We start from the raw sequence: 57,671 nt of genomic DNA, 5'->3' as shown, positions 1-57,671 counted from the left end.
CGGCAACCGGCCTGGCTGGCGAGCGTGACGGCGTTTTCCGCAGCCTGCATGAACTCTTCCGTCACGTCTGCGCCGGTGCTCTCGACGACCCGCGCCTTGCCTGCCAGCACGTCTTCACCGCTTGCCCCATTCGCAATCTCCGCCGGCGGCCGCGGCACCTGCATGCCCGCCGACATCTCCGGACAGATCGTCACCAGCCGCCCTTCTGCCCACCATCTCTCGATTGCAGGATGAAGCAACGGCTTCGCCTGCCCGTCATAGCGGACGGCATGGCCCATGAGGCAGGCACTGACGAGAATCCTGTTTTGCATGCCTCATTGAATAACGCCGCGGCGGCCGCAATGCCAGACCGCCGAGGCCCGCATTCTTAACCCGATATCTTCGAGAAATCCGCGACCGTTCCCGTCGCTTCGCGGATCAGCCGGAGCAAAGCGAGGCGGTTGGCGCGAATGGCGGCGTCCTCGTCGTTGACGAGAACGTCTTCGAAGAAGCGGTCGACAGGGCCGCGCAGCTTGGAAAGTGCTGCCATTGCCGAGCGGAAGTCCTCTCCGGCGACGGCCTCCGCCGCATCCTTGGAGGCGCTCGATATGGCCGCGAAGAGTTCCTTTTCGGCGTCGAGCTTCAAGAGCGCTTCCGCGACGGCATCGGCGATGACGGTACCCTTCTTTTCTTCGGCGGCGAGCAGCTGTGTGGCCCGCTTGGTGCCGGCAAGCAGGTTCTTGCCGTCCTCAGAGGTGATGAAGGCCGTCAGCGCCTCGACGCGGCGCGCCACCATCAGCAGATCGTCGGCTTCGGGCGTCAGCACGGCATCGATGAGATCGTGGCGGGCGCCCTGATCGCGCAGATAGACCTTCAGGCGATCATGGAAGAAGGAGAGCAGGTCGGCATCCCTGACGGTCGCTAGAAGCGGCAGGCGGATCCTGCGCTCCAGCAGGATTCTGACGACGCCAAGGGCGGCGCGGCGCAGCGCGAAGGGATCCTTCGAGCCGGTCGGCTTTTCATCGATCGCCCAGAAGCCGATCAGCGTATCGAGCTTGTCCGCAAGAGCGACCGTGATCGCCACCTTGTCCTCCGGCACACGGTCCGATGGGCCTTGCGGCTTGTAGTGGTCCTCGATGGCCGCGGCGACGGAGGCATTCTCGCCCTGCAGCACCGCATATTTGCGGCCCATCAAGCCCTGCAGCTCCGGGAATTCGCCGACCGCTTCGGTGCGCAGATCGGCCTTTGCCAGCACGGCGGCGCGATCGGTGAGAGTTGCGTCGGCGCCGGTGATCTTCGCGAGCTCGGATGCCAGCGCGCGGATGCGGGCGACGCGCGCCCCTTGTGTGCCAAGCTTGGCGTGGAACGTCACATTGAGCGCATCGAGTTTGGCCATGCGCTGATCGAGCGGCTTCTTCAGGTCGAGGCCGAACTTCTCGGCCGAAGCCGTCAGCGTTTCGAGATCCGGTAGATTGCCCTGGTCGCGCTTCCAGAAATGCAGCGCGTCCGAAAGCCGGGCGCGCACGACCTTGCCGTTGCCGTGAACGATTTCCTTGCCGCCATCCGTCGCCTGGATATTGGAGATGAGGATGAACTTGTTCGATAGCCCTTCCTCACCCTGCTTGCGGGTGACGAAGCACTTCTGGTTGGTCTTGATCGTCAGCCGGATGATCTCGGAGGGGATGGAGAGGTAATCCTCTTCGAAGGACCCCATCAGCACCTGCGGCCATTCCACAAGACCGGAGACTTCCTCCAGCAGCCCTTCGTCTTCCACCAGCTCGAGCCCGTTGGCGAAAGCGATGTCGCGGGCGTCGTGCAGAATGATGTCCTTGCGCCGCTCGGCGTCGAGGATGACCTTGGCCCTTTCGAGGCTCGCCGCATAATCGTCGAAGCGGCGCACGGTGATCGCCTCCGGCGCATGGAAGCGATGGCCGTAGGTGACGTTCGAGGCAGTGATGCCGTCGATCTCGAAGGGGATGACGACCGTTTCTTCATGCTCGGGGCCGAAGGTGCAGACGATCGACTGCAGCGGCCGCACCCAGCGCAGCGCGCCCGGCTTGGAGGAGGCTTTGCCCCAGCGCATGGATTTCGGCCAAGGGAAATCGCGGATGATGCCGGGCATCACCTCGGCGATGATCTTTTCAGCCGCGCGACCGGGCTTTGAGATGACCGCCACGTAAAAATCGCCCTTCTTCGGATCGCTCACCACCTGCGCCTCGGAGACCGAGGAAAGGCCGGCGCCGCGCAGGAAGCCCTCGATCGCCTTCTCGTTGGCGTCGGTGCGCGGCCCCTTGCGCTCCTCGCGCACATCGGCGGAGCGGGCCGTCAGGCCGTGAATGTCGAGCGCCAGCCGACGCGGCGTCCAATATTCGCGCGCGCCCTCATAGGACAGACCCGCTTCGACGAGCGCATCGGTCACGAGCTTCTTCAGATCGCCGGCAGCCTTGCGCTGCATGCGGGCCGGAATCTCTTCGGAGCGGAGTTCGAGAAGAAGGTTTGGCATGGCACTCTTTTCCTTGCGCCCGCGGGCAGGGCGATCCAAAACGTTGCTTCTGCTATCAAAGAATGCCGCATCTGCACAACCGCAAAAACGGAAGAGAGTGATGGGGTGGATGGTTGGTAGGCGTTGTGCCGTGTGGCCCCCTCATCCGACCCTTCGGGCCACCTTCTCCCCGCTGGGGAGAAGAGAGGAGCAAGCCGCTTGCCCTGGGCTCCACAAGCGGTAGCTCCAGGAGGGCGAGACGCCGCTACGATTCCGCTTCTCCCCTCGGGGAGAAGATGCCGGCAGGCAGATGAGGGGGCTCCACGGGACAATGCCGATGATTCCCATCCAACAACTTCCGCTGTGGAAACCACAGTCGGGCATTGCCTTGCCGCTTTTCGCCGCTATGGTCCCGCAACTTTCGTCGAAACAGGAAATCTCATGGCCGCTGACCTCCGCTTTCTCGCAGCCCGTATCGCGGCCGAAATCAATGCCCGGCCGGATCAGGCCAAGGCCGCCATCGAGTTGCTCGACGAAGGCGCCACCGTGCCATTCATCGCCCGCTACCGCAAAGAGGTGACGGGCGGACTTGACGACACGCAGCTGCGCAATCTCGCCGAGCGGCTGGTCTATCTGCGCGAACTCGAAGCCCGGCGCGCTGCGATCGTCGAATCGATCACCGGTCAGGGCAAGATGACCGACGAGCTGATGGGGAAAGTCGCCGGCGCCGAAACCAAGGCCGAGCTCGAGGATCTCTATCTGCCCTACAAGCCGAAGCGGCGCACCCGCGCCGAGATCGCCCGCGAGCGTGGCCTCGGTCCGCTCGCCGAGACGATCCTTGCCGATCGCGGCCGGGAACCGCCGGTATTGGCCGAGGGCTTCATCACGGCGGATGTGCCCGATGTGAAAACGGCGCTCGAAGGAGCACGCGATATCATCGCCGAAGGCATTGCCGAAAATGCCGATCTGCTCGGCAGATTGCGCGCCCATATGCGCCAGGCCTCCCTGCTGAAGGCGAAGGTCGTCGACGGCAAGCAGACAACGGGCGAGAAGTTTTCCGATTATTTCGACCATTCCGAACGCTGGGCGACCGCGCCCGGCCACCGCGCGCTCGCCATGCTGCGCGGCTGGAACGAGGAAGTGCTGACGCTGACGATCGAGGCCGACGCCGAGACCGCTTCTCCGAACAAGCCTGTTGAACGCATGATCGCCGCTGCCTACGAGATCGGCGCGAGCCGTCCCGGCGACCGCTGGCTGATGGAGGTCGCGAGCTGGACCTGGCGCGTCAAGCTTTCCATGTCGCTCTCGCTCGACCTGATGCGCGAACTGCGCGAGAGGGCCGAGGAGGAGGCGATCCATGTCTTCGCCCGCAATCTCAAGGATCTGCTGCTCGCCGCCCCCGCCGGCTCGCGCGCGACGATGGGCCTCGATCCCGGCATCCGCACCGGCGTCAAGGTCGCCGTCGTCGACGGCACCGGCAAGGTGGTGGCGACCTCGACCGTCTATCCCTTCCAGCCGCGAAACGACGTACGCGGCGCGCAGATCGAACTCGCATCGCTGATCCGCAAGCACAATGTCGAGCTGATCTCGATCGGCAACGGCACCGGCAGCCGCGAAACGGAAAAGCTGGTGGCCGACATGCTGGCCGAGCTGCCGGCGCCGAAGCCGACCAAGGTTATCGTGTCCGAAGCCGGCGCCTCGGTCTATTCCGCCTCGGCGACCGCAGCGGCCGAATTCCCGGATCTCGACGTATCGCTGCGCGGCGCCGTCTCCATTGCACGCCGTCTGCAGGATCCGCTCGCCGAACTCGTCAAGATCGAGCCGAAGTCGATCGGCGTCGGCCAGTATCAGCACGATGTCGACCAGCAGAAGCTGTCGCGCTCGCTCGACGCCGTGGTCGAAGATGCGGTGAATGCCGTCGGCGTCGATCTCAACACCGCGTCCGCGCCGCTGCTCGCCCGCGTCTCCGGCCTCGGGCCGTCGATCGCCGATGCCATCGTCCGCCACCGCGACAGCGAGGGCCGTTTCGAGACACGGCGCGATCTGTTGAAGGTCGCTCGGCTCGGCGGCCGCACCTTCGAGCAATGTGCCGGCTTCCTGCGCATCCCGAACGGCAAGGAGCCGCTCGACTCCTCCTCGGTTCACCCCGAAGCCTACGGTGTCGCCAAGAAGATTGTCGCCGCCTGCGGCCGCGATCTGCGCGCGCTGATGGGCGACAGCGCTGTCCTGAAATCGATCGACCCGCGCCAGTTCATCGACGAGAAATTCGGTCTGCCGACGGTTCGCGACATTATCGCCGAGCTGGAAAAGCCCGGCCGCGACCCGCGTCCGAGCTTCAAGACCGCGACCTTCGCCGAAGGCGTCAACGAAATTTCCGACCTGAAGCCCGGCATGGTGCTGGAAGGCACGGTGACCAATGTTGCAGCCTTCGGCGCCTTCGTCGATATCGGCGTGCACCAGGATGGTCTTGTGCATGTGTCCCAGCTTGCCGACCGTTTCGTCAAGGATCCGCACGAGGTCGTGAAGGCCGGCGACGTCGTCAAGGTGCGCGTCGTCGAGGTCGATGCCAAACGCAAGCGGATCGGTCTTTCGATGCGGCGCGACGACGGTTCTTCGGCGCCTCCCCCGCGCGGTGATTCTCGGGGAAGTCAGGGTTCGCGGCCGCAGAACGATCGCCGGCCGGCCGCTCCGAAACAGGAAAGCCAGGGCGCCTTCGGCGCGGCACTTGCCGAAGCCATGAAGCGAAAATAAGGGCTTAGCCTGCCTTTCGGCAAAAATGCAACAGTTTGGCAAAGTTCTCGAAAGAGTGCTAAATCCGGCGCTTGTAAGGCGAAGGAGAGTTATTAAGTTGATGTGACCATCCTGTCACATTTGCGAGGCGTCCATGGCGTCGGCTTTCCTTTCGATCGTCCAGCAAATCATCCGCAAGGGGTCTTTGAAACTTACCCTTGCCAATGGCGACACCCACATGATCGGTGACGGCACCGGAGACATGGTTGTCGCCCGTGTTGCCGATCAGGAGGCCGAGGATGCCATTCGTCGCGACCCGACGATGAAGCTCGGCGAAATGTACATGCAGGGCCGGTTCATTCTCGAACAGGGCAACATTTACGATTTCCTGTCGCTGGTGAAGCAGAACACCACCAATGAGATTTTCGATTTCAAGATGGCGGCGCTGCTCGTCGGCCGCATTGCCTGGCAGCAGCTGAAGAGCCGCGTGCCCGTCAATCGCAACAAGCACAACGTCGCTCATCATTACGATCTGTCGGCCAAGCTCTTCGATCTTTTCCTCGATGAGGATTGGCAATATTCCTGCGCCTATTTCGAACCGCCGGGCATCGGCCTCGACGAGGCCCAGCTTGCGAAGAAACGCCATATCGCCGCCAAGCTTCTGCTCGAGCCGAACCAGCGCATCCTGGAGATCGGCTCCGGCTGGGGCGGCATGGGCATGTATCTGGCGGAGGCGACGGAGGGCGCCGATTTCACCGGCATTACGCTGAGCGAAGAGCAGCTCAAGGTGTCGCGCACGCGCGCCGAAAAGCGTGGGCTTGGAGATCGCGTGCGGTTCGAACTGCAGGATTATCGCAGCATGACCGGGCGGAAGTTCGACCGCATCGTCTCGGTCGGCATGTTCGAGCATGTTGGCATCGGCAATTACGGCAATTTCTTCCGCAAGGTGTCGGACCTGCTCGACGACAACGGCGTCATGGTCCTGCACTCGATCGGCCGTCCGAAGCCGAGCTTCGGCACCAACGCCTTCATCGAAAAATATATTTTTCCCGGCGGCTACATTCCCTCGGTCGGCGAGGTCCTGCCGCCGCTTGAAAAGGCGGGATTGCTGGTCCGGGATGTTGAAATCCTGCCGATGCATTATGCCTATACGCTGCGTCATTGGCGCGAGCGTTTCGTGGCGCGCAAGGCCGAAGCCGTGGCGCTTTACGACGAGCAATTCTTCCGCATGTGGGAATTTTATCTCGCCGGCTCGGAAATGGGCTTCCGTTGGGATGAGCTTTTCATCCTCCAGATTCAGATCGCCAAGAACCAGTTCACGGTTCCCGACAACCGCAATTACCTTGCCCGGAACGAAGCGAAGCTGAAGGAGTTCGAGGCGAACCGCCCACCGCTGGAGAAGGTGACGTTCTGACAGTCAGTATTTGTGCCGGTTTTCATGAAAGGGCATGCCGATGAGCAGTGCGTTTCCCGAAATCTATCTCGTGCGGCACGGCGAAACCGAATGGAGCCTTTCCGGGCGCCATACCGGGCGAAGCGATATTCCCTTGACGGAAAATGGCGAAGCCGCCGCCCGAAAGCTTGCCGACCGGCTGGCGGGCCTTTCCGTCTCCGCCGTCTGGTCGAGCCCGTCCGCGCGTGCCCGCAAGACCTGCATGCTTGCCGGATTCGGCTCCGGCGCGGTGATCCGTGAAGATCTCGCCGAATGGGATTACGGCGCTTACGAGGGCATCACGACGAAGGCTATTCTGGCGGACCGCCCCGGCTGGCAGCTCTTTCGCGATGGCTGCCCGAACGGCGAAAGCGCTGCTGATGTCGGCGCCCGCGCGGATGCCGTCATCAATGCGATTCGCCAGGCGCCTGCCAGCATCCTGATCTTCTCGAGCTCGCATTTCCTGCGTGTGCTCGCCGCCCGCTGGCTCGGCCTCCCGCCGCAAGGCGGTGCGCATTTCGTGCTGGATACCGCGAGCATCAGCGTGCTCGGCTATGAACACGACTTGACCGAACCGGTCATCCGCCGCTGGAACCAGCGGTAAAAAGACATCGGTTTTGCCTTCCAATCTCGCCGCCGTGGTTAACATTGGCGTAACGACCTCACGATAAATGTAGCGACCGCCGCCCTCCGCGGCTTTGTTTTTGCGTTTTCTGGAGTGCGGACGTGTCTCATCGATCAGTCGTATCGATTTCTTTGCTTATTGCCTTTTCTTCCTTTGGTTCTGCGGCCGCGCAGGAAAGCGGCCAGCATTTCTGGTCCGGCGACTGGTATTTGAGCGTCGGCGTCGCCGGCTTCTCTGCCCCGAAATTCGAAGGCTCTTCGCGTTATGAATTCAGGTTCAGCCCGCTGATCTCGGCCGGCCGGCAGGGATCGGCCCCGCGTTTTTCCTCGCGCAACGACAATCCTTCCTTCGCCCTCATCGACAACGGAACCATTCGGGCCGGCATCGTCGGCCGGTTCGTGCCTTCGCGCGATGATGGCGACGGCCATGAGTTGAAGGGCATGAAGAAGGTCAAGTGGGGAGCGGAAGCCGGCGGTTTCGTCGAAGTCTACCCGACCGATTTCATTCGCGCCCGCGCCGAAGTCCGCCAGGGCATCCGCTCGCATGATGGCGTCGTCGCCGATCTCGCTGTCGATGCCTTCACCGACATCGCGCCCGACCTGCAGCTTTCCGGCGGCCCGCGCGCGACATTCGCCACAAGCGGTTATTACGACGCCTATTACGGCGTCAACGCCAAGCAGGCTGCGGCAAGCGGCCTCGATCCCTACAAGCCGTCATCGGGCATCCAGTCTTACGGCGCGGGTGCGGCCCTGACATGGAAGGCGACGGAAAACCTGTCGGCGAGTTCCTTCCTGGAATATAAGCGGCTCGCAGGCCCGGCTGCCGATAGCAGCCTCGTCAGGGAGCGCGGCTCGAAGAACCAGGTCCTGATCGGCGTCTCGGCGACGTACAGATTCAATTTCTCACTGCAGTGATCGGAGCAATTCCGGCAAGAGCACCCACGGGTTTTTCGTCAGGAATTGAGAGAAAACAAAGCGATAGAGCATTTCCGCGGTTCGGAGAACAGCGGGAGTGCTCCCGTGACGCCGCGATCGCTTCTTGACCGGATCGCCAGCCCGCCGCTAGATGAACGGCATGCAAGATACCGGTCATTTTCACGATCGCGTCTCCGACGCACCTTCCGATAACTGGGTTTACCGGATCCTGCCGCCATGGCTGTGGCCCTATGCGCAGCTCGCGCGCTGGGACCGGCCCATCGGCTGGCAGCTCTTGATGTGGCCATGCTTTTGGTCGGCGACACTCGCCGCCAATGCGGCGATCGGCGAGGGGCGCTATTCCGGCAGCCTGCTGGTCTCCCACCTCATCCTCTATTTCATCGGCGCGGTCGCCATGCGCGGCGCCGGCTGCACTTACAACGATCTCGTCGACCATGAGATCGACATGGAAGTGGCGCGCACGCGTTCGCGACCACTCCCTTCCGGCCGCGTCACCCGCGCCCATGCGAAGATCTTTATCGGCCTGCAGGCGCTGGTCGGCCTTTTCGTGCTGCTGCAATTCAACTGGCTGACCGTTTTCCTCGGCATTCTCTCGCTCGGCATCGTCGCGCTTTATCCCTTCGCCAAACGCTTCACCGACTGGCCGCAGTTCTTCCTGGGACTTGCCTTTTCCTGGGGTGCGCTGATGGGCTGGGCCGGCATATCGGGTGGCCTCTCCTTCGCGGCGATCCTGCTTTATGCCGCCTCCGTCGCCTGGACGATCGGTTACGACACCATCTACGCCCACCAGGACAAGGAGGACGACGAACTGATCGGCGTTCGCTCCACAGCACGGCTCTTCGGCGACAGGACGAGGCTTTGGCTGATCGGTCTTTATGGGCTGACGCTGGTGCTGATGTTCGCCGCTTTTCTGCTCGGTGACGCCAATCTCATTGCCTTCCTGGCGCTCATCGGCGCGGCCGGCATGTTTGCCTGGCAGATCGTCCGGCTTGATATCGATGATCCCGTCCAATGCCTGGCGCTCTTCAAGTCGAACAACCGCGTCGGCCTGATCATCTTCTTCGGCCTTTTCGTCTCGCTGCTGTTCGCCATTCCCTGAATGGAACGAAAAACCCGGCGCGGGCGCCGGGTTTCAAAATGGTTCCGGAGCGGCGTTGCCGCATGGAACTGTCGCGATTCCGTTCAGTTGCGGGCGATGATTTCCTTGCCTTCGATCTTCATCGCAACGCCCAGCCGGCCAGTGGTGCGGCGCACGAGGAAGCGCGGACGGCGATTGGCGAAGTAGGAATGACGGCGGCGCGGCTTCAGATCGCCGGTACGCAGGGCTCCGATATGGTCTTCGAGCGGCCGTGCGACGCCATCGGCTTCGACCATCAGCATCGGAATGCGGAAGGCCTCCGACCAGCTGCGCCAGTCGGCGGCGATGTCGCTGAGATCATGGGCGACGAGCAGCGGAATGCAGAGTTCCGGATCCGCGTGGTGGAGTTCGAGCGTCACCGTAACCTCACCGTCGCCATGGTCTATGGCGCGGGCCGCGACACCCTGAAAGACGCGCTTCGGCAGGGCAATCGATAGCGGCAGGCCGCTGGAGGGAAGGATCTTGCGCAGAACGGCGCCGCGTTCGTCTATGGTGATGCTGACGTCATCCGAACAATCATGGATGGCGTAGCTGACCTGCTGGGGAAAGCGGGACGGATCGAGGCGTAGCGTCGTGCCAGCCCATGCGGGCTTCATAACGGGATTGTTCATTTCATTCTACCCTTGTCTTACCTGAGAGCCGGTTTCCGGTCTTCTCCTTGGGACTTTTCGTCCTCTATGGCCGACAATAGGCGGGGGCCCTTCCGTACAGCTTAAAAATTGCGGTTAAGAAAACTTTGCCTCCTACGATGGTTATCAAAACCGAATCCGGCAGGGTTTCCGGAAGGTGAACGGTGTCTTGTCCTGAAATGACGCAACCCAGAGGTAAGTCTCGGGTAAGTTTTGCGTGGCAAAATGGGCCCACCAGCAGTTCGTCGTTCTTTTAGAGATTTTGCCGAAAAGGGCGCTTTTGATGATTACGGCTTCCCTCGCTTACTCGATCCTGTCGAAGGATATGACGTCGAGCCTCAACAAGGTTGCGGCGCAATCGACGGTCAAGAAGGATGCCCAGTACTACGCCGACAATATCAACAAGGTCACTGACGTCGACGACTTCCTCGGCGACTACAAGCTCTACAGCTACGCGATGAAGGCCTATGGCCTCGAGGACATGACCTACGCCAAGGCCTTCATGAAGAAGGTGCTCGAAAGCGATCTCACCGACCCCGACAGCTACGCCAACAAGCTCTCCGATACGCGCTACCGCGAATTCGCCGCCGCCTTCAATTTCAATGCGCCTGACAAGGACGTGCAGACGGACGCGCAGGAGGACGATCTCATCGGTCTCTACAAGCAGTCCTTTGTCGATGCCGACAAGGCCGCGGCCACCGAGAGCACCTATTACGGCAACAATATCGACAGCGTGCAGACCGTCGACGACCTGATCAACAACACGCGGCTGCGCACCTATGTGCTGAAGACGTTCAAAATCGATCCGACCTATGCGTCGAAGGATTTCCTGCGGCAGGTGCTGACGAGTGATCTCAGCGACCCGTCGAGCTTCGTCAACACGCAGGGCGGCGACAAATACAAGGCGCTTGCCGCCCAGTTCAGCTTCAATGCCGACGGCACGGTCACCGGGACGGCCCAGACGGCCGCGCAGAAGGCTTCGGTGATCGAGACCTACACGCTGAATTCCCAGTCGGTCATCATCGACAATTCGGTCGGCTCCGACGTCTACTATGTCGGCAAGACGGCGGCCGAATACAACAAGGCCTATTATACGGCGAAGATCGGCACGATCACCAATGTCGACGATCTGGTCGCCGACAGCCGCCTGACCTCCTATATCAAGACGGCCTACAGCATGGGGGCCGACTTCACCGCCGCGGCGTTGCGCACGGTGCTGACCGATCCGGGCTATGCCCAGCTGATGGGCTTTACCAATGTCTACAACGCCTTCAATTTCAAGGCGGACGGCACGACCTCGAACACGGTGCGAGCTCAGTCGATCGAGCAGGCGAACAAGCTGACGTCGGCCGCATCGAACACTACCAATTATTATGGCGTAACATCGCAATCGAGCAGCATCACCAATGTCGACGATCTGCTCGCCGACGGCGTAACGGCGCGCTACATCAAGGATGCCTATGGCCTCGGCGTGAATTTCAGCAATGCCGAGCTGAAGAGCATCCTGACGGACCCAGCCTATGCCGCCGCCCAAGGGAAGGCCGGCCTCAATGCCGACTTCAACTTCAATGCGGACGGCTCGATCAACGGTTCGGTGATCCAGACGGAGGCACAGCGCAAATCGACCACCGACAAGTCGGCGGCGAACGCAGCGCACTTCAACGGCATGATCGGCAATGTCACCAATGTCGACGACATCATGTCGGATCCTGTTGCTGTCAGCTACATCAGAACCAGCATGCAAATCGCAGACAGCGTCTCGGATGCGACGCTGAGAACTTTCCTCGTCGATCCCGCGGCGGCAAGCGCTCAGGGTTATAGTGACGTCCACGAACTCTTCAATTTCAAGACTGATGGGTCGGTCGCGACCCTCTATGCCTCGCAGAGCGCGGCGCAAAGCGCCAGCACCGCCAGCAGGGCCGACAATGCGGCAGTCTATTACCAGTCGACCATCGCCGGCATCTCGAACGTCGATCAACTGCTGGCGGATCAGAAGCTGAACAATTTTGTCCGCAACGCCTATGGCATCCCGTCGACCGTCACCGATGTCGCTCTTCGCGCCATCCTGACCGATCAGAGCGGCACCGGCACCTATGCCGACGTTGCCGCTGCCTTCAACTTCAAGGCGGATGGATCACTCGAGGACGGCATGTCTGCCCAGACGGGCGGCCAGGTCACCAACACGAAATTGGCCGCCGCAGCGCGCACGGACGACTATTCCGCCAGGATGTCGACGATCTCCAATGTCGATGATCTGCTCGCCGATCCCGCCATCATCAATTTCCTGAAGAGCACGTATAACCTGCCTAAAGGTATCTCGGATACCGACCTCAGGAGCATCTTGACCGATGCGGCTGCGGCATCTGCGGCTGGCTATGCCGATCTCAATGCCGATTTCAACTTCGCCGCCGATGGATCGCTCCCGGCTGTCAGCTCGGTCCAGATCGCCGCGCAGGCGCAGACCACCAACGACAACTATGCCGCCCGCTATGACGACGAGCGCGACGATGCGATCGACGAGGTCGCCGCCAATTACCAGAAAATGATGGCCGACAGCACCAGCCTGCTGGATTTCTCCGAAATCGACAGCGTCAATGATTTCCTGCGCACCAATTCGGCAGCGGATTTCACGAAGAGCAACGACAATCTGCCGGACCTCTATCATGTGGCGCTGCAGGCTTTCGGTCTCACCGATCAGGAAGTGCCGCGCTCGATGATGCGCAAGATCCTGACGAGCGATGCTTACGATCCGAATGGTTATATCGCGTCCCTCAAGGATGAACGCATCACCAACCTCGCCCGCGCCTTCAACTTCGGTCCCGACGGCAAGGCGGCTTCGCCTTTCCAGGCGCTACCCGACGCGACCATGGCCAAATACGCCACCGACTATAAGGCGCATATGACCATGCTGCTGAAGGATGGCCCGGTGAAGGACAAGGCAGCCAAGGACGCGACGGCCGAGGTCGATTATTTCGCCAAGGGCATGGCGAAGGTCAAGTCGCTCGACGATTTCCTGGACGACAGCCGGTTGACCGATCTGGTGCTGAAGGCGAACAACCTTGATCCGAAGGATTACGACAAGGCTACGTTGAAGAAAATCTTCACCTCGGATCCCGAGGACAAGAAGAGCTACCTGAACGACAAGGCGGATGCGCGCTTCAAGGATATCGTCGCGGCCTTCAACTTCGACAAGGACGGCAATCTGACACGCGCCAAGATCGGCACCATCCAGAACAAGGCGTCCGAGGATCGCACCCAGCAGCTCTACCTGCAGCAGACGCTGGAGACCCAGGAAGGCCAAACCAACGACGGCGTGCGCCTGGCGCTCTACTTCAGCCGCAAGGCTTCGAGCATCACCTCGATCTATTCGATCCTCGGCGACAGGGCGCTCTACCAGGTCATCACCACCGCCTACAGCCTGCCGTCGCAGATTTCGGGCATGGACGTCGCCAAGCAGGCCGATCTCATCAACCGCTTCGTCAAGCTGGAGGATCTTCAGGATCCGAAGAAGGTCGACAAGCTGCTGAGACGCTTCACGGCAATGTACGACGTCCAGAACAACACGCAGCAATCGCCGGCGCTGCAGATCCTGACCGGCGGCGGCACGCAGTCGGCCTGATAATGGTCAGCCTCACACGTCGAGGCTGACGACCTTTCCAGGATTCATGATATCAGCCGGATCGAAGGCGCGTTTGATGCGGCGCATCAGCTCGATTTCGATCGCCGGGCGGATCGTCGCCAGTTCGTCGCGCTTCAGTTGGCCGATGCCGTGCTCGGCCGAGATCGAGCCGCCGTGGGCGAGCACCAGCCCGTGAACGATATGGTTCATCTCATGCCAGCGGGCGATGAAAGCGGCTTTGTCGGCGCCGATCGGCTGGGAAATATTGTAATGGATATTGCCGTCGCCCATGTGGCCGAAGGCGCAGATCCGGGCGCCCGGCATCGCCGCCATCACTGCCGTCTCGGCTTCGGCCATGAAATGCGGGATCCTCGACACGGGGACGGAAACATCGTGCTTGATCGAGCCCCCCTCGGGCTTTTGAGCGTCCGACATGCTCTCGCGCATATGCCATATCGCTTTCTGCTGCGCCACGGATGAGGCGATCACGGCATCCAGCACCAGTCCAGCCTCGAAGCCCTGTTCCAGCAGGCCATTCATCATCCGCTCCGCCGTCTCGGCCGAGTCCGAGGTGGAGATATCGATCAGCACGTACCAGGGATAGGCCGTTTCCAGCGGATCGCGGACGCCGTCGATGTGGCGGGCGGTGATCTCGACCCCGAAGCGCGGCATCAGTTCGAAGCCGGTGAGCGAGGCGCCGCAGAGGCTGGAGGCAAGGTTGAAAAGCGCAAGCGCATCTTCGACCGAATGCAGCCCGGCGAATGCCACCTGATGGCCGAGCGGCTGCGGGAAAAGCTTCAGCACCGCGCCCGTGATGATGCCGAGCGTGCCTTCTGCGCCGATGAAGAGGTCGCGCAGATCGTAGCCGGTATTGTCTTTCTTCAGGCGGCGCAGGCCATCCCAGATTTCGCCGGTCGGCAGCACCACTTCCAGACCGAGGCAGAGCTGGCGCATATTGCCATAGGCAAGCACGGCCGTGCCGCCGGCATTGGTGGAAAGGTTGCCGCCGATGCGGCAGGAGCCCTCCGAACCGAGCGACAGCGGAAAGAGCCGCCCATGCGCCTCGGCAGCCTTCTGCACCTCGGCAAGAATGGCGCCGCCATCGGCCACCAGCACGTTCGCCACCGGATCGACGTCGCGGATCCTTTTCATGCGCTCAAGCGAGACGATGATATCGCACTTGCCCGCGCGCGGTGTCTGGCCGCCGACGAGACCGGTATTGCCGGTCTGCGGCACGATTGCCGTTTCCGTCTCGGTCGCGAGCTTCATGATCGCGGAGACTTCCTCGACCGAGCCGGGTTTTAAAAGGAGAGGGGAGGAGCCGTGATAGAGGCCGCGGTTTTCGACCAGATGCGGCGCAAGGTCGGCCTCGCTGCGGAGCGCGTATTTCTCGCCGACGATGGCGGCGAAGCGGTCGAGAAGATCGGTGGAAATGCCGGGGCTGCTCATCAGGTCGATCCTCTATCGCTTCTATCGGTCTGTCAGTCGCGCGGGGCGGCAGCCCTTTGCAGACGGTCGTTGATGGCCTCGCCCAGTCCCTCCTCGGGAATGGGCGAAAAGGCGATGCTCGACGCGCCGCTGGCATCGGCCCGCTTCATGTAGTCGAAAAGATTTGCCGCCGCCTCGGCAAGGTCGCCGCGCGGGCTGAGATCGAGGACGATCCGCGCGCCGTCGGCCCCGGAGACCGGAGCGCTGCCGAAAGAGATCAGCGCTTCCCCGGGTTCCACGGCCGTCGCATTGAGGCGCACGGAAGCGCCCGGCGCATAATGCGAGGCGAGCATGCCCGGCGCCTCGATCGCGGCCGATGCCGTTTTCGGACGCAGCAGCGGCCGGCCTGCGACGCGTTCGATCTCGCGCGCCGCCAGCCCGCCGGGCCGGAGCAGTCTCAGCCGGCCATCCTCGACTTTGACGATGGTCGATTCGACGCCGACCGCGCTTGGGCCTGCATCGAGGATCAGGGGGATCCTCGTCCCGAGATCGGCTTCGACATGGGCCGCACTCGTCGCGCTGATGGCACCCGAAGTATTGGCGCTGGGGGCCGCGAGCGGGTGTCCCAAGGCTTCGATCAAGGAACTTGCGAAACCCTTCGGCACACGAACGCCGACGCTGTCGAGCCCGGCAGTCGCAAGCGAGTGGATCGGGCTGTCAGGCTTCAGCGGCAGCACGAGCGTAAGCGGGCCGGGCCAGAAGGCGATGGCGAGCGCCCGTGAGACCGGGTCGAATACGGCATGCTCTTCGGCCATTTCGAGATCGGCCATATGGCAGATCAACGGGTTGAAGCGCGGCCGTCCCTTGGTCTCGTAGATGCGGGTGATTGCCGCCGGATTGGTGGCGTCGGCTGCAAGGCCGTAGACGGTCTCCGTCGGAATGGCGATGGCGAAGCCGTCGGTAAGCGCGGCGCAGGCCGCTTCCAGCGCTGCCTGCTTGTCTGACCTGATGTCGATGATGCGTGCCATATGCTGCCTGTGTCCGGTTCCGGCAGTCATTAGGCTTTCCGTCGCCCGCGATCAATCGCCTTGTTCGCTCACAGCTGGCGGATGATTTCGCGCAGTTGCTCGTTGCGGGCGCCGAGCAGCAGGATATTGCGGATCGCCGCCTGCGGATCGTGCGTGCGGAAGAGTAGCCCGTTGCCGCGCACTGAGCGGTCGATGGACATCTTTTCCGTAGAATCCTCGCCCGGCTTGATTGCCACGGCAAAATACATTCTGGAATAGCCGACATCGATGCGTTCGAAGAAGTTGTCGTTGTCGCCGATGTCGGAATAGAAATTGGCGATGTAGAAGGCCCAGCTGACGTCTTCGTAATGTGCGAACTTCGTTCGCGCGGCGGTGACGTGGCAATAGCCGAGATGAGGGCTGTCCTCCAGCGTCCGGTGGAAGATCATCCTCGGAAACTGGATGGAGCGGTGGAAGCCGTTGATATGCTGATGGGTCTTTTCGCCGGCCGCCTCCAGCTTGCGGCCGGTTTTCGCCGCCACTTCTTCATGGGTGAGGTAACGCTTTTCCTCGGCCAGCCAATGGCGCCGGTCGCGGGTGATGCGGCCGGTGCGCAAGAATTCCGAATGCGCGGTGATCAGCTGCCGCTCCGGCGATTTGCTCGGTATTTTCGCGTCGAAATAACGGAGTTTGGCCATGGTTCGCGTTCTTCGGTCGATCTGTAATCCCCGGGAGGATAGGACCGTATGCTTAAGGCGGAGTTAAAGCGGCCGCCGGACGGGCCTTAACTGCTTGTCAATGTCGTAAATACGATGATTATCGATGCGGTTCGGCCAATCGCTCGCCAGCTGTGGTCTTTACGCCGTGTCGCAATTGACGATAGATGCTGGAAAGCCGGGCGAATTGAACGATCGGGGCGAGGCGTTTGCGCTGCCTTGCATCCTGTCGTCAATTTCGAAGCCGATGTCGCATTGTAACCACGCGGCGGCCATACCAGGTGATTAAATGACGCCGTAAACAATTCTCCCGAAGGAGAAGGAAGCGGGCGCGCTTCCGCCGGCCTTCTTTCTCGAAGGCGGTAGCCGGGTGCACGAGGACAAGAAGATGGATATTCGTAGCAACGTTTTACGTCAGCTCAAGAACCGCCGCGAGGGCTTCAGCCTCGAACAGCCGTTCTATATCGACGAGGATTATTTCCAGCTCGACATGGAGATGATCTACTATCGAGACTGGCTGTTCATCGGCCATGATTGCGAGCTGCCGAAGCCCGGAGCCTATTTCACCGTCCAGATCGGCAGCTACCCTGTGGTCATCGTCCGCGGCCGTGACAATGTCATCCGCGCCTTCCACAATAGCTGTCGCCATCGCGGCTCGCGCGTCTGCACCAAGGACCACGGCTCCTCCGTCCGTCTCGTCTGCCCCTATCACCAGTGGACCTACGATCTCGATGGTAAACTCGCTTTCGCCCGTCACATGGGCGACGATTTCGACAAGACCGGCTTCAACCTGAAGCCCGTTCATTGCGAAAGCGTCGCGGGCTACATCTTCATCTGCCTCGCCGACTCCGCCCCGGATTTCAAGACGGTGCGCGACAAGGTCGAGCCCTATGTGGCGCCGCACCGGATCGGCGAGACCAAGGTCGCCTTCCAGAGCACGATCATCGAGAAGGGCAACTGGAAGCTCGTCTGGGAGAACAACCGCGAGTGCTATCACTGCGCCGCCAATCACCCCGAGCTCTGCCGCACCTATCCCGAAGCGCCGAGCGTGACCGGCACGGATGGCGGCGCCGATGATCCGGAGATCGCCGGCCATTGGGCGCGCTGCGAGGCTGCCGGCCTGCCGAGCAAGTTCCAGATTTCCCCGGACGGCCAGTTCCGCACCGCCCGCATGCCGCTGATCGAGGATGCCGAGAGCTACACCATGTCGGGCAAGCCCGCCGTCAAGCGCCGGATCTCCGACGATATCTCGATCAACCGTATCGGCACCATGTTGCTCTTCCACTATCCGACGACGTGGAACCACCTGCTCGGCGACCATGCCATCTCTTTCCGCGTGCTGCCGCTCAGCGCCAATGAGACGGCGGTCACGACCAAGTGGCTCGTCCACAAGGACGCGGTCGAGGGCGTGGACTACAATCTGGAAGAACTGACGCACGTCTGGACCGAGACCAACGATCAGGATCGCCGCATCGTCGAAGAGAATGCTTTCGGCATCCATTCGCCTGCCTATGAGCCCGGCCCCTATTCCGCCGTGCATGAAGGCGGCGTCATGCAGTTCCTCGAATGGTACTCGAACTTCATGGTGAACCGCCTCCAGGGCGATCAGGCGAAAATTTCCGCCGTTGCCTGAGCGCTCCCGGTTAATCCCCGGTTCAGTTCGATTTCTTTAAAAAACGAAAGCAGCCGGTCCCGGCCGCTTTCGGAACCATTCGGGCGCGAAGGCGTTGCTGAGCAGGCGGTGTTCGCTGTCGAATGGGAGAGAGAAATGTTCAGTTTGAGTAACAAGATCGCAACCGCAGTTCTGGCCGCCGCCGTCATTGTGACGGGCTTCGCGCCGTCGCAGGCAATGCAGATGCCGAGCGCACCGCAGGTGGAGAAATCCTCCGCGGTCGAGAGCATCCAGTACCGCCGTTATTATCGCGGCGACTATTACCGGCCCGGCTATCGCCCCGGCGCCTATTACCGGCCTGGCTATTACGGCGGCTATCGCGGATATTCCTACTATCGCCCGGGCTATCGCCGCTATAACGGATATTGGTATCCGCTCGCCGCCTTCGGCGCGGGCGCGGTCATTGGCGGAGCCATTGCCGCGCAGCCGCGTTATGTCGCGCCCGCCCCGCGCATGGGCTCGGCTCACATCGCCTGGTGCGCCAACCGCTACCGCTCCTATCGGGCTTACGACAACACGTTCCAGCCATATAACGGTCCGCGTCAGCAGTGCTATTCGCCCTATTGAGGTGACGTAGCGCGACGCGAGTTGCTTCGGCGGAGGCGTGGGCCCGAACATCGCCCCACCCTTCCTCATCCTCGGCCTTGAGCCGAGGATCCATGCCCGCGAGTCCATTTCATCGTCGGCCGCGAAACTCAGTGAACGGCTGTTATCACTGAAATGCCAGCTTCGTCGGCGGCACGGATAAGCGCTGCTCGCGCGTCCTCTGCCGGAATTTCTCCATGAATTGCGTCCCGGCATGCCCTAATCGCAATCAAATACTCGTCTCCATCGTCGATCGGCCAGCCAACCGTCAGCATCTCGGCAGCCTGCACAAGGGTTGCAACAAGCTTGTATTTTTCCGGCCCACTCACCACGAGCATCAGAGGGGCAAATTCTTCGGATGTGCACCATTTCATGACATTAGGTCTCCCCACGGTAAATATATTAGTAACCGTGCAAAAACCATTCCTGGCGAGGTGCATGAACAACTCGATCACCCGAGCGTCGACCGGTGGGATCTGCCATCGTCGAGGCAAAACAGCAGCTGGACGGCAGGCGGATGAGGGGCGGCAGCGCCCACCCCAGCTCTCACAACTTCAAAGAATATTCACCCGCCGCAGCAGCCACCAGGCGAATGCGATCGAGGCGACGATGAGGATGACGGCATATTCGGTGCCGTAGTCGCCGATGGAAAACGGCAGGTTGGCCGTGTTCATGCCGAAAAACCCCGTGACGAGGGTGGGCGGCAGCAGGAACGCCGTCATGATCGACAGCAGATAGAGGTGGCGGTTGGTCTCGGAGGATTGCTTCGAGTCGATTTCTTCATGCAGCAGGCGCGCCCGATCCTGCAGGGCGTAAATATCGTGGTCGACCGTTTCCAGCCGGCTCGTCAATCGCCGCGCGACGTCATCGAAGCCGAAGGGCATCTCGTCATCATCGGCCGCCGCGGCCCGGCGCATCAGCGCCAGCACGGTGCGCAGATGCCGGTGCAGCCTGACCACGGTTCGCCGCACCGGCGCCAGGCGCCGTCGCTCGTCGCGGGGCGCATTGTCGTAGACGATGTCCTCGATCAGGTTCAGCTCTTCGGTGAGTTCGATGACGATCGCGATCAGCGTGCGCTGGAACTCGATCACCAGCAGTTCGAAGAGATCGACCGGAAGGGTAAATTTGCCCGGATTTTTTTCGATCAGCGCCCGCGCCCGCTCGACGCTGCGCAGCGGCTGCAGCCGGGTGGTGATGATGAAGCGGTCGGACATGGCGAAATGCAGCCAGCCGAGATTGTTGGTGTCCTGGGCGAAATCGCGCTGGCAATCGACGAGAGTGCCGTAGAGCATCTGCTCGTCGACGGTGATCGCCGCATGCGTGTCGCGCGTCGTCAGCGCCGATTTCGCGTCCTCCGTTAGCCCCTCCAGCGTATCGAGCAACGCCGGCACGCGGGCATCGGCAAGGTTGAGGTGAAGCCAGTAGAAACCGTCATCGGCAGTCAGTTCCGCCACCGTCGCACTGTTCGTCAGTCGCACTGCGGTCTTTTCGCTGGGCGAAAAGCGGTAGGCCCAGACGAAACCGGGTATGTTGACGGGCAATGTGTCCATTGTTCGCCGGTCCTTTGCGAAGGCGATTTCATTCTTATTTCTCCATGACGTCCATTTATGCAAGGGTGCAAGAGCCAAGCGCCATGCCGCGGAAATTATTGCATGGCGCCCCGGGAAATCGAAATTGACGTTTACGTAAAAATCAATTAGCCCTGACGCTGGAGAGGTTTTGCCGCGCGCAGAACGGTCTGCGGAGGAGAAAAGCATGTACAAGGCGCCCGTCGAGGAAATCGCGTTCACATTGAAGCATGTAGTGGGCATGGGCGAGGCGATTTCAAAGGGGTTTCTCGGCGATCTCGGCGAAGACCTCGTCGATGCGATCCTGGCTGAGGCGGGACGTTTTGCCACAGAGGAAGTGGCCCCTCTCGCCGACATCGGCGACCGCCAGGGCGCTCGTCTGGTAAACGGCGAAGTTCGGCTGCCGGATGGCTGGCGCGATCTATATCGCAACTGGATCGCCGGCGGCTGGAACGGCCTGACGGCACCGGAGGCATTCGGCGGACAGGCGCTGCCGCATATGTTGAATGTCGCGGCGCTCGAGATGTGGAATTCCGGTTCCATGGCCTTTGCCCTTGCTCCGACCCTGACGATGGGCGCCATCGAGGCCGTCAGCGCTCATGGCAGCGACGCGCTGAAGGAGAAATATCTGGCAAAGATGGTATCGGGCGAATGGAGCGGCACCATGAACCTGACGGAGCCGCATGCAGGCTCCGATCTCGGCGTCCTGAAGGCCCGCGCCGAGCGCCGCGCCGATGGCAGCTACCGCATCTTTGGTCAGAAGATCTTCATCACCTGGGGCGAGCATGACGCCGCCGAAAACATCATCCATTTGGTGCTGGCCCGCCTGCCGGATGCGCCGGCCGGCACACGCGGCATCTCGCTCTTTCTGGTGCCGAAATTCCTCGTGAACGACGATGGTTCCCTCGGCGCCCGCAACGATCTGTTCTGCCACTCGCTGGAGCACAAGCTCGGCATCCACGGATCGCCGACCTGCACGATGATCTATGGCGACGGCAAGTTCGGCGACGAAAAGGGCGCGGTCGGCTGGCTGGTCGGCGAGGAGAACAAGGGCCTGGCCTGCATGTTCACGATGATGAACAACGCCCGCCTTGCCGTCGGCATGCAGGGTGTGGCGGTCTCGGAAGCCGCCACCCAGAAGGCTCTCGCCTATGCCAGGGAGCGCACACAGGGCAGGGCGCCCGGGTGGGCCGGCGCCGGCATGAGCCCGATTGTCGAACACCCCGATGTCGCCCGCATGCTGCTCACCATGAAGGCGCTGACCCAAGGCGCGCGCGCCATCTCCTATGCCTGCGCCCATGCGATCGACATGTCGCACCGGGCAGGCGGCGATCGTCAGTATTGGCAGGAGCGCGCCGCCCTGTTAACGCCGATCGCCAAGTCATTCTCGACCGATGCCGGCGTCGATGTCGCCTCTCTCGGCATCCAGGTGCATGGCGGCATGGGCTTCATCGAGGAGACGGGCGCCGCCCGTTATCTCCGCGATGCCCGCATCGCCCCGATCTATGAAGGCACCAACGGCATTCAGGCGATCGACCTCGTTACCCGCAAGCTGCCGCTCTCCGGCGGCGAACATGTGAGAGGCTTCATCGCTGAGATCAGAAAGACCGCGGAAGATGTCCGAGGGTCCAATCTCGATGGTTTCGGAGAAACGGCGGCCAGGCTCGACGCTGCCGTCGTCGACCTCGACGAGGCCACCGCCTGGCTGTTAAAGGCGCTTGCCGATGGCCGGACCGCCGAGGCGCTCTCCGGCGCCACGCCCTATCAGCGACTGTTCGGGCTCGCGCTCACCGGCCGCTATCTCGCCAAGGGGGCTCTCGCCGAGACTTCCGATGGCGCCGGCGGGGACCGCATCGCGCTTTGCCGCTTCGCTGCCGAAAACCTGCTCGCCGAGACGGCGGCCCTTCGCGACCGGGTCGTCAACGGCGCAGCAAGTCTCGCTGCCGCTCGTATCCTGCTTGCCTGAGGAAACCCAATGACCGATCACATCATCGTCGAGCAGCCTTCCGCCTATCCCGGCGTCCAGATCATCCGCTTCAACCGGCCGGAAAAGAAGAACGCCTTCACGCGGGCGATGTACCGCACCATGGCCGATGCACTGAATGCCGCCAATGCGGATGCAAATATCCGGGTGACCGTCTTCCTCGGCACCGAAGGCAGCTTTTCGGCCGGCAACGACATCGGCGATTTTCTTGCCACTGCCATGGGCGGCAGCATGGGAGACGAACTGATCGATTTCCTCTACGCGCTCGCCAGATCCGAAAAACCGCTCGTCTCCGGGGTCGACGGCCTGGCGATCGGCATCGGCACCACCCTCAACCTTCACTGCGACCTGACGATCGCCTCCGACCGCAGCCAGTTCCGCACGCCCTTCGTCGATCTGGCGCTGGTGCCGGAAGCGGCTTCCAGCCTGATTGCACCCCGCGTCATGGGCCACCAGCGCGCCTTTGCGATGCTGGCCGCCGGCGAAGCCTTCAGCGCCGAGGAAGCGCGTGAGGCCGGCCTCGTCTGGAAGGTGACGGCGCCGCAAGAGGTGGAAAACGCCGCGCTTGCCGCGGCTGCAAAACTCGCCGCCAAGCCGCCGGAGGCCCTGAAGATTGCCCGCGACCTCATTTGCGGCTCCCGGGATGAGATCATCGCCCGCATCGATGTCGAGGCCCGCCATTTCGCCGCGCGGCTGAAAAGCGCCGAAGCCCGCGCCGCCTTCGAAGCCTTCATGCGGCGTTGAATGGTCGGCAGCCTTCCGCGGCATATTGGATGGTTTGGCTAGGTTTACCCGCCACGGGCATCTGCTTGACCGTGATCTCGATCGTCTCCGAAAAGTTCATGGCAAGTCGTCGACACCGCAACCGGGGGCAAACTGATAGCGATCAGATCGCCGGGACATTGAATACCTCTCCGGCCCTGAGCGGCCGGAACCGGTCCGGGGCAATATCATGCTCGCGCATTGCGTCTTGCAACGCTCTTGTCGGCGCGTCGACCGCCTCATTTGTCAGTTGGAACGTGGCGAAGTGATGCCCGGCCACATAGGCCGCATTTAGCAGCTTCATCCCGATCACCGCCTCATGCGGATTCTGGTGCTGCCCTTCCATGAACCATCGTGGCTCATATGCGCCGAAGGGCAAAATGGCCAGGCGAAAGCCGCCATGCTTCTGCTGTGCCGCTTTGTAATTGATGCCGCGGTGAAAGCCCGTATCGCCGACGTGATAGATCTTGCCGGCTGGCGTCGACAAAACGAACGACGCCCAAAGCGCCATCCGGCGATCGGCGGTGCCGCGGGCTGACCAATGGTGTGCAGGTTCCGCGTCGATGCTTATTCCGGCGTGCGAGATGCGCTCGCCCCAGTCCATAGCTGTCGTCTGTATATCGGGCATGGCACGGCGTATGATCGTGTCGTTGCCGAGCGGCGTCACGACCCTCGGTCGATGCTTCGTATGCAACCGTTTCAGCGTCGTAATATCGAGATGGTCATAATGATTGTGTGATACCAGCACGAGATCGATGGGCGGCAAATCATCAAAGGCAATACCCGGCTCGACGACGCGTTTGGGTCCGGCAAAGGTGAAAGGGCTGACCCGCTCCGACCACACCGGGTCGGTGAGGATATTGATCCCGGCGACCTGCACCAGCATGGTTGCATGCCCAACCATCGTCACCCGCAGATCCTCGCCGCCGACACGTGGATCCGGTTTGACGGCCGCAAATGGACTGGGAACCGACCGAGGCCACCGCTCACGGCCGCCGCCGAACTGCCACCGCAAGAGTTCGCGGAAACCAAGCGGCTCGATCCCTTCGGGATTGAAGAAAAAGGTGCCGTCGAAGTGATCGGACACCGGGCCGGCATAGTAGGGATTGCGTCTTCTGGTCTTGCGCATTCGGAATCGGTTTCCTTGGCCGAGGACAGGATGACTTTAAGCGTGTCGGCTTGAAATCTGAATCCGTCCTCAATCAAACAGTCAGGCTGAGGCCGGAAACTCATTGACCTTTCGCAGTAGGCTGTCGACCAGCCGCTCCGGGAGGTAGCGGCGAAGCGAGCGGACCTGGCGGGACTGCTTGCCTGCGGAGTAGCGCAGTTTCGGCGTCTTTGCAGTTGCGGCTTTCACGACCATGTCGGCGACGATCTCAGGCGCGTCGCCCGTCTCCACCCATTTGCGCATCAGCGCTTCGCTGCGGGCGCGTTCCGAAGCATAGACCGGAAGAGGTTGGTCTGCTCGTGTCAGGTTTTCCTCGAAGGATGTTCGGGTGACGCCGGGTTGGACGAGAACGACGCGAATGCCGAAGTTGCGCACTTCATGATCAAGCGATTCCGAATAGCCTTCGAGCGCATGTTTGGTTGAAGCATAGAAGGCGTTGTACGGAGCCGGAATGAGGCCGAGGATCGAGCTCATGTTGATGATCCGGCCGCTCTTCTGCTTCCGCATGACCGGCAATGCGGCATTGGCGACGCGCGCCACGCCGAAGACATTCACGTCGAAAAGCCGCTGTGCCTGGGCGATCGAGGATTCTTCGGCGCCGCCGATAAGGCCGATACCGGCATTATTGACGACGAGGTCGAGCCGGCCGGTTTGCCGGACGACTTCCGCAACAGCCGCCTGGACCGAAGCGTCCTCGGCCACGTCACAGACCAGCATCGTTATCCCGGGCCTGTCGGCGGCCGGTTTGCGGCTGGTCCCGAACACGCGGTAGCCGGCCTTCACCAGAGACTCCGCCGTTGCAAGGCCGATGCCTGAGGACGCGCCGGTGACCAGCGCAACCTTTCTGTTTCTGTCGGTCATATTGTCAGCTTTCAAGGTGTGGATCGTTGTCCATCAATCTGTTACTATCTTTTCGATATCGTGTCACTATCGAAAAGATACTAAATGAAAAATAATCCGATTCCCCAGTGCCCGGTCGCCCGCGGCCTTCAATCAGTCGGCGATGCGTGGAGCATTCTCGTCTTGCGGGACGCCCATACGGGCCTCACCCGCTTCGATCAGTTCAGGAAGAGCCTCGGCATCGTGCCGACGATGTTGACCAAGCGTCTCAAGGCGCTGACGGAGGACGGTCTGCTTGAGAGGCGACTCTATTCCGAACGGCCGCCCCGCGAAGAATATGTCCTCACGGAAGCCGGCCGCGATTTTCTGCCTGTTTTGATGATGATCGGGGCTTGGGCGCAGCGCCATTGCGATGGAGAACTCGCCCGCTATATCGATATCGAATCGGGCCTGGAGATCGAGCCTGTCGCAATCGATGCCGTCACGGGTGCAAAGCTCGGAACGCGGCCAATGCGCATGAGTTTGCCCGGGGCCAGCGAGCCGGCCGATCAATAAGATGTTCTCGACGCTCCGGCATATCGCGATCCCGTCGATGCGAAGTGTCAGGCAGGCGCCTATTTCTCCAGTGTCGCCACCACTTCGACATGCGAGGTCCAGAGGAACTGGTCGATCGGCGTTACGCTGGTGATCCGGTAGCCGCCTTCGACGAGGATCGCCAGGTCGCGCGCCAGGGTGAGCGGATTGCAGCTGACGGCCGCGATCTTCTTGACTGCCGAGCGGGCCAGTTCCTTGCACTGGAACTCTGCCCCGGCACGCGGCGGGTCGAAGACGACGATGTCGAAGGGCTTGAACTCCTGCGTCATCAGCGGGCGGCGGAAGAGATCGCGCTTCTCGACGGTGACGGGTTTCAGTCCCTGCGTGTTGCGTGCGGCGTGATCGAGCGCTGCGAGCGCCTTTGCCTCGGCCTCGACGGCATGCACGCGGCCGATCCGCGCCAGCCCCAGCGAAAACGTGCCGGCGCCGGCGAAGAGATCGGCGATCCGCTTCGCCTTGCCGGCATGGGCAAGCACCAGCTCGGCCATCGCCTCTTCCGCCGGTTTCGTCGCCTGGGCGAAGCCGCCCGGCGGCGGTGAAACCGGGACGCCGCCGAAATCGATCAGCGGCTTTGAGGGCTCGACGAGGATCTCGCCATTGACGGTCACGCGGGCGATGCCGCGCAGGCTGAGTACGGTCTCGATCGCCTTTCGCCGCTGCTGGTCGGAGAGTTTCTTCACCTCGTCGGCAGCGACATCGAGACCGGAAAGCGTTTCGAGCACGGCAATCCGGAAGGGTTCGGCGCCCGTCGCCAGCGATGCGGCAATCGCCTTGATCGCCGGCAGCCGGGCGATGATCCCTGCCGACGAGATCGGACATTCCTCGATCGCGACGATATGGTGGCTTTCGGCCTGGTTGAAACCGATCAGCATATCCTTCTCGGTCTTGCGCGCCGCAAAGACCACGCGCCGGCGTTCGCCCGGCCGGGCCGGAACGACCTCGCCGACCTCGGGTGTGAGTCCTTTGGATTTCAGCGCATCGATGACCAGCTGTCTCTTGAAGGCGCGGTAAGGCGCATCGGCCAGATGCTGGAGCGTGCAGCCGCCGCAGGTGCCGTTGAGGCCATCGGGACCGAAATGCCGGCAGGGCGGCTCCTGCCGGTCGGGTGAGGGCGTTGCGATCGACATGATCGTGCCGTGGCCTTTGACGCGGGCGATCGCCGCCGTTTCCCCAGGCAATGCGAAGGGCACATAAACAGGCCCAGTGGCGCTGCTGGCGACGCCGTCGCCTTGGGCGCCGAGCTTTTCGATCGTGACGGTTTCTGTGCTCACGGTTTCAATCCTGCCAGAAGGAATTCCTGATTGCCGTCGCCGCCGGAAATCGGGGAGGGGATGAGGCCGAGGCTTTTCCAGCCCATGTCCTCGATGAACCAGCGCTCCAATTCCGATGCGACGGCTGGAGCGGAAGAGGGATCTTTCAGCAAGCCGCCCTTGCCGATCGCCTCGCGGCCGGCCTCGAACTGCGGCTTGACCAGCAGGACGGCGGTTGCGCCCGGTTCGGCGATATCGAGCGCCGGCGCCAGTGCGAGCTTCAGCGAAATGAAGGAGACGTCGGAGACGATGAAGGTGGCGGGATGGCCGATATCTTCTGCCGTCAGGTTACGAGCGTTGAGGCCCTCTTTGCTGGTCACCCGCGGATCGGCTGATATGCGCGGATGCATCTGCCCATGGCCGACATCGATCGCGGTGACGTGCCGGGCACCCCGCTGCAGCAGCACCTCGGTGAAGCCGCCTGTGGAAGCGCCGATATCAAGACAGTGATGGCCGGCGGGATCGAGCCGGAAATGGTCGAGGGCGCCGGCAAGCTTCAGTGCGGCGCGCGAGACATAGTCCTGCGCCGGATCGTCGATCTCGATGGCAGCGTCGTCGCCAAAGAGCGCGCCGGCCTTCGTCACCACCTGGCCGCCGATCCGGACGGTTCCGCGCTGCACCGCATCGCGGGCCCGCGAGCGACTGGCAAAGAGACCGCGGGAGACGAGAAGCTGGTCGAGGCGCTGGGTATTTTGATCGGACATCGGCTGTGAATGACCGGCAAAGCCGCCGGTTGCAAGCATTTTGTTCCCGGGATCGTCATTGACCCTCAAAAGCTTTCGGCGATAATCCTGCCGCGGCAATCGCGGGGCGGCCGCAGGAACGGGGGTGTTTCATGATGAAGCTCTTCACTCTTCTTGTCGCGGCAGCGGCGATCGCATCGCCTGTTTCGGCGAATGACACGCTGGCCGAGGTCAAGACCGGCGGGCTGATCTTTGCCCAATCCGACGATGTCAGCATGGCGGAGGAGGATCTTTTCATCTCCGCTTCGGAAGTGCGTGTCGACTATGTCTTCGAGAATACCTCGGACAAGGACGTCGAGAGCCTGGTCGCCTTTCCGATGCCCGATATCACGGGCCGCCTGGATGGCGATACCGCCATCTCCGACTATGACAGCGACAATTTCCTACATTTTTCCACCGTGCAGGACGGCAGGCCGATCAAGGCCGACCTGCAGCAGCGGGTCGTCTCGCTCGGCATCGACGTGACCGACGAGTTCGCCAAGCTCGGCATTCCCGTTATGCCCATGAGCCCGAAGACGGCTGACGCACTGGCCAAGCTTCCCCAAACCGTCCGGAAGGACTGGATCGCCCGCGGTCTCGTCTATCCCATGGCTGGTGGCGCCGGCAAGGTCGATCTGGTGCCGCTCTGGACGCTGCGCTCGACCTACTGGTGGCGCACCGTGTTTCCGGCGAAGAAGAGAGTGAGCGTCCAGCACCGTTACAAACCGGCCGTCGGCGGCACCGTCGCCATCAGTTTTCTCGAAAACGGTGAGGCGAAAGGCGAGCGTTTCAAACAATATGCCCGCAAATACTGCCTGGACGGAGACTTCGTCAGGACCGCCCAGCAGCGCGCCAGCGAAGCCGAGGCGGGAGGCGCCAACTACACCGAAAGCTGGATTTCCTATGTGCTGTCGACCGGCTCCAACTGGGCCGGACCGATCCGGCGCTTCCAGCTGACGGTCGACAAGGGCAAGCCCGGCAACCTCATCAGCTTCTGCGGCAGCAACGTTCAGAAGATCGGTCCGACGACGTTCCGGATGACATCAGAGGATTTCGATCCCGAGAAGGATTTCGATATCCTTATCCTCAATCCGCCCGAGGCGCAATAAATGCGGGCCTGCTGCCGATGCGGTCCGCAATTTAAGCAAATTTAAAGTCTGCGCACATAGGTTCGGCTCGATTGCAGCGGTTCCTGCGAACCGCTTCGCGCCATGAAGGCGCAGGCGTCTCCCCGCCGATCATGTTCCAAATTCAGAAGCCTTGCAGTTGCGCGTTTCGCGCGACCCCGGCTCTCGTCGCGTCGACTCGTCAGGAGAGATTCATCGATGTCCGCTAAAAACATATCCTTGAACGGCAAGCTTGCGGCCACGTTCGCAGCCCTCATCCTCATTTTCATGTCCATCTCGGTCTTCGTCTATTCCAAGGCGACGGCGTCCGCGGCCGCTTCCGCCGAGCAGGAAAAGTCCGAGCTGCTCGTCAATCAGATCGATGATGCGCTGCAGGCGATGCTCGAGCAGGCGGTCAATCTGCGCGGTTTCATTCTCTTCCGCAGCGACAGCACCTATGGCGACGTCTTCGCCAACCGCGAGCGTATGCTGAAGGCGATTGCCGCTGCCAAGCAGACGGCCGCCGGCGAGCCGCAGCTGGTCGAGATGATCGACGGCATGCAGAAGGCCGCCGATCTCTATTTCCATGAGCTTGCCGAGCCGCAGACCAAGGCGCGCAAGGAGACCGACATGCCGATCGAAGAGGTCGTCAAGATCGGCGTCAACGCCACCAAGGGTCAGCTCGATGGCTTCCGTCAGGCCTCGGCCAAAATCAAGGCCACCGCACGTCAGAAGTCTGAAGAGCTGGCTGCGTTCCGTGCCGATGCCAACAGCGATCTGAAGACGACGCTGCTTGCCGGCGGCATCGTCGCTTCGCTTGCCGCCGCCATTCTCGCCTGGCTGATGTCGCGCACCATCGTCCGCCCGATCGTCGGCATGACCGCCGCCATGGATCGCTTGGCGGGCGGCCAGAACGACATCGAGGTTCCGGCCACGGACCGCGGCGACGAAGTCGGCCTCATGGCCCAGTCGGTGCTGGTCTTCAAGCAGGCCGCGATCGAGAAGCTGCGCCTTTCCGGCGAGACCGACCGCATGCGTGACGAAGCCGAGCGCCAGCGCCGGGCAACCGACGAACAGAAGGCGCGCGAGGAAGGCGAACTCCGCTTTGCCATCGATGCTCTGGCGAGCGGCCTTGCCGGCCTTGCCGAGGGCGATGTCGCAGCACGCATCCAGACGCCGTTCGCGTCGCAATACGACACGCTGCGCAACGACTTCAACCACGCCGTCGAAAAGCTGCAGGCGGCTCTCCAGTCGGTCGGCCACAATGCTTCGGCGATCAACGCTGGCGCCGGCGAGATCCGCTCGGCCGCCGACGATCTTGCCCACCGCACCGAGCAGCAAGCTGCCGCCGTCGAAGAGACCGCCGCAGCGCTCGAGCAGGTGACGACGACGGTCCGCGATAGCGCCAAGCGTGCCGAGGACGTCGGCAATCTCGTCGAGCGCACCCGCCTCGGCGCCGAAAAATCAGGCGAAGTCGTCCGCAAGGCTGTCTCCGCCATGGAGCAGATCGAGAAGTCCTCGGGCGAAATCTCCAATATCATCGGCGTCATCGACGACATCGCCTTCCAGACCAACCTGCTCGCTCTCAATGCAGGCGTCGAAGCGGCGCGCGCCGGCGACGCCGGCAAGGGCTTTGCTGTCGTTGCCCAGGAAGTGCGCGAGCTCGCTCAGCGCTCGGCCAATGCCGCCAAGGAGATCAAGGCGCTGATCACCAATTCCGGCACCCATGTCCAGACCGGCGTTTCGCTGGTCGGTGAAACCGGCAGGGCGCTGGAAGCGATCGTTGCCGAAGTGCAGGAGATCAACCACCACGTCAACGCGATCGTCACCGCCACGCGCGAACAGTCGATCGGGCTGCAGGAGATCAACACTGCCGTCAACAATATGGACCAGGGCACGCAGCAGAATGCCGCGATGGTCGAAGAGCAGACAGCGGCAAGCCATGCGCTCGCCCAGGAAGCGAGCGCTCTGGACCAACTGCTGCATCAGTTCAAGCTCGGCCAGGTGAGATCCGATGCCGCCGCACCGCGCGCCGCCGTCGCCAGCACGGCGTCCCGCCCGGTCGCCTCCCCGGCCCGCGCGCTCGCCGGCAAGGTCACGAAGGCCTTCGGCGGCAGGCAGGCAACCGCGGCAGCCGCCGTCCAGGAAGACTGGACGGAGTTCTGATAGGGCGCTCTTTCTCGGAAAGGGACGTCAAACGAAGAGGGCGGCGCAGTGGATGCGCCGCCCTTTTTCATGATGATATGGCAGCCAAGATCTACCCAGCCACCCCAACCGCAACGCCGCGCCCCAGCGCCCGGAAGACCGTCGAAACGATCCCGGCGCGGTCGAGCCCGGCATGGGCATTCATCGCTTCGGGCTTTGCCTGCTCCATCCAGATATCGGGCATGACGAGCGAACGTATCTTCAGCCCGTTGTCGAGCAGGCCTTCGCTTGAGAGATACTGCATCACCTGGCTGCCGAAGCCGCCGACCGAGCCTTCCTCGACGGTGATCAGCATCTCGTGGTGGCGGGCAAGCTGGCGGATCAGGTCGTGGTCGAGCGGCTTGGCGAAGCGGGCGTCGGCGACCGTCGTCGAAAGGCCGGCCGCATCGAGATCCTCGGCGGCAAGCAGACAGTCGGCAAGCCGGGTGCCGAAGGAGAGCAGCGCCACTTTCGCGCCTTCCTTGACGATACGGCCCTTGCCGATCTGCAGGATTTCGCCGCGTACCGGCATCTCGACGCCGACACCTTCACCACGGGGATAACGGAACGAGATCGGGCCGGCATCATAGGCCGCGGCGGTGCGCACCATATGCTTGAGTTCGGCCTCGTCGGACGCTGCCATCACCACGAAGCCGGGCAGGGTGGCGAGGAAGGCGGTGTCGAAGGAGCCGGCATGGGTCGGCCCGTCGGCGCCGACGAAACCGGCGCGGTCGATCGGGAAACGCACCGGCAGGCCCTGGATCGCCACGTCGTGCACGACCTGGTCGTAGGCGCGTTGCAGGAAGGTGGAATAGAGCGCGGCGAACGGCTTGTAGCCTTCCGCCGCAAGCCCGGCGGCGAAGGTCACGGCATGCTGTTCGGCGATGCCGACATCGAAGCAGCGCGACGGGAAGGCTTCGGCGAGTTTGTCGAGGCCGGTGCCGTTCGGCATGGCGGCGGTGATGCCGACGATCTTGTCGTCGAGAGTGGCTTCCTGCACCAGCGCCTCGGCAAAGACGCTCGTATAGCTCGGCGCATTCGGCTTCACCCGTGCCTGCGCGCCAGTGATGACGTCGAACTTGTTGACGCCGTGATATTTGTCGGCTGCGGCTTCCGCCGGCGGATAGCCCTTGCCCTTCTGCGTGACCACATGGATCAGCACCGGCCCGCGCCCATTGTCGCGCACGTTGCGCAGCACCGGCAGCAGATGGTCGAAGGAATGGCCGTCAATCGGCCCGATATGATAGAAGCCCATCTCCTCGAACATCGTGCCGCCCGTGACGTAGCCGCGGGCATGTTCGACGGCGCGGGTGATCGCCCGGTCGATGTTCTTGCCGAGATAGGCCGTCAGTTTCTTGCCGAAGTCGCGGAAGCCCATATAGGTGCGCCCGGAGGCAAGGCGGGCGAGGTAGGCGCTCATCGCGCCTGTCGGCGGCGCGATCGACATGTCGTTGTCGTTAAGGATGACGATGAGGCGGGCGTCGAGCGCGCCGGCATTGTTCAGCGCCTCATAGGCCATGCCGGCCGACATGGCCCCGTCGCCGATGACGGCGATGACGCGCCGGTCGGTCTTGTCGAGATCGGCGGCGATCGCCATGCCGAGACCGGCCGAGATCGAGGTCGAGGAATGCGCCGCGCCGAACGGGTCATATTCGCTCTCCGCCCGGCGGGTGAAGCCGGACAGCCCGTCTTCCTGGCGCAAGGTGCGGATGCGGTCGCGCCGGCCGGTGAGGATCTTATGCGGATAGCATTGGTGGCCGACATCGAAGATCAGCCGATCGTTCGGCGTGTCGAAGACGCTGTGGATGGCAATCGTCAACTCGACCACGCCGAGGCCGGCGCCGAGATGGCCGCCGGTGCGCGACACGGCATCGATCATTTCGTCCCGGACCTCGCGCGCAAGCTGCGGCAGGTCGCGATCCTCGAGCTTGCGCAGGTCGGCGGGGTAGGTGACCTGGTCGAGCAGGGGGGTCTTCGGCAGTTGTGTCACGGGCGGGCGCTCTTTCTTGCTTTTCCTTGTCTCGCTTTATTCGATTAGAATGCGGCAAAACAAGTGCATTTCAGGAACCGAAGGTTTGACCTTAGAGCATGATGTCGAAAAGTGTGAGCGGTTTTCGAAGGATATCCTGCTCTATTTCTTCTAATCCTGATGGTTCAGCTTTCCGGCAAAGGCACGAATTCCTCTTCGTCGCCGGGAACGATATCGAAGCGGCCGGTGCGCCACTCCTCCTTGGCTTTTTCGATCCGTTCCTTCGAGGAGGAAACGAAATTCCACCAGATGTAGCGCTTCGAATTCAGCGCAGCGCCGCCGAAGAGCATCAGGTGACAGCCCTCGCTGCCGGCTTCGAGCGTGATCGGATCACCGGGCCGGAAGACCAGCAACTGGTCGGCGGTGAAACGGTCGCTCGATATGACGACCTCGCCGGAAAGCACGTAGACGGCGCGTTCCTCATGGCCGGCGCCGAAGGGAAAGCTGGCGCGCGGCTCCAGATTGAGATCGACATAGAGCGTATCGGAGAAGGTGCCGACCGGCGACGTCATGCCTTCGAACGAGCCGATGACGACACGCCCGCGAACACCTGAAGTTTCGATCAGCGGCATCTCGGTCTTTTCCGTATGGGCGAAGGAGGGATCGATCTCCTCCTTGTCGTCGGGCAGCGCCAGCCACGTCTGCAGGCCTGACATCAGCAGCGGATGGCCGCGCAGATTTTCGGGCGTGCGCTCGGAGTGGACGATGCCGCGGCCTGCCGTCATCAGGTTGATGTCACCGGGACGGATGACCTTTTCGGTGCCGAGGCTGTCGCGATGGCGGATCTCGCCGTCGAAGAGATAGGTGACCGTCGACAGCCCGATATGCGGATGCGGCTTGACGTCGAGCGCCTCGTTCGGCTTCAGGATCGCCGGCCCCATGCGGTCGAAGAAGATGAACGGCCCGACCAGCCGGCGCTGCCGCGTGGGCAGCGCGCGCCGCACCTGAAAGCCGCCGATATCGCTGGTGCGCGGAATGATCAGGTTCTCGATCGCGTCACAGGCGAAGGCATCGCCGGGCAGGGGATCTTTGCCTGGAAAGAACGACATGTCGGATCTCCGATCTCAGAAACATCCGCGATAGATAGGGACTGGAGCGCGGCGCGTCCAATCGAACATGTCCGCTCAGATCGCGGTGAAGCCGTTGTCAACGAAGAGATGGGCGCCGTTGACGAAGTTGGACTCGTCGCTGGCGAGATAGAGCGCGGCCCGAGCCACATCTTCCGGCTCGCCGATCCGCCCCTGCTGGGCAGCGATCGCGGCATCCGAGACATCGACGCCGAGCGCCTGCAGGTCGGCCACCTCGCGCAAGCCGTGCGGCGTGCGAATGAAGCCGGGGCAGACGGCGTTGCAGCGGATATTGCGGTCGCGGAATTCCACCGCAATCGCACGGGCAAACATATGCACGGCGCCTTTCGTTGTGTCGTAAAGCACTTCCATCGGGGTCGCGGCGACGGCAGAAATCGACGAGGTGCAGACGATCGAACCGCCTCCGGCCGCAATCATCTTCGGCAGCACTGCCTTGGTCATCAAGAACATCGAGCGCACATTGACGGCGTGCAGCCAGTCCCATTCCTGAAGGGTCGTTTCCAGGAAAGGTTTGATGACGATGGTGCCGGCATGGTTGAAGAGCACGGTGACGGCGCCATAACGTTCTTCGACGCCGGCGACGGCGGCATTGACGGCTGCTTCATCCGAGACGTCGGCGGTCCAGTGGTCGGCCTCACCGCCGGCATCGCGGATTGCCTTGACGGTTTCGGCCGCCGCCTGGCCATTGCGGTCGATGATCGCGACACGCGCGCCTTCCGCCGCAAACAGCTTCGAGGCCGCGCCGCCCATGCCTGTGGCGCCGCCTGAGATAATGGCGACCTTGCCGTTCAATCTGTCCGTCATCTGTCTGTCCCCTCATGGTTCTTGAAGGGGATCATAGATCGGCTGCAAGCCGATCGCCAAGCAGCCTTTGAAAGGCTGCTTCGTACGCTCAGGCCCCGTCCAGCGGTTCGACGCCCTGCGGCTTGCCGGCACGATCGAGCCGGATCTTCTCGATGCGGTTTTCGGCGGCCGAGAGCAGCGTCTCGCAATGTTTCTTCAGCGCTTCGCCGCGCTCGTAAATCTCGATCGATTCATCCAGCGCCACGTCGCCGCGTTCGAGCCGCGCAACGATGCTTTCGAGTTCGGCGACCGCCTTTTCGAAGGAAAGGCCGGTCACTTCCGGCTTGGCGCTGTCAGTCATTCTCAACCCTTCATCATTCTCAGAATATGCATGCCCGCCGATTCGGCGAGCCCTTCCAGATCATAGCCGCCTTCGAGCAGGCTGACGACCCGGTTCTGCGCGTGCCGGTCCGCGAGTTCCAGGATGCGCCCGGTCGCCCAGTCGAAATCCTCGCCCGTCAGATTGATCTGTGCCAGCGGATCGCGGTGGTGCGCGTCAAAGCCGGCGGAGATGATGATGAGATCCGGCCGGAAATCGGCAAGCGCCGGCAATACGCGCGATTTGAACGCCTCGCGGAAATGATCGCTGCCGACATTCGGCGAAAGCGGCGCGTTGACGATGGTGTTGTGCTTGCCCTTTTCTTCCTTGGCGCCGGTGCCGGGATAGAGCGGCATCTGATGCGTCGAGCAGAACAGCACCGAAGGATCATCCCAGAAGATATCCTGCGTGCCGTTGCCGTGATGTACGTCCCAATCGACGATGGCGACGCGCTCGGCGCCATGCGCCTTCTGCGCGTGGCGGGCGGCGATCGCCGCATTGTTGAAGAAGCAGAAACCCATCGCCGTCGTCTTTTCGGCATGATGCCCCGGAGGGCGGGCGGCGACGAAGGCATTGTCGGCCCGGCCCAGAAAGACGTCGTCGACGGCCGCCATCGCGCCGCCGATGCCGGTCAGCGCCGCTTGCAGGCTCTTTTGGCTGGCGTAGGTATCGGCTTCGAGCTGGTTGATCTCATCCTCTTCCTCGGGAATTTCCCGCATCACGGCGGCAAGATGTTCCTCCGGATGCGCAAGCAGCACCGCATCCTCGCTCGCCTGCGGCGCCTGCCGGCGCTCCAACCGGGCGAAATTCGGATGTTCCAGCGCCACATTGATGGCTCGGATCCGGTCCGACCGCTCCGGATGTCCGGCGGGCGTCACATGTTCCAGGAAGATCGGGTGTTCATAAAGACGGGTGCTCATGGAGACACTCTATCGGCCGCTTGTGTCATGTTCCACAGCAGATGGGGCGTGGCGGGACGATTTCAACAAGCGCTCCGCCGCACCATCTCGCCGGCGGCGGCATTATAAATTCGCGTCATCTCAGCCGTTTACTTCGAAAAACCACGTGCTACTGTCGTTAACGGGGAATTTTGCAGGCAGAGTTGTTGATGAGTCAGTCGAAACGCCCGGGTGTGACGGAAATACATGTGCCGTTTCGCGATGTCGATATGACCGGCCGGATGTTCCTGGCTTCCTATATTTCCTATGCCGAATCCGTCATTGCGAGCTTCTGGTCGGCTCGGCCCGAGGTCGAGGACGAACCGGTCTATAGCGCCAGCAAGATTACCTGCGTTCTCCACCGCCCGCTGCATTACGACGAGCCGGCCCTTTTTACGGCCGCCGTCGACAAGATCGGCGTGCGTTCAATCGGCTTCCTCGTTTCGATCGACACCGGCGAGGAGCGCGCCGCCGAGGTGGAAATCATCTGGCAGGCCCGCAGCGGCGAAGATCAGCAGCCGGCCTCGCTGCCGGAGGAAACACGCGATTGGCTTTATCGGTTTTTGGACTAGGTCACGCACTTCCGTGCCGTCGCCACCCGCTTCGAAAAGTACAGCGAAAACTACCGTGCTCTCGTCAAACTCGCTTCAGCCAAAATCCGGATGCGCTTTGCGAGCCCGTGAGCTATGAAGGCCCTCGGACGCTCGGAGCGGCGTTCAGGCAGGAGCCCGACCATGATTAAGATGAGCGTCTACTATCCGGCCGATGGCGGCTCGAAGTTCGATCACGACTACTACCGCACCCGCCATATGCCACTGATCCAGGAACGGCTCGGCGATGCCTGCCTGCGCTACGAGATCGAGAAGGGCCTTGCGGGTCGCGAACCTGGAAGCGCGCCGGCGTTCGTCGCGGCTTGTCACGTCTACTCACCGACCCTGGAGATATTCCAGGAGGCGCTCGGTCCCCACCGCGCGGAGATCGCCGCGGACGTCGCCAACTATACCGACATCGCGCCCATCGTGCAGATCAGCGAAGTCGTTGGAGGGTAGGGGCTTCGGCGCGTCAGGCGTAGCCGTTGAACTTTCCGGGGTTAGAGGAGCCGTTCGGTGACGCGACGTTCAATGCTCGCTACTGCCCTGTTGCTTGTGTCGGTCAGCGCTGCTTGGAGCGATGATGAACCTCCTCGTCCCTATCAAGGTCCTCTTTTCTTCAACGGCGAGGGTTATGTCAGTACGTGCTTCATAAGCGCAGTCGCACCGTTAGGTGACGGTTCTCCGCTCTATGCAGGTGCCAAGCCGGGGGGCGGAAAGGTCCCCGCAGTGTTGCACTCAGAGCCAGGTCCGGGAGTTCGTGCCGTTTACGTCGTTCCGAATGAGGACATCGTGGTAGCGGTGATCGCGCCGAAGCGCACTGGTCTTATAGGATGGAAGGGCTGGATCAGATTTACGGTCGTGACCGAAGGCTTTCCTGATGGGAACGAGGTTTCCCGGACGTTTTCAGGCGTGATCCCAAAAATCGAAGACAAGTGAGCCGGGGTTGCTTCAGCTCCGATCTCTCAAAGCGATGAGCTAGATATCCGGGCAGAGCCGAATAAAGGATCGTGCAGCGATCGGTCACCGCCTGCCACTCATCTCGCCGCCATGCTTGCGACCAGATCGCTGAACCTTTCTCCCTGAATGCCGACATGGGTTCGCAACAGGCGGCGGGCTTCGTCTCCATCTCCGGCAAAGATCGCATCGACGATGGCGCAATGTTCCGAGAAGGATGTCGACAGGCGGTTGCGTACGCGCAGCTGCAGACGGCGGTAGGGGCGCAGGCGTCGATGCAACTGCACGCACTGCTCCTGCAGGAAGTCGCTGCGGCTCGCGGCGTAGATGGCCTTATGAAATTCCTCATTGTCGTAATAATAGGCGTCGCTGTCACCGGCGGCGGCGGATTGTTCGCAGCGGCCGTGGGTCGCGGTGATCGCGTCCCGGGAGGCCTTGTCCAGCCGGCGGGCGGCGAGCGATCCGGCCAGGCCCTCGAGCTCGGCCATGACCTCGAACATCTCGTAAATGCGGTGCGGGCCCGGATCGATCACGATGGCGCCGCGGCGCGGACGGATTTCGATGAGGCCGATGGCATCAAGCTGCATCAGCGCCTCGCGCACAGGCGTCCGCGACACACCGAAGCGATTGGCAAGCACGGTTTCATCGAGCCGTTCGCCGGGGGCGAATTCGTAGGAAAGTATCGCATTTTCAATCTCATCGCGTAGCCACCGGCCGACATTCTCGGACATTTCCTTCGCTTCCTCCATACATAAATGCCATTCTTGTATACACAAACGTTGACGTCGTGTACGAAGAGTGCCAATGTACATACTACAGACGAAGCCCCGCGATGGAAAGCAGTGCTCAAGGCGCCTGTAATGCGGACGCCTTTAAGAAGAGAGGAGAATGGCATGCCCGAAGCTTCTTTCTTCACCGACATGCTGCAAAGCATTACGGATCATGGGCGCCAGCTTCTGTTTTCCGGCTCGCGCAATACGCAGGCCGCCGCCAAGGCCGATCTTCGGACCCTTTCTGAAATGCTATTGTCGAGCCGGGGCGAAGCATCCGGCATCGCCCTTGCAGCCGAGATTCTCGATCGCTGGGGCGCGCTCGATGGTGAGGGCGCGCAGATTTTTTTCCATACGCTTCACGAAAGCTTCGGGCCCGACACGTTGAGGCTCGACCAGGCAATGGAAAATTACCGCACGGACAAAAGCTCCGCTGCGGTCATCGCACTCCATCAGGCGGCGGAACCGCGGCGGCAGGAGCTCCTGCGCCGATTGAATCACGCGCCAAACGGCACCGCCAGGCTCGTGCGGATGCGTCAGCAGCTGCTTGCCTCCAAGGACCGGTCCGAAGCCTATCACGCGCTGGACGCCGACTTCACGCATCTGTTCGGCTCCTGGTTCAATCGCGGCTTTCTGACGCTGCGGCCCATCGACTGGTCGACGCCGGCATACATTCTCGAAAAGATCATTCAATACGAGGCCGTGCACGAGATTGCCGGCTGGGAGGAATTGCGCCGTCGCTTAGCGCCGGCCGACCGTCGATGCTTTGCCTTTTTCCACCCGCGGCTGGCCGATGAGCCGCTCGTCTTCGTTGAAGTGGCGCTCACCCGCTCCGTGCCGAAGGCGATCGCGGATGTTCTCGACGAGGGGCGGGAGCAGATCAACGCCGACGAGGCGACGACGGCCGTCTTCTATTCGATCTCCAACTGCCAGGATGGCTTGCGCGGTATCTCCTTCGGCAATTTCCTGATCAAGCAGGTCGTCGAAGATCTGCGCAAGGACCTGCCGGGCCTCAAGAATTTCGTCACGCTGTCGCCCGTCCCGGGTTTTGCCCGCTGGCTTGCCAAGGTGCGCGCCGCGACCGGCGATCGGTCTCTATCCGAAGCGGCCCTGAAAACGCTGACCTTGCTCGATGATCCGGACTGGCCCGACAAGGAGAGCGGCGCGGCCGATGTGGAGCGCGTGCTGCTGCCGCTTGCGGCCCGCTACTTCCTCACCGAACGCACGCCGGAGGGCCGCCCGGTCGATCCCGTCGCCCGCTTCCATCTCGGCAATGGCGCCCGGCTTGAAAGAGTGAATTTCCTCGGCGACCGCTCGCCGAAGGCGATGCAGCAGGCGCACGGTCTGATGGTCAACTATCTCTACAAACTGGACGACATCGTCGCCAACCACGAGGCCTTGGCGCAGCGCGGCGAAGTGATCGCCTCGACTGCGGTCAAAAGCTTGCTCAACCAGAGCGATGAAGGCCGCCGCGGCGGCAATGGCCAGCAAGGCTCTCGCGCCTTTGCGCAACTGATGAATTCCACGCTTGGAGGAGGGCGAAAGTGAGCAACCATCTTTTCGACACCATGCGGGCCGCCGCACCCGATAACGCACCGTTCATCCGGATCGATAGCACCCGTACATGGACCTATGACGACGCCTTCGCCCTTTCCGGACGCATTGCCAGCGCGATGGATGCGCTCGGCATTCGCCCTGGCGACCGGGTTGCCGTTCAGGTCGAGAAAAGCGCCGAGGCATTGATCCTATATCTCGCCTGTCTTCGCAGCGGCGCCGTCTACCTGCCGCTCAACACCGCCTATACGCTGGCCGAGCTCGATTACTTCATCGGCGATGCGGAGCCGCGTCTGGTGGTCGTTGCGCCGGCTGCTCGGGAAGGCGTGGAGACGATCGCCAAGCGCCACGGCGCGATCGTCGAAACGCTCGATGCCGACGGCAGCGGCTCGTTGCTCGATCTGGCGCGCGACGAGCCGGCCGACTTTGTCGACGCCTCACGCTCCGCCGACGATATGGCCGCGATCCTCTACACCTCGGGAACGACGGGACGCTCGAAGGGGGCGATACTCACCCATAGGAACCTGCTGTCGAACGCCCTGACCTTGCGGGACTATTGGCGCGTCACCGCCAACGACCGGCTGATCCACGCCTTGCCGATCTTCCACACACATGGCCTGTTCGTCGCCACCAACGTCACGCTGCTTGCCGGCGCCTCGATGTTCCTGCTGTCGAAATTCGACGCCGACGAGGTCGTGTCAGTGATGCCGCAGGCAACGATGCTGATGGGCGTGCCGACCTTCTACGTGCGCCTCTTGCAAAGCCCGCGCTTCGGCAAGGAGGCGGCAGCCAGCATCCGCCTGTTCATATCCGGTTCGGCGCCGCTGCTCGCCGAAACGCATACCGAGTTCGAGGCCCGGACTGGCCACGCGATCCTCGAGCGTTACGGCATGACGGAAACCAACATGAACACCTCCAATCCCTATGAGGGCAAACGCATTGCCGGAACGGTCGGCTTCCCCTTGCCTGACGTGACGGTGCGCGTCACCGATCCCGCCACCGGGCTGGTGCTGCCGGCGGAACAGACCGGCATGATCGAGATCAAGGGACCGAACGTCTTCAAGGGTTATTGGCGCATGCCGGAAAAAACCGCGGCCGAATTCACCGCCGATGGCTTCTTCATCAGCGGCGATCTCGGCAAGATCGACAGCGACGGCTATGTGCATATTGTCGGCCGCGGCAAGGATCTGGTGATCTCGGGCGGCTACAACATCTATCCGAAAGAGGTCGAGAGCGAGATCGACCAGATCGAGGGCGTGGTCGAGAGCGCCGTGATCGGCGTGCCGCATCCCGATTTCGGGGAAGGCGTGACGGCGGTCGTGGTGTGCAAGCCTGGCGCCGGCCTGGATGAAAAGACCATTGTCAGCGCCCTGCAGGATCGTCTCGCGCGCTACAAACAGCCCAAACGCATCATCTTCGCCGAGGACCTGCCGCGCAACACGATGGGCAAGGTCCAGAAGAATATCCTGCGGCAGCAATACGCCGATCTTTACACCGGGACGTAGGACGGCCGCCCTCTGGGAGGAGGCGCGCCGGTATCCGCATCAATATTTGCAAACAACAACCACGGCGCTGGAGGCGTCGGAGGGAGGGGAATCATGGGTATCGAAATACTGGCCATCGGCCTGCTCATCGCTATGTTCATCGTTGCGACGATCCAGCCGATCAACATGGGCGCGCTCGCTTTCGCCGGCGCCTTCGTGCTCGGCTCCATGACCATCGGCATGAAAACCACCGATATTTTTGCCGGCTTTCCGAGCGATCTGTTCCTGACGCTGGTCGCCGTCACCTATCTCTTCGCCATCGCGCAGATCAACGGCACCATCGACTGGCTGGTCGAATGCGCCGTCCGCCTGGTGCGCGGACGCATAGGCTTGATCCCCTGGGTGATGTTCCTCGTCGCCGCCGTCATTACCGGTTTCGGTGCTCTTGGGCCTGCCGCCGTCGCCATTCTCGCGCCCGTCGCCTTGAGCTTTGCCATCCAGTACCGCATTCACCCCGTCATGATGGGCCTGATGGTGATCCACGGCGCGCAGGCGGGCGGCTTTTCGCCGATCAGCATCTATGGCGGCATCACCAACCAGATCGTTGCCAAGGCCGGCCTGCCTTTCGCGCCGACCTCCCTGTTTCTCTCCAGCTTCTTCTTCAACCTGGCGATCGCAGTGCTGGTCTTCTTCGTTTTCGGCGGTGCAAAGGTCATGAAGCAAGTACCCGCATCATCCCTTGGCCCCTTGCCCGAACTGCATCCCGAGGGCGTGTCGGCCTCGATCAGAGGTCACGGCGGCACGCCGGCAAAGCCCATCCGGGAACATGCCTACGGCACGGCGGCCGATACCGCCGCGACGCTGCGTCTGAACAATGAGAGGATTACCACCCTGATCGGCCTGACGGCGCTCGGTATCGGCGCCCTGGTTTTCAAGTTCAATGTCGGCCTCGTCGCGATGACCGTGGCCGTCGCCCTGGCGCTACTGTCCCCGAAAACGCAGAAGGCGGCAATCGACAAGGTCAGCTGGTCGACCGTGCTGCTGATATCAGGCATCATCACCTATGTCGGCGTCATGGAGAAGGCCGGTACCGTCGATTACGTGGCGAACGGTATATCCAGCCTCGGCATGCCGCTGCTGGTGGCGCTCCTGCTCTGCTTTACCGGCGCCATCGTCTCGGCCTTTGCATCCTCGACCGCGCTGCTCGGCGCGATCATTCCGCTCGCCGTCCCGTTCCTCATGCAGGGACATGTCAGCGCCATCGGCGTCGTCGCCGCCATCGCGATCTCGACAACGATCGTCGACACCAGCCCGTTCTCCACCAATGGTGCGCTTGTGGTCGCCAATGCGCCGGATGACAGGCGAGAGCAGGTCCTCAAGCAACTGTTGGTCTACAGCGCGCTGATTGCCATCATCGGCCCGATCGTCGCCTGGCTGGTGTTCGTCGTGCCGGGGCTGATTTGACGCAGGGGGCACCCATCGCTTTCTGCCGCGGACCATCGCCCGCGGCGGCGAAAAACCTGAACGGCGCGATGTCCGCTATTTGCGGCGGAGGGGGTGGCTCAGTATTCCGAACCGCTTCTATTGTTCAGATCGTGACGTTCCGTCCCTTTCAAGGGTGGATTGAAGACGCTGACGAGGATGAGATCCTCATCCTTACCACCGCGTAAATAGTGCCGATCGTGTTTGTCGAGAACGTAGATATCGCCGGCGCGGATGGGGAAGACATTGCCGTCCATATCCTCGACCTCGCCTGCTCCCTGGATGCAGTAGCAGGCCTCCAGATGGTTGCGGTACTGCAGCAGGGCTTCGGTGTTGGCGCGAACGACGGTGTGGCAGACCGTAAATCCCACCCCGTCATCCCTGGTCAGCAGACGATGGCTTGTGCCATTGCCCCAATCGACGAAACGCTCGGTCTGCTCCACTTCTTTCAGGCTTCTCACAAACATGTTTTTCTCCTCACGAATGGCGGAGATGTTTCGTTCTCCACAAGTCATTAGGCACCGGAGCGGCTGCTCATTTCAAATGATCTAATTTGAGTGAGTTGTAAGAATATTTCACATATGATCTGGCCTCGATAGAGGCCAAAATCCGTTCGCAGCACCCGCTTCCGTTGAAAAGATTTGACATGTCAGGCGGACAATGAATCTGTTGCTTATGTGAGGATTTCGAACATATGCAACTGCCGCCGCTGAACGCATTGAGAGCCTTCGAAGCAACCGCCCGGCTCATGAGCCTTTCAAAGGCCGGAGACGAACTGCATGTGACTCACGCAGCGATCAGCCATCAGATCAAGCATCTGGAGACCTGGCTGGGACGCAAGCTGCTGCAAAAATCCGGACGCGGCGTGGCACTGACGCCGGCAGGCGCCGAATATTATCTGGCCGTCTCGGGCTCGCTGGCCGCCATCGCCCACGCAACCGGCAACATGCGCAGAGACCACAATATGCGGTCGATAACCGTCGGATGCATTCCTTCGATCGCATCGCGCTGGCTGGTTCCGGCACTTCCGTCCTTTCGGGAGAGCGAGCCCGATCTTGATGTCAGGATAATCTATGCAAAAGCGGAAGAGCGCTTCGATGACGAAAGCCTGGATGTTCTCATTACCATGGGAGAAGACTTGTCAGGGGGACGGGAGAGCCGGCTCCTTTTCTCCCGGCGCAACCAGCCCGTGGCCAGCGTTCATTATCTGGCAAAGCGGAATTGGACGTCCGACAGCGTTCCCTTTGCGGCCGCCGACCTGCTGCACGATGAAACCGTGGATGGTTGGAAAGAATGGTTCCGAAAGGCAGAGATAACGGCGCCCGAGCCGGTTCGAGGGCCGATATTCCAGGACTTCAACATTCTTGCCACGGCGGTGATCGCCGGGCATGGAGTCGCATTATGCCCTGTCGAAGTGTTTCGGCGAGAGATCGATCGTGGCGACCTCCTCGTGCTTTCGGATATTTCGACGGCAGAAACTCAAGGATATTACCTGATCACCAGCTCCTGGGCGAAGAAACCGGTTCGTCGTTTTGCGGAATGGTTCACGGAGGAGTGCCGATCCGCAAGTCCGCCGATCATGGAATAGACTGGCAACCACTGGGCAACCGCTCGTTTTGACCTGATCTGGAATGTCATGAAAGGTTCATATTAAGGCTATTGCGGAGATTGAAAAATAATCTATAATTTCGATCAGGAAACGAGATTTCCTGATGAAAACGAAAGGATGCTGATTGGATACATTTTTCTCGAATGCGATGCCCCTCGCATTATTCGCCCTGGTTCTTGCCTTGATATTCGCGACTGGCAAACGCAGTTCAAGAAGTTCCGGCGATGGCGGGGGAGGCTGGTTCGAGGCCTCGGACGACGGCGGCTGTGACGGCGGCGACGGAGGTGGAGGAGACTAGATCAAACGAAAATCGATAGAATGCCCGACCGCCTCAAGGCGGTTTTTTGTTGCCCGGATTTTGGGCCGTCCCGAGACGGCAACGAGCCAAAACGCCAAAGGCACGCAGTGATTGCTGCAGCTATCTGACAAGCAAGCAGATCAACTGATCCAACACTGAAGCTAATTTTTGCTCGTCCCGGCTGCCTTGCGCCCTATGTCAGTCGAGGTGGCGCTGGGCAAGGTGTTGGGGAAAATAAACTATGTCAAAATCTGAGGTCGGAAGCCGATATATTTACGGCGTCGACGCATTACGATTTGTCTGTGCGCTCCTGGTAACGGTGTTTCATCTTGGATTTGCTTCCTGGGCGTCGCCCTTATATCTGAGACCGTATAAAATGCCTCTGATCGAGAATGTCGCCCAGCCGGGATGGGTTGGCGTTGAATTGTTCTTCGTCATATCGGGACCCGTCATCGTCAACTCTGCCGCTTCCGCCAGTGCGATGTCATTTCTCAAGGGACGAATTCTGCGGCTGTATCCGGCGGTATGGATATGCGCGTCACTGACGCTGCTCGTCATCGCGACGCAAGACGTGAACAGACGCATCGTCAAGAATTATCTGCGTTCGATCACGCTCTACTCCGGCGGCCCATGGATCGATGGCCAATATTGGACCTTGGCCTGTGAGATCTGCTTCTACGCCCTTGTCTTCATCATGTGCGTGGCCGGGCAAAAGATGAGGATGCCCGCCTTGGCGCTCGGCCTGTCGCTGGCCAGCACAATTTTCATTTTCCTCTTATCTGCCTTTCCCGATTCAGCGATCCTGGCGATATTCACGGACACTGCCTGGCGGGCGATACCATTTTACTATGGCTGCCAATTCGCCATTGGAATCTACATATGGCTTTTGTCTCAAGGCCGAATGAACCGAATTGCCTGGGCGGGTTTTATTTGCGCTCTGGTGACCGGGGCTGTTCAGATATACATGGCAGGCTTGAGCACCAGCGATCGCACTCTTGCCGCCGCGGGTCATTCCTTCTCGCCGTTTCCGGCCCTCTCGATTTGGCTGGCGGGGCTGATATTCATCGTTGCAAGCGTCGGCTATAGCGAGCGGATCAGTCGTCTGCCGAACTCGCTCCTTCGATTGGTCAAAACCCTCGGCTCCATGACCTATCCGCTCTATCTCCTGCATTTCGCGATCGGCGTCCAACTTCCCGATTGGTTGACCGCTCTGGGGATGACGCCGTTGATCGCGCTTGCTTCGGCCGTTGCGATCGTCTGTGCGATGTCGCTGGCAGTGTGCAAATGGGGAGAGCCTCCGATCCGCAGTGTCTTGCGATCGGCCTTCGACAGGCTTGGACACCGCGCATCAGGTTTACGGACGAAGGAATCTCGGATTTAGGCGCGGCGCTTGACGATGGCAATGAGACGCAATGACGGCGATTCCGCCAGTCGCCGGGCCAGTCGACAATGCGGCCGCAACGCAAAGTGGCCGCCCTCGTGTGGAGGGCGGCCATCGTCGGCATTTGCCGATAGATCGGGCTTCCCGCGCTTAGGCGCGCGCCGGCAGCAGGGGATAGCCGACCATGACCGCGCGGCCGAGGAGGGCGGCGACGAAAGCTTTGGTCACGTCGCCCGGCAGATAAGCCATCGAGCCGATGAAGGCGTTCGGGAAGCCCATACCGCCGGCGGTCGCCAGATAGGCAATGCCGAAGGCGTAGAGCACAACGATGCAGCCGACCATGGCGGCGAGGAAGAAGCTGACCGTCTGCACCAGGCCGGATTGCTGGTGGTTGACCAAGCGTTCGCTGAGATAGCCGGTGACGAAGGCGCCAAAGATCCAGCCGATGAGGAAGCCGGCCGAAGGCGAGGCGAAGATGGCAAGGCCGCCGCGGCCGCCGGAAAGCACCGGCTGCCCGAAAGCGACCAGCAGCAGCACGATCACCACGGCAATCGCGCCGCGCCGGGCGCCGAGCACCACGCCGGCCATCATCACGCCGAGCGACTGGGCGGTGATCGGCACCGGAATGAAGCCGAGCGTGATCGGCGGCAGCAGGCCGAGCGCCACGATGATCGCGGCAAAGAGAGCGGTAAGAACGAGGTCGCGGGTGCTCATCATGAACTCCGTATTGATAGATCGTTAATTCCCATGCCGTCGAATGCCGCGCGCGTCAATCGCCGCGGCGACATTATCCGCATCCCTGAGCGTCAGGATGATCAGCGGCGCGAGCAGCGTGGTCGGCCGGATCTTCAGTCCGCGCGCCCTATGTGCCTCGCGGATTGCCTGATACCGGCCGAGAATTTCCGGCACGAAGCGCAAGACGAGCCCGATGGCCAGGCCTATGTCGTCGGCCTGCACCCGGCCGGTGCGCTCCAGCGGGCGGGCAAGCGCCGTCACCTCGTCGATGAACTGGGCAATGGTCGTCGTGGCCGTGACGGCGGCGGCCAGAAGCATCAGCGCCGTCAGCCGCAACAGGGTCACCAGCGCGTCGTGCCACGGGTTGAAGATGAGGTTGAACAGCGCCACGACGGCGATCGTCAGGAAGATCGGCCGCAGCCGCCTCAACCCCTCCGCCATGGGCATGCCGACCATCCGGCAGATGATGGCCGCCAGCAGCACGGCGACCGAAAGCAGGGGGATGTTCTCGCTGATGAACAGCACGACGCTGACGATCGCAAGCGACACCAGCTTTACGCGTGGCGAAAGCCGATGCATTGCGCTGTTGCCTTCGACATAGAGCGACTGCATCAGGCGGCGATCTCCCTGTAGCGGGCAATCGCTTCGGCAGCCGGCGCGTCGGCGGCAAGCCGGCCCTCGTGAAACAGCAGCACCCGCTCGAAATCGGCGATCAGTTCCAGGTCGTGGGTGATGACGATGGCGCTTTCCGTCAGGCCGGCGATGATCTTTTCGACCAGCGCCCGGTTTTTGAGGTCGAGCTGGTTGGTCGGCTCGTCGAGGATGAGAATGTTCGGCCCTGTCGCCAGCACGGAGCAGAGTGCCGCCACCTGCAACTCGCCGCCGGAAAGCTCGTGCGCCCGACGACCGGCGAGCGCCTCGGCGCCGAAGCGGGCAAGCACACCCTCGACCTTCGCCTCGATTTCCGCCTTGCTGAAACCGCGCCGCTTCAGCCCGAAGGCGATGTCGTCCCGGACGATCGGCAGGATGATCTGGTTCTGTGGCGACTGGAAGATAAAGCCGACATCGGCCGCGGCCGCCTTCTCATCGCTCGTGTCGCGGCCGTTGACGATGACCCGCCCGATCGATGGCTTCGTCAATCCGTTGATCAGCCGCGCGAAGGTCGTCTTGCCCGAACCGTTGAGCCCGATGACACCGATCCGCTTCTCTCCGAGAGCAAGCGTCAGCGGCTCCAGCGCCACTCGCGTCCCGAAACTCACCCCGGCACCTTCGAAACGAATATCCAAACCAGCCCTCACGTCCATGCGATCCGCTTCTATACGGCTTATCCCTCGCGATGAAAGAGCTAAATCCTTCGATACTGCGTGCTCAATATCGGGTAGCTAGGAAGATTTTCCGGATTATGATGGACGCATGACGAATCTGCTTTCCAATTCCGACGCCCGCCGCATCTTCCTCGCCAAGCAGGGGCTCAGCGCTCCACCGAACCGCGCCTTGACCAAATCAGGGCTGCTGCAGCTCATCCATGAGCTGGGTTTCGTCCAGGTGGACAGCATCCAGACGGTGGAGCGGGCGCATCATCAAATATTGTTCTCCCGCAATCAGACCTATCGGCGCGAACATCTGAAAGCTTTGCTTGAGAAGGAACGAGCGCTCTTCGAGCATTGGACACACGATGCCTCCATCCTGCCGAGCGCCTTCTTCGTTTATTGGAAGCACAAGTTCCGCCACCAGGAGAAGGTCCTCATCGAACGCTGGCGAAAATGGCGCGGCGAGGGCTTCGAGGCGGCCTTCGAGGAGACCTATGAGCGCGTGCGGCGCGACGGCGCGATGCTGGCACGCGACGTCAAGACCGATGGCCACGTTTCGGGAGGCTGGTGGAATTGGCATCCGAACAAGACGGCGCTCGAATATTTCTGGCACACGGGCAAGCTCGCCATCGCTGGCCGCTCGAATTTCCAGAAGATTTATGATCTCACGGAGCGGGTCATTCCGGCGGAATTCCGCGAACCGGAGGTCAGTCGCGAAGACTTCATCGACTGGGCCTGCCGCAGCGCGCTCACCCGCCTCGGTTTTGCCACCCATGGCGAGATTGCAGCCTTCTGGAATCTGGTCTCGCCCGATGAGGCTAAGGCCTGGGTCGCGGCCCATCGCGATGAACTGGCCGAGGTGCTGATCGAACCGGCGCTCGGCGACAAGGCGCGACCATCCTGGGCTTTCGCCGATTTCTTCTCGGCGCTCGACAGCTATCCGGATGCGCCACCGCGCATCCGCGTGCTCAGCCCCTTCGACCCGATGATCCGTGACCGCAACCGCACGGAACGCCTCTTCGGCTTCTTCTACCGCATCGAGGTTTTCGTGCCCGAGGCCAAGCGTGAATACGGCTACTATGTTTTTCCGCTGCTCGAAGGCGACCGGCTGATCGGCCGCATCGACATGAAGGCGGACCGGAAGAAATCGACGCTCGATGTCAGGCGGCTCTGGCTGGAGCCGGGCGTAAAGGCTTCGGTGGGGCGGCTGGAGAAGCTGGAGGCCGAGCTCGACCGGCTGGCGCGGTTTGCGGGCGTGGAGAAGGTTGTGCTGCTGGAGGGGTGGCGGGGCTAGTCTCTTCCACTTTGAGAGAGCGGCATTTGCCCCTCACCCTAACCCTCTCCCCGTAAACGGGGCGAGGGGACGTGCCATACGAGAGGCCGGCGGGGAACGGAGAGGTTGCGGCATTCCCCTTCGCCCGTTTACGGGAGTCCGAAGGACGGGTCGAGACCCGTGGCTCGACCCCGGTCGGTGGCGGCAGCCGGATGAGGGGCTGCCATCCCTCTCTTCGACCTCAGCAGATCTCCGTCTTGCTGATCTTGATCCCGAAACCTTCCAGGCCGACATAGTGCCGCTCGCGGCTGGTGAGCAGTTTGATCGAGCTGACGCCGAGATCCTTGAGGATCTGCGCGCCGAGGCCGATTTCCAGCCATTCGCTGTCGCGGGTCTGCGCTTCGGTATGGGCTTCGCGGCCCTGGCTGCGGGCCTTGCGGCCGTTGTCGTAGTGGCCGACGCCAACAGACCCCTCGCGCAGATAGACGATGACGCCGCGTCCTTCCTCGGCGATCTTCTGCATGTAGAAATCGACCGGGCTTTTCTTGCCGAAGAGATCTTCCGCGACGTTTTCCGGATGCAGGCGTACCGGAATATCGACGCCGTCGCGGATATCGCCGAAGACGACGGCGAGGTGCTGCATCGGATCCCAGGGAAGCGAATAGGTATGCGCCTTGGCTTTGCCGAACGGCGTTTCGATATCGAAGCTCGCGCCATGTTCGACCAGCGTTTCCTTGCGCTGGCGATAGGCGATGAGATCGGCGACGGAGAGGAGCTTCAGCCCGTGCTGCTCGGCGAATTCGACCACCTGTGGGCCGCGCGTGACGGTGCCGTCGTCGTTCACCAGCTCCGAGATGACACCGATCGGCGGCAGGCCGGCGAGCTTGCAGAGGTCGACGGCCGCTTCGGTATGGCCGGAACGCATCAGCACGCCGCCCTCGCGGGAGACGAGCGGGAAAATATGGCCGGGACGGACGAAATCGGAAGGTCCGGCATTGGGGTTGGCCAGGTTGCGCACCGTCAGCGTGCGGTCGTCGGCGGAAATGCCGGTGGTCGTGCCGTGCTTGAAATCGACCGAGACCGTGAAGGCCGTCGTATGGGCGGAATCGTTTTCCGCCACCATGGCATTGAGGTTGAGGCGCTTGGCCTCTTCCTTGGGCATCGGCGCGCAGACGATGCCTGACGTATGGCGCACGATGAAGGCCATCTTCTCCGGCGTGGCGTGTACGGCCGCGACGATCAGGTCGCCCTCGTTCTCACGGTCGTCATCGTCCATGACGACGACGATTTCGCCGGCTTCGAAGGCCCTTATGGCATCGACGACGCGCTTCTGGTCATAAGGCATGGGGCGCTCCTATTTCAGGCGGCCGGTCTGGCCGCGATCGCGAAGATAATGGTCGGCGATGGCGCAGGCGACCATCGCTTCTCCGATCGGCACGGCGCGGATGCCGACGCAGGGGTCGTGCCGGCCCTTGGTGCGGACATCGACATTCTTCCCGTCGGCATCGATCGACTGGCGCTCGGTCAGGATCGAGGACGTCGGCTTGACGGCGAAACGCGCCACGATCGGCTGCCCGGTGGAGATGCCGCCCAGAATACCGCCGGCATTGTTGGAAAGGAAGATCGGCGTGCCGTCATTGCCCATGCGCATCTCGTCGGCATTGTCTTCGCCCGAGGTTTCGGCGGCAGCAAAACCATTGCCGATCTCCACGCCCTTGACGGCGTTGATTGACATCAGCAGGGAGGCGATGTCCTGGTCGAGCTTGGAGTAAATCGGCGCGCCGAGGCCGGCGGGCACACCTTCGGCAACGACTTCTATCACCGCGCCGATCGAGGAACCGTTTTTGCGGATGCCGTCGAGATATTCTTCCCAGACCGGGACGATTGCGGCATCCGGGGAAAAGAACGGGTTCTGGCCCACTTGGTCCCAATCCCAGTTGCGGCGGTCGATCTTGTGCTTGCCGATCTGCACCAGCGCGCCGCGCACGCTCACGCCTGGCACGACGAGGCGGGCGATCCCGCCGGCCGCAACCCTTGCCGCGGTCTCGCGCGCCGAGGAGCGGCCGCCGCCGCGATAGTCGCGAATGCCGTATTTGAGGTCATAGGTATAATCGGCATGGCCGGGGCGGTATTGCCGGGCGATCTCACCGTAATCCTTGGAGCGCTGATCGGTGTTCTCGATCAGCATGGAGATCGGCGTGCCGGTTGTCGTCATCGTCTCGCCGTCGGCATCGAGCATGACGCCGGACAGCACTTTCACCAGGTCGTCCTCGCGCCGCTGCGTGACGAAGCGGGATTGGCCGGGTTTGCGCTTGTCGAGCCAGACCTGCAGGTCTTCGAGCTTGAAACGCAGGCCCGGAGGGCAGCCGTCGACGACGCAGCCGAGCGCCGGACCATGGCTTTCGCCCCAGGTGGTTACGCGGAAGAGGTGGCCGAATGTATTGTGCGACATGAGTTCCCACGGCGGCGCGCCAAAGCCGGTCGCGCCATTGCTTGAAAAGGCGCGACACTCATAGGCCAAAAAATGGTCGAGGCAAAAGCCTTTCTTTGCGCGAAACCGGCTCGCTCGGGAAATGCTGTTTCCGTGTTTTGCGAACAGCGGAAAGCGAGGCCGCCCGGCAGGCGGCGGTTATGACGCCAGACGCCATCCGGTTCCGGCCGCTTCGGTGGCGAAATCGTCGAAGGAGAGGGGCCGCGAGAAGGCATAGCCCTGCAGGATATCGCAGCCGAGATCGCGCAGCAGTTCGGCATGGGCCGCCGTCTCGACACCTTCGGCCACGGTCTCGACGCCGAGCGAGCGGGCGATCTCGATGATCGAGCTGACGAGCGCGCGTTCCTGCGAGGAGCCGATGATCGGCTGCACCAGCTGACGGTCGATCTTCAGCCGCTTTGGTTTCAGCTTCAGCAGGCTGACGATCGAGGTATGGCCTGTGCCGAAATCGTCGATCTCGATATCGATGCCGAGCGCCTTGATGCGCTCGAGATTGTGCGAGACGACGTCCTCGCTCTCGTCGAGAAAGATCGATTCCACCAGTTCGAAAGAAAGCTCGCCGGGTCGGATATGCAGGTCGGCAAGCGATTCCAGCAGGCTGCCGTCATGCAGCCGCCGCGCCGAGACATTGACCGACACCTTGGGAACGGCAATGCCGCGCGCGGCCCAGCGCATCCTGTCGCGCAGCGCCGCTTCCAGCACGATCCGGTCGAGCGTCTGCACGACGTTGATTTCGCCGGCGATGCGCAGGAACTTGTCGGGCGTCAGCAGCCCTTTGGACGGATGCTTCCAGCGCACCAGCGCCTCGACGCCGGTCAGTTCCATCGTGCGGGCTAAGAATTGCGGCTGATACCAGGCGGTGAATTCGCCGTTGTCGATGCCGGCAAGGATTTCGTCGGCCGTGCGCTTGGTGTTGACGATATCGGCCTGAAGATTGTGATTGAAGAATTCGAAGCGATTGCGGCCCATGCTCTTCGCGCGATAGAGCGCGATATCGGCATTGATCAACACCTTGCGGGCATCAACATGGATGCCGTTTGCGAGCGCGACGCCGATCGACACGCCGCAGCGGCAGGAGAAACCCTGGAAATCGATCGGCTGGCGCATCTCCTCGATGATCCGCGTCGAGAGCTCGGCCATCTGCCCGTCGTCGACATCGACGGCGAGGATGACGAATTCGTCGCCGCCGATACGCGCGACGACATCGCTGCCGCGGACGTTCCTGGCAAGCACCTTCGAGGCGTGCACCAGCATGGCGTCGCCGGCGGCATGGCCGAGCGTGTCGTTGATTTCCTTGAAGCGGTCGAGGTCGATATGAAGGATCGCGAATTTCTGCCGATGCCGCAGGCCGTCATTGGTCAGGTTTTCGAGCGCCATGTCGAGCTTGCGGCGATTGGCGAGCGCGGTCAGCGGATCGTGCAGCGAGTTGTGCTCGATCCTGTTCTTGGCAAGCTCGAGCTCGATGTTCTTGGCGACCGCCTCGTCCTTGGCTGCCTTCAGCCGGATCGTCATCAGCACGTCCTCGGTGGCGTCGAAGGCAATGCCCATGATCTTCATCTCGCCGCTTGCGGTCTGGTGAACCTTGCCGACCGAGCGTACGTAACGCACCGAGCCGTCGCCGGCGATCACGCGGCAGACGAGAGTATGCGTATCGCCCGGCTGCTTGAAGTAGCGCGCGCTTTCGAGCGCCAGACCCCGGTCCTCGGGGTGGATGCAGTTAAGCCATGTCTCCTCGGTCATGAAGCCATGGCGGGGCTCTAGCCCGTAGAGCTCGTACATTCGCTCGTTCCAGATCGAGCCGCCCCGGTGAGGCCGCGCCTCCCATATGCCGCACTGATAGGAATTGAGCGCCAGATCGAGCCGGCTCGAAAGCTCGGCGAGCTGCCCCTCGCGGCTCGAAAGCTCTTCGAGCGCCAGCTCCAGCTCGGCATTCTTGACCTCGCTCGTATCCTTGGCCCGGCGCAGATTGTCGGTGGTCTCCGCATCGGAAGTCACGTCCCAGACGATGCCGATCGTCTTGCCCGTACCGCCGGCTTCCGTATAGAAGGCGCCGACCGAGCGCAGGTGGCGGATACCGCCATCGGCAAGCATGACGCGGTATTGCCCTGTGCAGGCGGCGCCGGCGATGCTGCAGCTGAAGAAATGCACTTCGGCAATTTCGCGGTCCTCGGGCAGGATCGCCGCCAGCCATTCGTCGAGCGGCCTAGCTCCTTCTTCCGCCGTCTTGCCGTGCAGGGCGGCGGCATGGGCGTCCCAAAGCACGCTGTTGGAGTGATCCTGCAGTTCCCAGATGCCGATATTGGAGGATTCAAGCGCCAGATTAAGCCGCTGCGACAGTTCCAGCAGCTTTGCTTCGCGCGTCTCCAACTCGGTGATATTGCGGTTGCGTTCGCCGAGCAGGAGCGTCACGAAGAAGATCGGGATGATGATGATGCAGCCGGCGGCAAGGACGATCAGACGCAGCTCGGTCCTGTTCTCGGGGATTGCCTCCCAGCCGCCGGTCGGCACGGCGGAAACCTCCCACTTGCCCCCGGCAAAGGAGATTTTCCGGCGCACCGGATCCTTGCCGTCGATATCGGACGGGCCGAAGAACGGTGCTGCCGTCGCACCTGCCATGCCGAGATCCCGGATGGCGATCGAGAGGTGGTCGAGATGCGGATAACGTTCCTGGTTCTCGCGGTCGCGGGCCGGCAGCAGCCCGGCCGCCTCGTAAAACATCTTCTGGTCGATTGTGACTTCGACCGCCCCCCAGATCCGCCGCTCGCCGTTCTCCTTGACGAAGACAGGAAAGAAGATGGCGAAGGCATCCCGCCCGTCGGCCTTGATCGGACCATAAAAGCGCGCCGTCTGATCGCCGGCCGCGGTCGTCATGGCCCGCCGCGAGAAAAGGGCCTCGCGCACGTCGCGGCCTATCCGCTCGCTGCCCGATTGTGGCGGATAGACGTCGTTGACGATGAAGTCAGGCGCGACCGCGATATGAATGAAAGGCGGGTTTTGGATTAGCAGCCAGTTGATCTGGCGTTCGATTTCCTCTCCGTTCGCCACGCTGCTGAGGGAGACCAGGTTCGAAAGATCTCGGACGATGCTCAGGTCCATGCTGATTTGCGCCATGACGCGGGCGCGAATGAGATTCGTCTCATTTTCGGTGCGGATATGAAGTTCGCGTACATACGACGCAGTATTGGCCCGGTCGAGAGCCACGCCCACCATGATAACGACGAGGGCGGCAAGCGACGATACCAGAAAAGACGCGCGGGTATTCTTCAACACGCGCCGAAACTGCTTGTTGTCGCCCAGCCTGGATAGCAAGATAAGACCCTCGTGTTCGCCAGCAACTGTAGGGCCCGAGAGTTAATTTACGCTTGCCCGCATTCGATGCCGGACAGTTCGGGGAGGAGGAAAAAGACACGGTTAACGCACTGTCTTGATTATATTTAAAATCCTATTCATCAATTGGGCGGGAAAAGCCATTCTTACGGGCAATTTTCGCCATATTCAGGAGCTTATGTGTGGCCGGTCATGTACTCGTGCAGCGTTTCAAAAGGATTGTCGCCATGCGTTTCGTCGTCGCCACGCTTTTGGCTACAGCAAGTTTCCTGTCGCCGATGAGCGGCTTTGCCGAGAGCGCGGATGTGGAGGCGACGATCAAGAAGGTCGATACGGCCAATCTCGTGCTGACGCTCGATGACGGCAAGACTTATCAGGCGCCCGAGGAATTCAATTTCGACGGTCTCGAAGCCGGCGTGAAGGTGATCGTCTTCTATACCGAAGTTGACGGAAAGCGCGTCATCAACGATCTCGATATCGTCAAGTAGGCGGGCCTGACGGAGGCGCGTCGCGTAGGGTTATGCGGCGTGCTTTCCTTTGCCCCGCATCTTATCGTCCCGAAACAGCTGCACAATCTGGGATGACGACTACAGCCAGACGATCGTCCGCTCGCTGGTGTCGATCCTGACGATCTGATCCTGCGGGATCCCGCCTTCGGCAGCGGTGCTCTTTGGCAAATCGGCGATCGTCTGGAACAGCGTGCGGATGACGCCCCCGTGCGTCACGCAGACGGTCGGACGATCGACGGAACTCAGCCATGAGCCGGTGCGCCACGACAGGATTTCATAGCTTTCCGCGTCGTCGCCCGGAGGGATGAAATCCCATTTCGAGGCGTTGCGCTCCGCCACCCGTTCGCGCTGCGTCGCCTTCAATTCCTTGAGCGTCGAGCCCTCCCAGTCGCCGAAGGATATCTCCACCAACCTGGGGTCGGTGCGGTAGGCGAGGGGGGGCAGGCCCATCGCAGCGCGCATGATCTCCATGGTCGCGCGCGTCCGCCCGAGCGGGCTTGCGACGAAATCGAATTCGCCGACCGTGTCGCCGAGGATCTCCGCAAGTGCAATGCCGTTTTGCCGGGCCTGTTCGAGGCCGACGGCATTCATCGGAACGTCCTTCTGACCCTGCAGGCGGCGCTCGGCATTCCAGTCGGTCTGGCCGTGTCTGATCACGTAGATAAGCACGGTCTCGGCTCCGTTTATGGAGAAATCAGTCCTTGACGACCGAAATATCGGGTGCGTCGACCGCCTTCATGCCGATGACATGATAACCGCTGTCGGCGTGGTGAACTTCGCCGGTGACGGAGCGCGACAGATCGGAGAGGAGATAGAGGCCGACATCGCCGACTTCCTCGATGGTGACGGTACGGCGCAGCGGCGCATTGTACTCGTTCCATTTCAGAATATAGCGGAAATCGCCGATGCCCGAGGCGGCGAGCGTCTTGATCGGTCCGGCCGACACGGCGTTGACGCGGATGTTCTGCGGCCCGAGGTCGACGGCGAGGTATTTGACGCTGGCTTCGAGCGCGGCCTTGGCGACGCCCATGACATTATAGTTCGGCATCACCTTTTCCGCACCGTAATAGGTGAGAGTGAGCATCGAACCGCCTTCCGTCATCAGCTTCTCGGCGCGGCGTGCGACCGAGGTGAAGGAATAGACGGAGATCTGCATCGTCTTGGCGAAGTTGTCGGCCGAGGTGTCGACATAGCGGCCGGTCAGCTCGTCCTTGTCGGAGAAGCCGATCGCATGCACGAGGAAGTCGATCTTGCCCCACAGCTTTTCGACGTTTGCGAAAACCTCGTCGATGGTGGATTCGTCGGCGACGTCGCAGTGGCCGACGAGCGTCGCGCCGATTTCAGCCGCGAGCGGCTCGACGCGCTTCTTCAGCGCATCGCCCTGGTAGGTGAACGCGACCTCTCCGCCCTGTGCATGAATGGCCTTGGCAATACCCCACGCAATCGAACGATTGTTGGCGACACCCATG

The 57,671-nt window shown here is 61.9% G+C and carries 50 protein-coding genes (2 of these 50 cut by a window edge); 23 read left to right on the top strand and 27 right to left on the bottom strand.

The window, feature by feature from the left end; translation table 11 throughout:
- Positions 1–311: the 5' portion of a DUF523 domain-containing protein gene (locus ATY77_RS21055; protein WP_088688695.1), read on the bottom strand. The gene continues 178 nt to the left of window position 1, outside the view; 311 of the gene's 489 nt are visible here — the first part of the coding sequence; it begins with the start codon at positions 309–311; its stop codon lies off the left edge, out of view.
- A 56-nt stretch (positions 312–367) separates the two neighbouring features.
- Complete coding sequence (gene glyS, locus ATY77_RS21050; protein ID WP_088688694.1) at positions 368–2,482, bottom strand: glycine--tRNA ligase subunit beta; 2,115 nt, start codon at positions 2,480–2,482, stop codon at positions 368–370.
- A gap of 420 nt (positions 2,483–2,902) precedes the next feature.
- Between glyS and ATY77_RS21045 the strand changes: the two genes are divergently transcribed.
- From ATY77_RS21045 to ubiA, 5 genes are all read left to right on the top strand, one after another.
- Positions 2,903–5,212: a Tex family protein gene (locus ATY77_RS21045; RefSeq protein ID WP_088688693.1), complete on the top strand. Its 2,310-nt coding sequence runs from the start codon at positions 2,903–2,905 to the stop codon at positions 5,210–5,212.
- Positions 5,213–5,345: 133 nt separating this feature from the next.
- Positions 5,346–6,605, top strand: a complete 1,260-nt coding sequence (locus ATY77_RS21040; protein ID WP_088688692.1) for a cyclopropane-fatty-acyl-phospholipid synthase family protein — start codon at positions 5,346–5,348, stop codon at positions 6,603–6,605.
- A gap of 40 nt (positions 6,606–6,645) precedes the next feature.
- Positions 6,646–7,227: a histidine phosphatase family protein gene (locus ATY77_RS21035; protein WP_088688973.1), complete on the top strand. Its 582-nt coding sequence runs from the start codon at positions 6,646–6,648 to the stop codon at positions 7,225–7,227.
- A 122-nt stretch (positions 7,228–7,349) separates the two neighbouring features.
- Positions 7,350–8,162 (top strand): MipA/OmpV family protein, encoded by an 813-nt coding sequence (locus ATY77_RS21030; protein ID WP_088688691.1) that lies wholly within the window; start codon positions 7,350–7,352, stop codon positions 8,160–8,162.
- A gap of 160 nt (positions 8,163–8,322) precedes the next feature.
- The gene (gene ubiA / locus ATY77_RS21025) at positions 8,323–9,282 is read left to right on the top strand and encodes a 4-hydroxybenzoate octaprenyltransferase (protein ID WP_088678610.1); all 960 of its coding nucleotides are present in this window, start codon (positions 8,323–8,325) and stop codon (positions 9,280–9,282) included.
- 83 nt (positions 9,283–9,365) lie between these two features.
- On the opposite strand, the gene ATY77_RS21020 is transcribed toward ubiA, so the two are convergent.
- On the bottom strand, positions 9,366–9,932 hold the full coding sequence (locus ATY77_RS21020) for a DUF6101 family protein (RefSeq protein WP_088678499.1): 567 nt from the start codon (positions 9,930–9,932) through the stop codon (positions 9,366–9,368).
- 301 nt (positions 9,933–10,233) lie between these two features.
- Between ATY77_RS21020 and ATY77_RS21015 the strand changes: the two genes are divergently transcribed.
- Positions 10,234–13,569, top strand: coding sequence for a DUF1217 domain-containing protein (locus ATY77_RS21015; RefSeq protein ID WP_088688690.1), 3,336 nt, complete (start codon positions 10,234–10,236; stop codon positions 13,567–13,569).
- 12 nt (positions 13,570–13,581) lie between these two features.
- Here the strand turns inward: ATY77_RS21015 and ATY77_RS21010 are convergent, their stop codons facing one another.
- The 3 genes from ATY77_RS21010 to ATY77_RS21000 all read right to left on the bottom strand — a co-directional run bounded on the left by ATY77_RS21010 (position 13,582) and on the right by ATY77_RS21000 (position 16,702).
- Positions 13,582–15,018, bottom strand: a complete 1,437-nt coding sequence (locus tag ATY77_RS21010; protein ID WP_088688689.1) for an FAD-binding oxidoreductase — start codon at positions 15,016–15,018, stop codon at positions 13,582–13,584.
- 32 nt (positions 15,019–15,050) lie between these two features.
- Positions 15,051–16,025 (bottom strand): L-threonylcarbamoyladenylate synthase, encoded by a 975-nt coding sequence (locus ATY77_RS21005; RefSeq protein ID WP_088688688.1) that lies wholly within the window; start codon positions 16,023–16,025, stop codon positions 15,051–15,053.
- Positions 16,026–16,093: 68 nt separating this feature from the next.
- Positions 16,094–16,702 carry a DUF6656 family protein gene (locus ATY77_RS21000; protein ID WP_088678495.1) on the bottom strand — a complete coding sequence of 203 codons (609 nt, stop codon included), beginning with the start codon at positions 16,700–16,702 and terminating at the stop codon, positions 16,094–16,096.
- 406 nt (positions 16,703–17,108) lie between these two features.
- Between ATY77_RS21000 and ATY77_RS20995 the strand changes: the two genes are divergently transcribed.
- Positions 17,109–18,353: an aromatic ring-hydroxylating dioxygenase subunit alpha gene (locus ATY77_RS20995; RefSeq protein WP_088678494.1), complete on the top strand. Its 1,245-nt coding sequence runs from the start codon at positions 17,109–17,111 to the stop codon at positions 18,351–18,353.
- A 135-nt stretch (positions 18,354–18,488) separates the two neighbouring features.
- Positions 18,489–18,959, top strand: a complete 471-nt coding sequence (locus ATY77_RS20990; RefSeq protein ID WP_088688687.1) for a BA14K family protein — start codon at positions 18,489–18,491, stop codon at positions 18,957–18,959.
- A gap of 128 nt (positions 18,960–19,087) precedes the next feature.
- Here the strand turns inward: ATY77_RS20990 and ATY77_RS20985 are convergent, their stop codons facing one another.
- Together ATY77_RS20985 and ATY77_RS20980 are read right to left on the bottom strand one after the other, a co-directional pair.
- Complete coding sequence (locus tag ATY77_RS20985; RefSeq protein WP_088678492.1) at positions 19,088–19,351, bottom strand: DUF982 domain-containing protein; 264 nt, start codon at positions 19,349–19,351, stop codon at positions 19,088–19,090.
- A gap of 180 nt (positions 19,352–19,531) precedes the next feature.
- Positions 19,532–20,527, bottom strand: a complete 996-nt coding sequence (locus ATY77_RS20980) for a transporter (RefSeq protein WP_088678491.1) — start codon at positions 20,525–20,527, stop codon at positions 19,532–19,534.
- A 205-nt stretch (positions 20,528–20,732) separates the two neighbouring features.
- On the opposite strand from ATY77_RS20980, the gene ATY77_RS20975 reads away from it, so the two are divergent.
- On the top strand, positions 20,733–22,511 hold the full coding sequence (locus tag ATY77_RS20975; protein ID WP_088688686.1) for an acyl-CoA dehydrogenase: 1,779 nt from the start codon (positions 20,733–20,735) through the stop codon (positions 22,509–22,511).
- A 9-nt stretch (positions 22,512–22,520) separates the two neighbouring features.
- Positions 22,521–23,273: a crotonase/enoyl-CoA hydratase family protein gene (locus tag ATY77_RS20970; RefSeq protein WP_088688685.1), complete on the top strand. Its 753-nt coding sequence runs from the start codon at positions 22,521–22,523 to the stop codon at positions 23,271–23,273.
- A 142-nt stretch (positions 23,274–23,415) separates the two neighbouring features.
- Here ATY77_RS20970 and ATY77_RS20965 read toward each other — a convergent pair whose 3' ends face one another.
- Positions 23,416–24,420 carry an MBL fold metallo-hydrolase gene (locus ATY77_RS20965; protein WP_088688684.1) on the bottom strand — a complete coding sequence of 335 codons (1,005 nt, stop codon included), beginning with the start codon at positions 24,418–24,420 and terminating at the stop codon, positions 23,416–23,418.
- 81 nt (positions 24,421–24,501) lie between these two features.
- A complete protein-coding gene (locus ATY77_RS20960; protein ID WP_088688683.1) occupies positions 24,502–25,320 on the bottom strand; it encodes an oxidoreductase in 819 nt (272 codons plus the stop codon).
- 84 nt (positions 25,321–25,404) lie between these two features.
- Between ATY77_RS20960 and ATY77_RS20955 the strand changes: the two genes are divergently transcribed.
- A complete protein-coding gene (locus ATY77_RS20955) occupies positions 25,405–25,854 on the top strand; it encodes a helix-turn-helix domain-containing protein (RefSeq protein WP_088688682.1) in 450 nt (149 codons plus the stop codon).
- Between the two features lie 59 nt (positions 25,855–25,913).
- On the opposite strand, the gene ATY77_RS20950 is transcribed toward ATY77_RS20955, so the two are convergent.
- On the bottom strand, positions 25,914–27,164 hold the full coding sequence (locus tag ATY77_RS20950; protein WP_088688681.1) for a class I SAM-dependent RNA methyltransferase: 1,251 nt from the start codon (positions 27,162–27,164) through the stop codon (positions 25,914–25,916).
- A complete protein-coding gene (locus tag ATY77_RS20945) occupies positions 27,161–27,907 on the bottom strand; it encodes a TlyA family RNA methyltransferase (protein WP_088688972.1) in 747 nt (248 codons plus the stop codon). The genes ATY77_RS20950 and ATY77_RS20945 overlap by 4 nt, the downstream gene beginning before the upstream one ends.
- A 131-nt stretch (positions 27,908–28,038) precedes the next feature.
- Here ATY77_RS20945 and ATY77_RS20940 point away from each other — a divergent pair, with 131 nt between their 5' ends.
- Complete coding sequence (locus tag ATY77_RS20940) at positions 28,039–29,034, top strand: DUF4424 domain-containing protein (protein ID WP_088688680.1); 996 nt, start codon at positions 28,039–28,041, stop codon at positions 29,032–29,034.
- 216 nt (positions 29,035–29,250) lie between these two features.
- Entirely contained in the window at positions 29,251–31,197 is a 1,947-nt protein-coding gene (locus ATY77_RS20935; protein ID WP_088688679.1) for a methyl-accepting chemotaxis protein, read from the top strand.
- Positions 31,198–31,288: 91 nt separating this feature from the next.
- Here the strand turns inward: ATY77_RS20935 and dxs are convergent, their stop codons facing one another.
- The 5 genes from dxs to ATY77_RS20910 all read right to left on the bottom strand — a co-directional run bounded on the left by dxs (position 31,289) and on the right by ATY77_RS20910 (position 36,414).
- Complete coding sequence (dxs, locus tag ATY77_RS20930) at positions 31,289–33,205, bottom strand: 1-deoxy-D-xylulose-5-phosphate synthase (RefSeq protein WP_088688678.1); 1,917 nt, start codon at positions 33,203–33,205, stop codon at positions 31,289–31,291.
- 164 nt (positions 33,206–33,369) lie between these two features.
- On the bottom strand, positions 33,370–34,293 hold the full coding sequence (locus ATY77_RS20925) for a pirin family protein (RefSeq protein ID WP_088688677.1): 924 nt from the start codon (positions 34,291–34,293) through the stop codon (positions 33,370–33,372).
- A gap of 75 nt (positions 34,294–34,368) precedes the next feature.
- Positions 34,369–35,136 carry an SDR family oxidoreductase gene (locus ATY77_RS20920; RefSeq protein ID WP_088688676.1) on the bottom strand — a complete coding sequence of 256 codons (768 nt, stop codon included), beginning with the start codon at positions 35,134–35,136 and terminating at the stop codon, positions 34,369–34,371.
- An 88-nt stretch (positions 35,137–35,224) separates the two neighbouring features.
- Positions 35,225–35,476, bottom strand: coding sequence for an exodeoxyribonuclease VII small subunit (locus ATY77_RS20915; protein ID WP_088688675.1), 252 nt, complete (start codon positions 35,474–35,476; stop codon positions 35,225–35,227).
- Positions 35,477–35,478: 2 nt separating this feature from the next.
- Positions 35,479–36,414 carry a histone deacetylase family protein gene (locus tag ATY77_RS20910; RefSeq protein WP_088688674.1) on the bottom strand — a complete coding sequence of 312 codons (936 nt, stop codon included), beginning with the start codon at positions 36,412–36,414 and terminating at the stop codon, positions 35,479–35,481.
- Positions 36,415–36,602: 188 nt separating this feature from the next.
- On the opposite strand from ATY77_RS20910, the gene ATY77_RS20905 reads away from it, so the two are divergent.
- The 3 genes from ATY77_RS20905 (at position 36,603) to ATY77_RS32640 (ending at position 37,961) form a co-directional block, all read left to right on the top strand.
- Complete coding sequence (locus ATY77_RS20905; protein WP_088688673.1) at positions 36,603–37,004, top strand: thioesterase; 402 nt, start codon at positions 36,603–36,605, stop codon at positions 37,002–37,004.
- Positions 37,005–37,166: 162 nt separating this feature from the next.
- Positions 37,167–37,481, top strand: a complete 315-nt coding sequence (locus ATY77_RS20900) for an EthD family reductase (RefSeq protein WP_088688672.1) — start codon at positions 37,167–37,169, stop codon at positions 37,479–37,481.
- Positions 37,482–37,538: 57 nt separating this feature from the next.
- Complete coding sequence (locus ATY77_RS32640) at positions 37,539–37,961, top strand: hypothetical protein (RefSeq protein ID WP_141103957.1); 423 nt, start codon at positions 37,539–37,541, stop codon at positions 37,959–37,961.
- Positions 37,962–38,059: 98 nt separating this feature from the next.
- Here the strand turns inward: ATY77_RS32640 and ATY77_RS20895 are convergent, their stop codons facing one another.
- A complete protein-coding gene (locus tag ATY77_RS20895; RefSeq protein ID WP_088688971.1) occupies positions 38,060–38,710 on the bottom strand; it encodes a GntR family transcriptional regulator in 651 nt (216 codons plus the stop codon).
- A 162-nt stretch (positions 38,711–38,872) separates the two neighbouring features.
- On the opposite strand from ATY77_RS20895, the gene ATY77_RS20890 reads away from it, so the two are divergent.
- From ATY77_RS20890 to ATY77_RS20880, 3 genes are all read left to right on the top strand, one after another.
- Positions 38,873–40,297: a malonyl-CoA decarboxylase gene (locus ATY77_RS20890; RefSeq protein WP_088688671.1), complete on the top strand. Its 1,425-nt coding sequence runs from the start codon at positions 38,873–38,875 to the stop codon at positions 40,295–40,297.
- Positions 40,294–41,808: a malonyl-CoA synthase gene (locus tag ATY77_RS20885; RefSeq protein ID WP_088688670.1), complete on the top strand. Its 1,515-nt coding sequence runs from the start codon at positions 40,294–40,296 to the stop codon at positions 41,806–41,808. The genes ATY77_RS20890 and ATY77_RS20885 overlap by 4 nt, the downstream gene beginning before the upstream one ends.
- Positions 41,809–41,901: 93 nt before the next feature.
- A complete protein-coding gene (locus ATY77_RS20880; RefSeq protein ID WP_088688669.1) occupies positions 41,902–43,251 on the top strand; it encodes an SLC13 family permease in 1,350 nt (449 codons plus the stop codon).
- Between the two features lie 98 nt (positions 43,252–43,349).
- Here ATY77_RS20880 and ATY77_RS20875 read toward each other — a convergent pair whose 3' ends face one another.
- Complete coding sequence (locus ATY77_RS20875) at positions 43,350–43,736, bottom strand: ectoine synthase (RefSeq protein WP_088688668.1); 387 nt, start codon at positions 43,734–43,736, stop codon at positions 43,350–43,352.
- Positions 43,737–43,963: 227 nt separating this feature from the next.
- Here ATY77_RS20875 and ATY77_RS20870 point away from each other — a divergent pair, with 227 nt between their 5' ends.
- Together ATY77_RS20870 and ATY77_RS20865 are read left to right on the top strand one after the other, a co-directional pair.
- Positions 43,964–44,857: a LysR substrate-binding domain-containing protein gene (locus ATY77_RS20870; RefSeq protein ID WP_088688667.1), complete on the top strand. Its 894-nt coding sequence runs from the start codon at positions 43,964–43,966 to the stop codon at positions 44,855–44,857.
- A gap of 560 nt (positions 44,858–45,417) precedes the next feature.
- On the top strand, positions 45,418–46,557 hold the full coding sequence (locus ATY77_RS20865) for an acyltransferase (RefSeq protein ID WP_088688666.1): 1,140 nt from the start codon (positions 45,418–45,420) through the stop codon (positions 46,555–46,557).
- A 150-nt stretch (positions 46,558–46,707) separates the two neighbouring features.
- On the opposite strand, the gene ATY77_RS20860 is transcribed toward ATY77_RS20865, so the two are convergent.
- From ATY77_RS20860 to ATY77_RS20850, 3 genes are read right to left on the bottom strand one after another with little or no spacing between them, the layout of a single operon-like run.
- The gene (locus ATY77_RS20860; protein ID WP_088678470.1) at positions 46,708–47,271 is read right to left on the bottom strand and encodes a biotin transporter BioY; all 564 of its coding nucleotides are present in this window, start codon (positions 47,269–47,271) and stop codon (positions 46,708–46,710) included.
- A 24-nt stretch (positions 47,272–47,295) separates the two neighbouring features.
- A complete protein-coding gene (locus ATY77_RS20855) occupies positions 47,296–47,904 on the bottom strand; it encodes an energy-coupling factor transporter transmembrane protein EcfT (protein ID WP_088688665.1) in 609 nt (202 codons plus the stop codon).
- Complete coding sequence (locus ATY77_RS20850) at positions 47,904–48,578, bottom strand: ABC transporter ATP-binding protein (RefSeq protein ID WP_088688664.1); 675 nt, start codon at positions 48,576–48,578, stop codon at positions 47,904–47,906. The genes ATY77_RS20855 and ATY77_RS20850 overlap by 1 nt, the downstream gene beginning before the upstream one ends.
- Positions 48,579–48,705: 127 nt before the next feature.
- Between ATY77_RS20850 and ATY77_RS20845 the strand changes: the two genes are divergently transcribed.
- The gene (locus ATY77_RS20845) at positions 48,706–49,896 is read left to right on the top strand and encodes a winged helix-turn-helix domain-containing protein (RefSeq protein WP_088688663.1); all 1,191 of its coding nucleotides are present in this window, start codon (positions 48,706–48,708) and stop codon (positions 49,894–49,896) included.
- Positions 49,897–50,116: 220 nt separating this feature from the next.
- Here ATY77_RS20845 and ribB read toward each other — a convergent pair whose 3' ends face one another.
- The 3 genes from ribB to ATY77_RS20830 form a co-directional block, all read right to left on the bottom strand.
- Positions 50,117–51,220, bottom strand: coding sequence for a 3,4-dihydroxy-2-butanone-4-phosphate synthase (gene ribB / locus ATY77_RS20840; RefSeq protein ID WP_088678466.1), 1,104 nt, complete (start codon positions 51,218–51,220; stop codon positions 50,117–50,119).
- A gap of 9 nt (positions 51,221–51,229) precedes the next feature.
- Positions 51,230–52,327, bottom strand: coding sequence for a chorismate synthase (aroC, locus tag ATY77_RS20835; RefSeq protein ID WP_088688662.1), 1,098 nt, complete (start codon positions 52,325–52,327; stop codon positions 51,230–51,232).
- A 177-nt stretch (positions 52,328–52,504) separates the two neighbouring features.
- Entirely contained in the window at positions 52,505–55,675 is a 3,171-nt protein-coding gene (locus tag ATY77_RS20830) for an EAL domain-containing protein (protein ID WP_088688661.1), read from the bottom strand.
- Between the two features lie 245 nt (positions 55,676–55,920).
- On the opposite strand from ATY77_RS20830, the gene ATY77_RS20825 reads away from it, so the two are divergent.
- The gene (locus ATY77_RS20825) at positions 55,921–56,181 is read left to right on the top strand and encodes a DUF1344 domain-containing protein (protein WP_003569889.1); all 261 of its coding nucleotides are present in this window, start codon (positions 55,921–55,923) and stop codon (positions 56,179–56,181) included.
- A 99-nt stretch (positions 56,182–56,280) separates the two neighbouring features.
- On the opposite strand, the gene ATY77_RS20820 is transcribed toward ATY77_RS20825, so the two are convergent.
- Positions 56,281–56,871 (bottom strand): histidine phosphatase family protein, encoded by a 591-nt coding sequence (locus ATY77_RS20820; protein ID WP_088688660.1) that lies wholly within the window; start codon positions 56,869–56,871, stop codon positions 56,281–56,283.
- 25 nt (positions 56,872–56,896) lie between these two features.
- On the bottom strand, positions 56,897–57,671 hold the 3' portion of the coding sequence (gene fabI, locus ATY77_RS20815) for an enoyl-ACP reductase FabI (protein ID WP_088678463.1). 44 nt of this gene lie beyond the right edge of the window; the window shows 775 of its 819 coding nt (coding positions 45–819); the start codon falls outside the window, past its right edge — the gene reads right to left on this strand; the stop codon is at positions 56,897–56,899.

Source organism: Rhizobium sp. R634 (assembly GCF_002211305.1).
In the GTDB taxonomy this organism is placed as follows: domain Bacteria; phylum Pseudomonadota; class Alphaproteobacteria; order Rhizobiales; family Rhizobiaceae; genus Rhizobium.
The sequence above is the reverse complement of the archived record's forward strand: the minus strand, read 5'-3'. Positions and strand labels throughout refer to the sequence as shown.

Bases quoted from the DNA above. Each gene is read 5' to 3' on its own strand.
- ATY77_RS21005 (WP_088688688.1), bottom strand. From the start codon at position 16,025: ATGGCACGCATCATCGACATCAGGTCAGACAAGCAGGCAGCGCTGGAA.
- ATY77_RS20945 (WP_088688972.1), bottom strand. From the start codon at position 27,907: ATGTCCGATCAAAATACCCAGCGCCTCGACCAGCTTCTCGTCTCCCGC.
- ATY77_RS20855 (WP_088688665.1), bottom strand. From the start codon at position 47,904: ATGCAGTCGCTCTATGTCGAAGGCAACAGCGCAATGCATCGGCTTTCG.
- ATY77_RS20965 (WP_088688684.1), bottom strand. From the start codon at position 24,420: ATGCGCAAGACCAGAAGACGCAATCCCTACTATGCCGGCCCGGTGTCC.
- ATY77_RS20915 (WP_088688675.1), bottom strand. From the start codon at position 35,476: ATGACTGACAGCGCCAAGCCGGAAGTGACCGGCCTTTCCTTCGAAAAG.
- ATY77_RS20925 (WP_088688677.1), bottom strand. From the start codon at position 34,293: ATGTCGTTCTTTCCAGGCAAAGATCCCCTGCCCGGCGATGCCTTCGCC.
- ATY77_RS20865 (WP_088688666.1), top strand. From the start codon at position 45,418: ATGTCAAAATCTGAGGTCGGAAGCCGATATATTTACGGCGTCGACGCA.
- ATY77_RS20935 (WP_088688679.1), top strand. From the start codon at position 29,251: ATGTCCGCTAAAAACATATCCTTGAACGGCAAGCTTGCGGCCACGTTC.
- ATY77_RS20845 (WP_088688663.1), top strand. From the start codon at position 48,706: ATGACGAATCTGCTTTCCAATTCCGACGCCCGCCGCATCTTCCTCGCC.
- ubiA (WP_088678610.1), top strand. From the start codon at position 8,323: ATGCAAGATACCGGTCATTTTCACGATCGCGTCTCCGACGCACCTTCC.
- ATY77_RS20940 (WP_088688680.1), top strand. From the start codon at position 28,039: ATGATGAAGCTCTTCACTCTTCTTGTCGCGGCAGCGGCGATCGCATCG.
- ATY77_RS20975 (WP_088688686.1), top strand. From the start codon at position 20,733: ATGTACAAGGCGCCCGTCGAGGAAATCGCGTTCACATTGAAGCATGTA.
- ATY77_RS20875 (WP_088688668.1), bottom strand. From the start codon at position 43,736: ATGTTTGTGAGAAGCCTGAAAGAAGTGGAGCAGACCGAGCGTTTCGTC.
- ATY77_RS21000 (WP_088678495.1), bottom strand. From the start codon at position 16,702: ATGGCCAAACTCCGTTATTTCGACGCGAAAATACCGAGCAAATCGCCG.
- ATY77_RS20870 (WP_088688667.1), top strand. From the start codon at position 43,964: ATGCAACTGCCGCCGCTGAACGCATTGAGAGCCTTCGAAGCAACCGCC.
- ribB (WP_088678466.1), bottom strand. From the start codon at position 51,220: ATGCCTTATGACCAGAAGCGCGTCGTCGATGCCATAAGGGCCTTCGAA.
- ATY77_RS20905 (WP_088688673.1), top strand. From the start codon at position 36,603: ATGAGTCAGTCGAAACGCCCGGGTGTGACGGAAATACATGTGCCGTTT.
- ATY77_RS21020 (WP_088678499.1), bottom strand. From the start codon at position 9,932: ATGAACAATCCCGTTATGAAGCCCGCATGGGCTGGCACGACGCTACGC.
- ATY77_RS21045 (WP_088688693.1), top strand. From the start codon at position 2,903: ATGGCCGCTGACCTCCGCTTTCTCGCAGCCCGTATCGCGGCCGAAATC.
- aroC (WP_088688662.1), bottom strand. From the start codon at position 52,327: ATGTCGCACAATACATTCGGCCACCTCTTCCGCGTAACCACCTGGGGC.
- ATY77_RS20995 (WP_088678494.1), top strand. From the start codon at position 17,109: ATGGATATTCGTAGCAACGTTTTACGTCAGCTCAAGAACCGCCGCGAG.
- ATY77_RS21035 (WP_088688973.1), top strand. From the start codon at position 6,646: ATGAGCAGTGCGTTTCCCGAAATCTATCTCGTGCGGCACGGCGAAACC.
- ATY77_RS20970 (WP_088688685.1), top strand. From the start codon at position 22,521: ATGACCGATCACATCATCGTCGAGCAGCCTTCCGCCTATCCCGGCGTC.
- glyS (WP_088688694.1), bottom strand. From the start codon at position 2,482: ATGCCAAACCTTCTTCTCGAACTCCGCTCCGAAGAGATTCCGGCCCGC.
- ATY77_RS20890 (WP_088688671.1), top strand. From the start codon at position 38,873: ATGCCCGAAGCTTCTTTCTTCACCGACATGCTGCAAAGCATTACGGAT.
- ATY77_RS21040 (WP_088688692.1), top strand. From the start codon at position 5,346: ATGGCGTCGGCTTTCCTTTCGATCGTCCAGCAAATCATCCGCAAGGGG.
- ATY77_RS20920 (WP_088688676.1), bottom strand. From the start codon at position 35,136: ATGACGGACAGATTGAACGGCAAGGTCGCCATTATCTCAGGCGGCGCC.
- ATY77_RS21010 (WP_088688689.1), bottom strand. From the start codon at position 15,018: ATGAGCAGCCCCGGCATTTCCACCGATCTTCTCGACCGCTTCGCCGCC.
- ATY77_RS20955 (WP_088688682.1), top strand. From the start codon at position 25,405: ATGAAAAATAATCCGATTCCCCAGTGCCCGGTCGCCCGCGGCCTTCAA.
- ATY77_RS20880 (WP_088688669.1), top strand. From the start codon at position 41,902: ATGGGTATCGAAATACTGGCCATCGGCCTGCTCATCGCTATGTTCATC.
- ATY77_RS20980 (WP_088678491.1), bottom strand. From the start codon at position 20,527: ATGGACACATTGCCCGTCAACATACCCGGTTTCGTCTGGGCCTACCGC.
- ATY77_RS20825 (WP_003569889.1), top strand. From the start codon at position 55,921: ATGCGTTTCGTCGTCGCCACGCTTTTGGCTACAGCAAGTTTCCTGTCG.
- ATY77_RS20900 (WP_088688672.1), top strand. From the start codon at position 37,167: ATGATTAAGATGAGCGTCTACTATCCGGCCGATGGCGGCTCGAAGTTC.
- ATY77_RS20860 (WP_088678470.1), bottom strand. From the start codon at position 47,271: ATGAGCACCCGCGACCTCGTTCTTACCGCTCTCTTTGCCGCGATCATC.
- ATY77_RS20895 (WP_088688971.1), bottom strand. From the start codon at position 38,710: ATGTCCGAGAATGTCGGCCGGTGGCTACGCGATGAGATTGAAAATGCG.
- ATY77_RS21015 (WP_088688690.1), top strand. From the start codon at position 10,234: ATGATTACGGCTTCCCTCGCTTACTCGATCCTGTCGAAGGATATGACG.
- ATY77_RS20990 (WP_088688687.1), top strand. From the start codon at position 18,489: ATGTTCAGTTTGAGTAACAAGATCGCAACCGCAGTTCTGGCCGCCGCC.
- ATY77_RS20985 (WP_088678492.1), bottom strand. From the start codon at position 19,351: ATGAAATGGTGCACATCCGAAGAATTTGCCCCTCTGATGCTCGTGGTG.
- ATY77_RS20910 (WP_088688674.1), bottom strand. From the start codon at position 36,414: ATGAGCACCCGTCTTTATGAACACCCGATCTTCCTGGAACATGTGACG.
- ATY77_RS20960 (WP_088688683.1), bottom strand. From the start codon at position 25,320: ATGACCGACAGAAACAGAAAGGTTGCGCTGGTCACCGGCGCGTCCTCA.